This window comes from Sphingomonas telluris (assembly GCF_022568775.1).
GTDB classification, from domain to species: domain Bacteria; phylum Pseudomonadota; class Alphaproteobacteria; order Sphingomonadales; family Sphingomonadaceae; genus Sphingomicrobium; species Sphingomicrobium telluris.
The window spans coordinates 1,850,345-1,906,811 of record NZ_JAKZHW010000001.1 but is presented as its reverse complement, the minus strand read 5'-3'; the positions used below and the strand labels follow the sequence as shown (position 1 = coordinate 1,906,811).

General features: G+C 62.3%; 53 protein-coding genes and 3 tRNA genes (2 of these 56 cut by a window edge). 20 read left to right on the top strand and 36 right to left on the bottom strand.

Annotation, left to right across the window (positions count from 1 at the left end):
- Both LZ016_RS09625 and LZ016_RS09620 read left to right on the top strand, forming a co-directional pair.
- Positions 1 to 149 carry the 3' portion of a helix-turn-helix domain-containing protein gene (locus LZ016_RS09625; RefSeq protein ID WP_241447158.1) on the top strand. The gene continues 64 nt to the left of window position 1, outside the view, so 149 of the gene's 213 nt are visible here — the last part of the coding sequence; its start codon lies beyond the left edge, outside the window; the stop codon is at positions 147 to 149.
- A 58-nt stretch (positions 150 to 207) separates the two neighbouring features.
- Positions 208 to 294, top strand: a tRNA-Leu gene (locus tag LZ016_RS09620).
- 119 nt (positions 295 to 413) lie between these two features.
- Here LZ016_RS09620 and LZ016_RS09615 read toward each other — a convergent pair.
- Together LZ016_RS09615 and LZ016_RS09610 are read right to left on the bottom strand one after the other, a co-directional pair.
- Positions 414 to 1,253: a HEPN domain-containing protein gene (locus tag LZ016_RS09615; RefSeq protein WP_241447157.1), complete on the bottom strand. Its 840-nt coding sequence runs from the start codon at positions 1,251 to 1,253 to the stop codon at positions 414 to 416.
- A gap of 2 nt (positions 1,254 to 1,255) precedes the next feature.
- Positions 1,256 to 2,452, bottom strand: a complete 1,197-nt coding sequence (locus LZ016_RS09610) for a DUF262 domain-containing protein (RefSeq protein WP_241447156.1) — start codon at positions 2,450 to 2,452, stop codon at positions 1,256 to 1,258.
- Between the two features lie 779 nt (positions 2,453 to 3,231).
- Between LZ016_RS09610 and LZ016_RS09605 the strand changes: the two genes are divergently transcribed.
- Positions 3,232 to 3,405 (top strand): helix-turn-helix domain-containing protein, encoded by a 174-nt coding sequence (locus tag LZ016_RS09605; protein ID WP_241447155.1) that lies wholly within the window; start codon positions 3,232 to 3,234, stop codon positions 3,403 to 3,405.
- An 894-nt stretch (positions 3,406 to 4,299) separates the two neighbouring features.
- Here LZ016_RS09605 and LZ016_RS09600 read toward each other — a convergent pair.
- The 4 genes from LZ016_RS09600 to LZ016_RS15705 all read right to left on the bottom strand — a co-directional run bounded on the left by LZ016_RS09600 (position 4,300) and on the right by LZ016_RS15705 (position 11,886).
- A complete protein-coding gene (locus LZ016_RS09600; protein ID WP_241447154.1) occupies positions 4,300 to 4,890 on the bottom strand; it encodes a thermonuclease family protein in 591 nt (196 codons plus the stop codon).
- A gap of 371 nt (positions 4,891 to 5,261) precedes the next feature.
- A complete protein-coding gene (locus LZ016_RS09595; RefSeq protein ID WP_241447153.1) occupies positions 5,262 to 6,359 on the bottom strand; it encodes a phospholipase D family protein in 1,098 nt (365 codons plus the stop codon).
- A 1-nt stretch (position 6,360) separates the two neighbouring features.
- A complete protein-coding gene (locus tag LZ016_RS09590; protein ID WP_241447152.1) occupies positions 6,361 to 10,545 on the bottom strand; it encodes an Eco57I restriction-modification methylase domain-containing protein in 4,185 nt (1,394 codons plus the stop codon).
- Between the two features lie 129 nt (positions 10,546 to 10,674).
- Positions 10,675 to 11,886, bottom strand: coding sequence for a tyrosine-type recombinase/integrase (locus tag LZ016_RS15705; RefSeq protein WP_366512899.1), 1,212 nt, complete (start codon positions 11,884 to 11,886; stop codon positions 10,675 to 10,677).
- Between the two features lie 286 nt (positions 11,887 to 12,172).
- On the opposite strand from LZ016_RS15705, the gene LZ016_RS09585 reads away from it, so the two are divergent.
- Positions 12,173 to 13,276: a 6-phosphofructokinase gene (locus LZ016_RS09585; RefSeq protein ID WP_241447151.1), complete on the top strand. Its 1,104-nt coding sequence runs from the start codon at positions 12,173 to 12,175 to the stop codon at positions 13,274 to 13,276.
- Here LZ016_RS09585 and LZ016_RS09580 read toward each other — a convergent pair.
- Complete coding sequence (locus tag LZ016_RS09580) at positions 13,273 to 13,809, bottom strand: CAP domain-containing protein (protein ID WP_241447150.1); 537 nt, start codon at positions 13,807 to 13,809, stop codon at positions 13,273 to 13,275. The genes LZ016_RS09585 and LZ016_RS09580 overlap by 4 nt on opposite strands.
- An 86-nt stretch (positions 13,810 to 13,895) precedes the next feature.
- On the opposite strand from LZ016_RS09580, the gene LZ016_RS09575 reads away from it, so the two are divergent.
- The 5 genes from LZ016_RS09575 (at position 13,896) to LZ016_RS09555 (ending at position 17,851) form a co-directional block, all read left to right on the top strand.
- A complete protein-coding gene (locus LZ016_RS09575; RefSeq protein ID WP_241447149.1) occupies positions 13,896 to 14,807 on the top strand; it encodes a cation diffusion facilitator family transporter in 912 nt (303 codons plus the stop codon).
- A 32-nt stretch (positions 14,808 to 14,839) separates the two neighbouring features.
- On the top strand, positions 14,840 to 15,139 hold the full coding sequence (locus LZ016_RS09570; protein ID WP_241447148.1) for an antibiotic biosynthesis monooxygenase family protein: 300 nt from the start codon (positions 14,840 to 14,842) through the stop codon (positions 15,137 to 15,139).
- Positions 15,136 to 15,660 (top strand): gamma carbonic anhydrase family protein, encoded by a 525-nt coding sequence (locus LZ016_RS09565; protein ID WP_241447147.1) that lies wholly within the window; start codon positions 15,136 to 15,138, stop codon positions 15,658 to 15,660. The genes LZ016_RS09570 and LZ016_RS09565 overlap by 4 nt, the downstream gene beginning before the upstream one ends.
- A gap of 37 nt (positions 15,661 to 15,697) precedes the next feature.
- Positions 15,698 to 16,390 (top strand): pirin family protein, encoded by a 693-nt coding sequence (locus LZ016_RS09560; RefSeq protein ID WP_241447146.1) that lies wholly within the window; start codon positions 15,698 to 15,700, stop codon positions 16,388 to 16,390.
- A gap of 144 nt (positions 16,391 to 16,534) precedes the next feature.
- Positions 16,535 to 17,851: a hypothetical protein gene (locus LZ016_RS09555; protein ID WP_241447145.1), complete on the top strand. Its 1,317-nt coding sequence runs from the start codon at positions 16,535 to 16,537 to the stop codon at positions 17,849 to 17,851.
- Here the strand turns inward: LZ016_RS09555 and LZ016_RS09550 are convergent, their stop codons facing one another.
- The 9 genes from LZ016_RS09550 to LZ016_RS09510 form a co-directional block, all read right to left on the bottom strand.
- Complete coding sequence (locus LZ016_RS09550; RefSeq protein WP_241447144.1) at positions 17,852 to 18,475, bottom strand: DNA-3-methyladenine glycosylase family protein; 624 nt, start codon at positions 18,473 to 18,475, stop codon at positions 17,852 to 17,854. It abuts the gene before it with no gap.
- Positions 18,475 to 19,218 (bottom strand): 23S rRNA (guanosine(2251)-2'-O)-methyltransferase RlmB, encoded by a 744-nt coding sequence (gene rlmB, locus LZ016_RS09545; RefSeq protein ID WP_241447143.1) that lies wholly within the window; start codon positions 19,216 to 19,218, stop codon positions 18,475 to 18,477. Before rlmB ends, LZ016_RS09550 begins: the two co-directional genes overlap by 1 nt.
- Before the next feature lie 43 nt (positions 19,219 to 19,261).
- Positions 19,262 to 19,699, bottom strand: coding sequence for a hypothetical protein (locus LZ016_RS09540; protein ID WP_241447142.1), 438 nt, complete (start codon positions 19,697 to 19,699; stop codon positions 19,262 to 19,264).
- Between the two features lie 43 nt (positions 19,700 to 19,742).
- Complete coding sequence (locus LZ016_RS09535) at positions 19,743 to 20,084, bottom strand: hypothetical protein (RefSeq protein WP_241447141.1); 342 nt, start codon at positions 20,082 to 20,084, stop codon at positions 19,743 to 19,745.
- Positions 20,085 to 20,155: 71 nt separating this feature from the next.
- Positions 20,156 to 20,725 carry a response regulator transcription factor gene (locus tag LZ016_RS09530; protein WP_241447140.1) on the bottom strand — a complete coding sequence of 190 codons (570 nt, stop codon included), beginning with the start codon at positions 20,723 to 20,725 and terminating at the stop codon, positions 20,156 to 20,158.
- A 223-nt stretch (positions 20,726 to 20,948) separates the two neighbouring features.
- Positions 20,949 to 21,034, bottom strand: a tRNA-Tyr gene (locus tag LZ016_RS09525).
- 188 nt (positions 21,035 to 21,222) lie between these two features.
- Positions 21,223 to 21,296: transfer RNA gene (locus LZ016_RS09520), tRNA-Gly, on the bottom strand.
- 54 nt (positions 21,297 to 21,350) lie between these two features.
- On the bottom strand, positions 21,351 to 22,679 hold the full coding sequence (locus tag LZ016_RS09515; RefSeq protein WP_241447139.1) for an outer membrane protein assembly factor BamB family protein: 1,329 nt from the start codon (positions 22,677 to 22,679) through the stop codon (positions 21,351 to 21,353).
- 4 nt (positions 22,680 to 22,683) lie between these two features.
- On the bottom strand, positions 22,684 to 23,388 hold the full coding sequence (locus tag LZ016_RS09510) for a tetratricopeptide repeat protein (RefSeq protein WP_241447138.1): 705 nt from the start codon (positions 23,386 to 23,388) through the stop codon (positions 22,684 to 22,686).
- Positions 23,389 to 23,555: 167 nt separating this feature from the next.
- On the opposite strand from LZ016_RS09510, the gene LZ016_RS09505 reads away from it, so the two are divergent.
- The gene (locus LZ016_RS09505) at positions 23,556 to 24,659 is read left to right on the top strand and encodes an SGNH/GDSL hydrolase family protein (RefSeq protein ID WP_436286353.1); all 1,104 of its coding nucleotides are present in this window, start codon (positions 23,556 to 23,558) and stop codon (positions 24,657 to 24,659) included.
- 4 nt (positions 24,660 to 24,663) lie between these two features.
- Here the strand turns inward: LZ016_RS09505 and panB are convergent, their stop codons facing one another.
- Positions 24,664 to 25,536, bottom strand: coding sequence for a 3-methyl-2-oxobutanoate hydroxymethyltransferase (gene panB, locus LZ016_RS09500; RefSeq protein WP_241447136.1), 873 nt, complete (start codon positions 25,534 to 25,536; stop codon positions 24,664 to 24,666).
- Between the two features lie 23 nt (positions 25,537 to 25,559).
- On the bottom strand, positions 25,560 to 25,991 hold the full coding sequence (locus LZ016_RS09495) for a hypothetical protein (RefSeq protein WP_241447135.1): 432 nt from the start codon (positions 25,989 to 25,991) through the stop codon (positions 25,560 to 25,562).
- Between the two features lie 94 nt (positions 25,992 to 26,085).
- On the opposite strand from LZ016_RS09495, the gene LZ016_RS09490 reads away from it, so the two are divergent.
- Together LZ016_RS09490 and LZ016_RS09485 are read left to right on the top strand one after the other, a co-directional pair.
- Positions 26,086 to 26,499 (top strand): low affinity iron permease family protein, encoded by a 414-nt coding sequence (locus LZ016_RS09490; RefSeq protein WP_241447134.1) that lies wholly within the window; start codon positions 26,086 to 26,088, stop codon positions 26,497 to 26,499.
- A gap of 111 nt (positions 26,500 to 26,610) precedes the next feature.
- A complete protein-coding gene (locus tag LZ016_RS09485) occupies positions 26,611 to 28,515 on the top strand; it encodes a hybrid sensor histidine kinase/response regulator (protein ID WP_241447133.1) in 1,905 nt (634 codons plus the stop codon).
- Here LZ016_RS09485 and ppa read toward each other — a convergent pair.
- Genes ppa through LZ016_RS09460 form a run of 5 tightly spaced genes read right to left on the bottom strand, consistent with a single transcriptional unit; the run spans position 28,512 to position 32,010 of the window.
- Complete coding sequence (gene ppa, locus LZ016_RS09480) at positions 28,512 to 29,051, bottom strand: inorganic diphosphatase (protein WP_241447132.1); 540 nt, start codon at positions 29,049 to 29,051, stop codon at positions 28,512 to 28,514. The genes LZ016_RS09485 and ppa overlap by 4 nt on opposite strands.
- On the bottom strand, positions 29,048 to 29,431 hold the full coding sequence (gene crcB / locus LZ016_RS09475) for a fluoride efflux transporter CrcB (protein ID WP_241447131.1): 384 nt from the start codon (positions 29,429 to 29,431) through the stop codon (positions 29,048 to 29,050). The genes ppa and crcB overlap by 4 nt, the downstream gene beginning before the upstream one ends.
- A complete protein-coding gene (locus LZ016_RS09470; protein ID WP_241447130.1) occupies positions 29,431 to 29,877 on the bottom strand; it encodes a DMT family transporter in 447 nt (148 codons plus the stop codon). The genes crcB and LZ016_RS09470 overlap by 1 nt, the downstream gene beginning before the upstream one ends.
- A gap of 18 nt (positions 29,878 to 29,895) precedes the next feature.
- Complete coding sequence (locus tag LZ016_RS09465; protein WP_241447129.1) at positions 29,896 to 30,999, bottom strand: NADH:flavin oxidoreductase/NADH oxidase; 1,104 nt, start codon at positions 30,997 to 30,999, stop codon at positions 29,896 to 29,898.
- A 9-nt stretch (positions 31,000 to 31,008) separates the two neighbouring features.
- On the bottom strand, positions 31,009 to 32,010 hold the full coding sequence (locus LZ016_RS09460; RefSeq protein WP_241447128.1) for an LLM class flavin-dependent oxidoreductase: 1,002 nt from the start codon (positions 32,008 to 32,010) through the stop codon (positions 31,009 to 31,011).
- A 202-nt stretch (positions 32,011 to 32,212) separates the two neighbouring features.
- On the opposite strand from LZ016_RS09460, the gene rplQ reads away from it, so the two are divergent.
- The gene (rplQ, locus tag LZ016_RS09455; protein WP_241447127.1) at positions 32,213 to 32,632 is read left to right on the top strand and encodes a 50S ribosomal protein L17; all 420 of its coding nucleotides are present in this window, start codon (positions 32,213 to 32,215) and stop codon (positions 32,630 to 32,632) included.
- A 308-nt stretch (positions 32,633 to 32,940) separates the two neighbouring features.
- Here the strand turns inward: rplQ and LZ016_RS09450 are convergent, their stop codons facing one another.
- Both LZ016_RS09450 and LZ016_RS09445 read right to left on the bottom strand, forming a co-directional pair.
- Positions 32,941 to 35,724, bottom strand: coding sequence for a DUF5801 repeats-in-toxin domain-containing protein (locus LZ016_RS09450; RefSeq protein ID WP_241447126.1), 2,784 nt, complete (start codon positions 35,722 to 35,724; stop codon positions 32,941 to 32,943).
- 457 nt (positions 35,725 to 36,181) lie between these two features.
- On the bottom strand, positions 36,182 to 40,699 hold the full coding sequence (locus tag LZ016_RS09445; protein WP_241447125.1) for a DUF5801 repeats-in-toxin domain-containing protein: 4,518 nt from the start codon (positions 40,697 to 40,699) through the stop codon (positions 36,182 to 36,184).
- Between the two features lie 600 nt (positions 40,700 to 41,299).
- Between LZ016_RS09445 and LZ016_RS09440 the strand changes: the two genes are divergently transcribed.
- A complete protein-coding gene (locus LZ016_RS09440; protein WP_241447505.1) occupies positions 41,300 to 43,408 on the top strand; it encodes a prolyl oligopeptidase family serine peptidase in 2,109 nt (702 codons plus the stop codon).
- 22 nt (positions 43,409 to 43,430) lie between these two features.
- On the opposite strand, the gene LZ016_RS09435 is transcribed toward LZ016_RS09440, so the two are convergent.
- From LZ016_RS09435 to LZ016_RS09425, 3 genes are all read right to left on the bottom strand, one after another.
- Positions 43,431 to 43,619, bottom strand: coding sequence for a hypothetical protein (locus LZ016_RS09435; RefSeq protein ID WP_241447124.1), 189 nt, complete (start codon positions 43,617 to 43,619; stop codon positions 43,431 to 43,433).
- 91 nt (positions 43,620 to 43,710) lie between these two features.
- Positions 43,711 to 44,430, bottom strand: coding sequence for a Crp/Fnr family transcriptional regulator (locus LZ016_RS09430; RefSeq protein WP_241447123.1), 720 nt, complete (start codon positions 44,428 to 44,430; stop codon positions 43,711 to 43,713).
- A 95-nt stretch (positions 44,431 to 44,525) separates the two neighbouring features.
- Complete coding sequence (locus LZ016_RS09425) at positions 44,526 to 45,263, bottom strand: Crp/Fnr family transcriptional regulator (RefSeq protein ID WP_241447122.1); 738 nt, start codon at positions 45,261 to 45,263, stop codon at positions 44,526 to 44,528.
- 279 nt (positions 45,264 to 45,542) lie between these two features.
- Here LZ016_RS09425 and LZ016_RS09420 point away from each other — a divergent pair, with 279 nt between their 5' ends.
- Positions 45,543 to 46,268, top strand: a complete 726-nt coding sequence (locus LZ016_RS09420) for a Crp/Fnr family transcriptional regulator (protein ID WP_241447121.1) — start codon at positions 45,543 to 45,545, stop codon at positions 46,266 to 46,268.
- Positions 46,269 to 46,386: 118 nt separating this feature from the next.
- Positions 46,387 to 46,944, top strand: coding sequence for a hypothetical protein (locus LZ016_RS09415; RefSeq protein WP_241447120.1), 558 nt, complete (start codon positions 46,387 to 46,389; stop codon positions 46,942 to 46,944).
- A 60-nt stretch (positions 46,945 to 47,004) separates the two neighbouring features.
- On the opposite strand, the gene LZ016_RS09410 is transcribed toward LZ016_RS09415, so the two are convergent.
- Both LZ016_RS09410 and LZ016_RS09405 read right to left on the bottom strand, forming a co-directional pair.
- A complete protein-coding gene (locus LZ016_RS09410; protein WP_241447119.1) occupies positions 47,005 to 47,502 on the bottom strand; it encodes an SRPBCC family protein in 498 nt (165 codons plus the stop codon).
- Positions 47,499 to 47,843: an ArsR/SmtB family transcription factor gene (locus tag LZ016_RS09405; RefSeq protein WP_241447118.1), complete on the bottom strand. Its 345-nt coding sequence runs from the start codon at positions 47,841 to 47,843 to the stop codon at positions 47,499 to 47,501. Before LZ016_RS09405 ends, LZ016_RS09410 begins: the two co-directional genes overlap by 4 nt.
- 91 nt (positions 47,844 to 47,934) lie before the next feature.
- Here LZ016_RS09405 and guaA point away from each other — a divergent pair, with 91 nt between their 5' ends.
- The 3 genes from guaA to LZ016_RS09390 all read left to right on the top strand — a co-directional run bounded on the left by guaA (position 47,935) and on the right by LZ016_RS09390 (position 50,570).
- The gene (gene guaA / locus LZ016_RS09400) at positions 47,935 to 49,494 is read left to right on the top strand and encodes a glutamine-hydrolyzing GMP synthase (protein WP_241447117.1); all 1,560 of its coding nucleotides are present in this window, start codon (positions 47,935 to 47,937) and stop codon (positions 49,492 to 49,494) included.
- A gap of 58 nt (positions 49,495 to 49,552) precedes the next feature.
- Complete coding sequence (locus LZ016_RS09395; protein WP_241447116.1) at positions 49,553 to 49,933, top strand: VOC family protein; 381 nt, start codon at positions 49,553 to 49,555, stop codon at positions 49,931 to 49,933.
- Between the two features lie 70 nt (positions 49,934 to 50,003).
- Positions 50,004 to 50,570: a hypothetical protein gene (locus LZ016_RS09390; protein WP_241447115.1), complete on the top strand. Its 567-nt coding sequence runs from the start codon at positions 50,004 to 50,006 to the stop codon at positions 50,568 to 50,570.
- A gap of 3 nt (positions 50,571 to 50,573) precedes the next feature.
- On the opposite strand, the gene LZ016_RS09385 is transcribed toward LZ016_RS09390, so the two are convergent.
- Together LZ016_RS09385 and LZ016_RS09380 are read right to left on the bottom strand one after the other, a co-directional pair.
- Positions 50,574 to 52,262: an FAD-dependent oxidoreductase gene (locus LZ016_RS09385; protein ID WP_241447114.1), complete on the bottom strand. Its 1,689-nt coding sequence runs from the start codon at positions 52,260 to 52,262 to the stop codon at positions 50,574 to 50,576.
- A complete protein-coding gene (locus tag LZ016_RS09380; protein ID WP_241447113.1) occupies positions 52,262 to 53,152 on the bottom strand; it encodes an alpha/beta fold hydrolase in 891 nt (296 codons plus the stop codon). The genes LZ016_RS09385 and LZ016_RS09380 overlap by 1 nt, the downstream gene beginning before the upstream one ends.
- A 230-nt stretch (positions 53,153 to 53,382) precedes the next feature.
- Here LZ016_RS09380 and speB point away from each other — a divergent pair, with 230 nt between their 5' ends.
- Positions 53,383 to 54,195 carry an agmatinase gene (speB, locus tag LZ016_RS09375; RefSeq protein ID WP_366512898.1) on the top strand — a complete coding sequence of 271 codons (813 nt, stop codon included), beginning with the start codon at positions 53,383 to 53,385 and terminating at the stop codon, positions 54,193 to 54,195.
- On the opposite strand, the gene LZ016_RS09370 is transcribed toward speB, so the two are convergent.
- The 4 genes from LZ016_RS09370 to rpsK form a co-directional block, all read right to left on the bottom strand.
- Positions 54,192 to 54,371, bottom strand: coding sequence for a hypothetical protein (locus LZ016_RS09370; RefSeq protein ID WP_241447111.1), 180 nt, complete (start codon positions 54,369 to 54,371; stop codon positions 54,192 to 54,194). The genes speB and LZ016_RS09370 overlap by 4 nt on opposite strands.
- Before the next feature lie 89 nt (positions 54,372 to 54,460).
- Entirely contained in the window at positions 54,461 to 54,991 is a 531-nt protein-coding gene (locus LZ016_RS09365) for a PRC-barrel domain-containing protein (protein WP_241447110.1), read from the bottom strand.
- Between the two features lie 178 nt (positions 54,992 to 55,169).
- Positions 55,170 to 56,240: a DNA-directed RNA polymerase subunit alpha gene (locus LZ016_RS09360; protein ID WP_241447109.1), complete on the bottom strand. Its 1,071-nt coding sequence runs from the start codon at positions 56,238 to 56,240 to the stop codon at positions 55,170 to 55,172.
- Positions 56,241 to 56,335: 95 nt separating this feature from the next.
- Positions 56,336 to 56,467 carry the end of a 30S ribosomal protein S11 gene (rpsK, locus tag LZ016_RS09355; protein WP_241447108.1) on the bottom strand. It continues 258 nt past the right edge of the window, so only the last 132 of its 390 coding nucleotides appear in the window; its start codon lies off the right edge, out of view; it ends in the stop codon at positions 56,336 to 56,338.

The window sequence follows — 56,467 nt, the reverse complement described above, 5'->3', positions numbered from 1 at the left end:
CCGCGAAGATCGACATCACCGAGGCGAACCTGTCGCTGCTGAAATCCGGCAAGGTGAAGGGTATCCGCTTTTCGACTCTCGAGGCGATCTGCGAGGAGCTGGATTGCAAGCCGGGCGACATTCTCGACTATGAGCCGAACGGGAATTGACAAGGCACCGGCCCGTCTCCAAATGGCGCCGCCTACCAGCTGAAATCATAGCTCCTGTGCCCAGGTGGCGGAATTGGTAGACGCACCAGCTTCAGGTGCTGGCGCTCGCAAGGGCGTGGAGGTTCGAGTCCTCTCCTGGGCACCACTGTCGAGCCTGAAAATGGCTGTTGTGAGCCATTTTTTGAACCGGCCTCGGCTCGCAGCCTAGCCGCAAGCCTTACCCCAGAGCTGGAAATATTGGGAATGCGTGATGATTCGTCCAAGTCAGGCGGGGTCTGCCGAGGGTTTGAAAAATCCTCTTAGAAAATTGGCAATCCCTCTGACCGCCGCATCGACCGCTCGGCCGGGCAACGTCGCGGCTGGTGTCGAGGCGTCTCTGGCGGGGCGTGGAGCCTCTCTCTCCAACACCTTTTGAACGCTACGCCCGAAAGCGCTCAACAGGGCGATGTCTGCGGTTATCTGCTCGGGCCCACTGGACCGCATAGAATTGAGCGAGTGAGCGACTTGGTTACGCCGTTCAAAGAAGTCCTCTAGCCGTTCAACAAGCCGGGGAGCGGCCTGTCCGGGTTCCGTCTCTCCCAACTCGGTCAAAAGTTCGGCTTCCGCGCTTGCGAGACCGCAAACGTTACCCAGTCCGCTCAGATTGAACAGAGAATTCAGTTCCTGTGGCCGCATGTTGCTCTCGTTGTGGATCAGCTCCTGATAAATGTCTTGGGTCAGATCTCCGCGGCAGAACTCATAGGCGATGGTGAACCTCGTCTGGGCGTCCGCGAATATGCTCTCCCGGGAGAAAACTTCTGTTCTGTCATTCAACCGTAGCCTGGCCAACGACTCCATCGTCCTGCGCCAAGCGACCGTCGCCAGCCGTGGAGGCAGCTTGTCGTAAGAGTCGCACCCCTCAACAACGGCGCGTGCAAAAGACCGGGCGAGTTCCCTCACGAATTCCTCGAAAGTCGCGGCAAGCAGAAGGATCGCCGCGTTCGCGCCCGCGACACGAGCTCGAGGTCCGCCTAAGCTAGGGTCTGCGGCCGCGTTGACTAACGCGGAGATAGCTGCGAGCTCTTCTTCGAACTCTTCAACGACCAAGGCAAAGACCGAAGGCACAGCTAACCCGTCGGGAGCAGTATCTTCATCATAAGGCCGATCCGGGCGCGCACGGCGTTCGCCGTATTTCCCTGCCCGGTCAGCACATGCAGTTGCTCCGGATCATCTAGAGCGGTCTCCATCCGCTGCCGAACTCCCAGCGCGTCCGCGGCAATGTCTGCTCGCTGCGCCCAGAGCATGCGTATCGCTACCATCGAGGCGTCGTACAGGGCTGCTGACACACGTGTCCGTCCCCTCTCATCTGGCAGCAATCGGAAGGGTTCACCTTCGAAAAGCTCGTAAAGGAACCTAAAGCGCTCTCGAAATTCATCCTCCAACGCCATCGCTTGCTCGTGCGTGATGCCCATGCGTGTGCTCATCGCTCTGTCGAGCATCGTCTTCATGGAACCACGGATATTATCGTCGTCGATGAGCGCGAAGTATCGGAGCACGAGCTGGCAATCGCCCATGGTCGAATAGAGGTTGTTCTTCTGCCGTCTTGGGTTCTCGTAATAATCGTTGGGATCAGCCTCGACGTATTCGGGTATGTCAAAGGCGTGTGTGAATAGCGGGTATCGGCTTAGCCGGATTAAGGCCTGATTGAAGTTGCCAGGGTAGATGGCGTTTCGAATCTCCTGCGGGTTTAATTTGGTCCCGCCCGTGTTGAGCCGGTCGAAGATGAAGCGGCGAACGTCTGTGAGGGAAAGGCGTCCGGCCGGTTCGCTTTCGAGCAAAAGGACCACGGCGGATAATGTTGCCCGATCTAAGGCCCTTTTTATTCTAGGAGGGCATGCCGTGTACCGCAGACCATTCAGTGGCTGGAGAACCTCGAGGCCACTCAACGAGAATGCCCCAGAGAGATATTCCCGGACAGTGTTAAGCCGCTGTTGTCCGTCCATTACTTCGTAGCGTGCTGCGTCACTTTCAAAGAGGAAGATTGGAGGGATTGGGATGTTCAGCAGCAAAGACTCGATTAGTCGAGATTTCTGCGGCGTCGTCCAACGCAATCTTCGTTGATATTCCGGCCGAAGGTTCAGAACCTCGCCCTTGTCTATCAGGTCGCGAATTTGAGGTAAGAAGAAGTTGTTGGTCTGATAAACAATTCTGAATGCACTTTTAGCGAAGAACTCGTCCGGATCGCGAGACCGCTCGCGGTCATCGGCTGGAGCTTCGTCGTCCAACTCCTCCAAATTTTCGACAATCAGGTCTTCGTCTTCCATGCGGCGGTCCCCCGATTAGGTCTGGTCCGTATCCGCCGGGAAACTCGAGGGCAAGTTGGCCTTGCTACTACGTTGAGTGTGTTGCCTTGGACCGAGTTATCAATGAAGATCGGAAGCGGGGATAGGACGGCCATCCGACAAACGCGCTTACTCCACGCGCTTCCCCATTTTCTGTGGAGTCCCGACGGAGACGGGATTTGGCAAAACATCGTGGTCTCCTCGACGCTATTGAGCGGGGAAAGGAGCTTACAAAGAATTTTCCAGATGTCCGCACGTTACTGGAGAAGGGCGGCGTTGGAACTGAAATTGCCAGGTACGTCAAAGGGGATCGCCGTGGGCTGTTAAGTGAGGCGGACCAAAAGCTACTGCAGGACAGGCACACCTTCGTGCCGCCGGAGCACGCCCGGCGGCTAATTACCGGATCTCTTGAGGCTTCCCGCGGGGCTCGCGGTCGGCCGCGCAACAGCGGCGGCTATTCGGACAGCGATGCTAGTTTGATCGTCGAAATGCAGGGGCTCCTGAGCTCCGGAGAGGTTAGCTCTCTAAACGCTGCCGCGGTCCGCCTGGCCGGACGAGCGAGCGGCCCAGCCACTTTCGAGAGTAAGGTGAAACGGCTAACGCGCGGCTATAGAACATACCGGGATAGTTTGGACAAAAATTCGGAATAAATGTCCAAGCCCCTCGCGAACGGTTGCTGTCCATTTATCTGGAAAAAAGTCCAGTGATCTCGCCTTCGTCTGAGCTGACAATGCCCCGAGCATCCTGAGCGGAGACAAACGATGGACGTTATCGCAACTTCAGTACACGAGGCCGCCCATGCTCTGGGGGTCGGACGTACGACGATTTACGCGTTGATACAGAATGGCCGCCTCGCGACTTTCAAAATCGGACGGCGAACGTTGATACCCGTCGAAAGTCTCAAAGCATTCGTCGGCCGTCAGACGCCGACCTGAGGATACTTAGGCTACTGGGCCATTGTCGGATAACGGCGGGGTGGCTCAGCTATGGGGTTACCGTGGGACGCGACCAGAGCCCCAACCGCAGTCCGAACGGCAGAAGCGGGGTCGCCGGGAGCCGCCAATCCCGCAAGTAGCTGCTGAGTCATCGCCTGGCGGCCAGGCGGGACCCCTTGAACGGCTGCTGGCTCCGAAGAGCAGTTGACCGCGGCAAGGGCGGACCAGCCCCATCGCTGATGGGGACTGGTCGTCCTTGCCCATCCCAGCGCTTCACCAAAAAACAGGGGTTTTTGATGGCTTGGGCCAGCAACTTTCGGACATACGACCAATTCGCCGCGACGGCCAAAAGCGGACCGGATGTGGTCTTCCTTCGCGGGTATCTTGGAGGCCGCGATACGACCTTGTCACTTTCAACGCTTCTGGAGGAGCAAGAAACGATAGTCGTCGTCGGCAACAAGTGGGCAGCTTACGTATTCAGCGCTACCGCCAAGCGCATCAGTATCTACAGGTTGCGAGTTCGACCTCAGATAAATCCACAACATCGACGAACCTCGTTTTCGCGCTAGATTGCAAATCCATTCCCACAACAACAACATTGCCTGAACTGGTGCCGTGTTCGGGACCGCGGGCAACTCTCTGCCCCAAAAAGCGACGAGAGAGTGCGAGCGAGGCAGTTGACGCTGCGGTGGCGGGCCGGGCTTGTCGACGACCATCGCCCTTACCGTCATTCCTAATCGCCGGGGCTGGGTAGCGCCTCGGAGTCAAAGGTGGTGGGGCGGTGCCAGGGTATCGGGCTTTGATGAGACCGCGTTCCCCGCTTCAATGCGCTGCATCTGCATCTTCTAGAGCGGCCAAAAGGATATGGCAGCTTTCGACCCAAACTCCACGCCCTCATCTTACGATTGCTCGACGATACCCTGCAGCTTGGGCATCGGCCTCAGTACAGAAAATCTCTTCTGCCCGTGTCTGATCGTAATACGGCATGCCCGGAAGGTGGTAGATCCACTGACCCTTCCGGTTGCGATTGCCCTTGATGTTGCAATTGCCGTTGGCGCGTCCCTGCCAGTCGCTGGATGCGGCGCGCTTGGCCCTCATCGGCCTTCCCGGCTCGACCTGCGGCTCGCCGCTGTGCCGGTAATCGCTAGGCATCTGGAACGTCCCGGCCCAAAGCCCACGCTTGTAAGCCTTCGCCATCTCCTCGGCGGAGACGTAATCGGATGAGTAGTGGCGATAGGCGACGGCATAGCCCGTCGCGACCATCGTCCGATTGATGTCGGTTGTTCCGACCGTGCACCGCCCAAGGATGCGCTGGTGCTGATCGACGCCCATGGAATCGCATCGGACCTGCTTGCCAGTCACCAGCTTCATCAGCTCGTCAGCAGCGGCGGAGCCGCAGCCCCAGTTCTGGCCGCCGCGCTTGCAGGTCTGGTCGAACTCCGGAGCGTCGATGCCGAACAGGCGGACTTCCTTTTCGCCAACCATCAGGCTGTCGCCGTCCTTAGCTTGGCCTAACCCATAAATCGGTGTTTCCGCGGCCCCAGCTGCAGCAAAGGGGAGCAGTACGAGGAATGAAAACACCTTCATATCCGCACCGTATCGCGACAATGTTCAATGGTCTCCTAATGGCGGCTTTCGACCCATTCCTGCCGCTAGAAGGCCCCACCGGGGCAAACGGGGTATACCCAAAAACAGCCCTAAAAAAACGCGCGCGCGCGCGAGGGGGGGTTATTTGCTCCGGCGCTAAAGGTGTAGGAGCAGCGCCGTGACAAGCGGTGTTGAGATTGGAAGAGAACTCGCTATCGCGATCCTTCAAGTGCCGAGACGCTAAGAGGAAACTGGGCGAGTTGTGGCTTCTAAAAAACGCCCCATCTGCGCGCGCCCTTTCGCGTCTGGTTCGGGCATTTGGATTCCAAAGTCCCATTGTATGCGGACGCTGGAACGAACCTAGCGGAGTACAAATCCTCACCAGCTCGCTCGAGATGAAGGATCGCGGGGCGGTTGACGGTCATAATAGGGCTCAACCGCACTTGGTGAGTGCTGTTGGAAAAGTGAGTAATCCGAGAGGCGATTTCCTCGCTCGGAAACCGAAAGGTCACCATTCTCTCTTCGTCGTCGCGTAATCCGAAATATGCTCCTAAAGTACCCACCGGGAGTTGCACCGCGGTTCCCGACTTTCCCTTCGAGCCACCGGTCTCGCGCGCAAAGATCTGCAGATACAGATGCGTTGGCTTGTCAGACAGCGCATCCATTTCCGCTAATAACTTCAGTTTTTTGTCGTTCGAGAAGTTTGGTAGGTTGAGGATCTGAGCGAATAGGGGCTTGGGGGCAGTTCTCACTCCAGTCGTGAGATAGGGCTTCCCTTTCTTCGCGCCTCCAACCTCATCCCGACGTTCGGAGCCCGCACCAGCTGAGGACGCCAGTCTACGGATTTCTGCAAGCGACACCGCTTTCGCGGTCTTCTTTGCTTCGATCCAATAGTCAGCAAGTTGCTTTTCAAACGGCTGACCCATGGGGCAGCGAAGCTCGGCCCCGAGTTCGGAATTACGAGAGAGTCCACCGCCGGTTAGATTTGCAGATCCCAGGAGGGCTACGACTTCGTTTTCGAATCTGAATTCGTAGATCTTCGGATGGAATATGGCATTTTGATAAGTGTCTTCGACGAACCCGGCGTAGGTGCGACCGGGAAAACGGGCCCCGAGGGCAAGGCCGTAATACAAAGCGTCAGGGGTCGTTACGCCGTTTCCAGCACCGAAAATGCTGTCGAATGATCCACCGTTGCTAAGAAAAGATTCAAGGGACTCACTAATAAGTCCAATTCCATCCCATCGTGCATATGCCACGCAAAATCTAACCGATTTCAAGCCTGGCGTACGAAGCAGTCTGTTTAGATCTTGGTAAAGGCCCTTCGAGTTGCCGGTCTTCTGCTCCCGAAGGCAAACTGTAATGGCCATGTTAGGCGGCATCATTCATTTTCGGACCTCTTGAACGGCTTGCTTGGGAGGAGATAATCGCACGGGAATCTCCGGCCTGAAGCGCTCTCATGTGCCCGATGATTAGATCACGAGTGACGAAATGCCCATGTTCCAGCTCGTCTTTGCGGCGCACGATGGGGAAAGTGGATAGTACGTAATGGGCGTCGTCTGGAGACAGCCCGTACAGATGAAAATAGAGCGCATCTAGACGAGCGCGACGTTGCCGCCGGTCTTCGTCGTTCCACAAGATTGGCGTACGCACGTCGCCAGTCTCATCAAGGTAATCCATGTCCCGCGCAAATTCCGCAAGATCGTGCGCAGTATAAGTTAATGCAAGAACTTCCTCAGTTACAATTTCCGATGCGGATCTGTGACCGAAACTCCGGTCGTACGCATTGGGAGTGAGGATGGGCAATTGCTCCATTATATACCAGTTTGCATTCGCAGATTGAATCTTCGAACGCGCAACGAAGTCCAACGCAAACGAATTGAGATTGGCCAAGAGCAACGCGGCACTTTGAGCATCTGCGGTCAAAAGCAGTGGAGCTTTGTTGCCATACGCTGCCTTCGGAAGCACGGCCGCAATTATAGTACGCACATCTGTAGGTCGCGCGATGTCCCGAAATGCCAAGCACCAATCTCTCTTCGGCTCAACCTCAGACCATTTGACCCAAAATTGCGGGCTCGGCTTAAATGAAGGATCTGCCTTTTGCTCAGTAGACGCTCGATCGCTCAAAGCGGGATTGTGGAGATTCTCTTCGTTGACTTCTACTCCAGCCGCGCGATGGTCGAATTGGTTGAACATCCGGCCCGTGTAGAGAGGTACGGCTTCCTCGATGCCCTTGCGCCAGTATCCGCCTTCAACTTGATACCAGCCACTATTGGCTAATTCCTCGGCAGTTCGAAATTTGTCGCTATCGTTCGTCATATGGAACATCGTGCGATAACGAACCTTCCAAGGCCGTTCCGGCTCGGGTGTGTTGTGGTCAACGAGAATTGGAATCCTTTTATAAATTCCGGTAATCAGGGCGGCGTCGCGGCGATTTCTGAAGACAGGCGCGGTACCACTATTTGGGTTCACCGCTGCGAAATCGGCGGGGCTCAATCGGAACGTTTCTGAAGCCAGATCCTGATCTGATGTCCCGACTAGGAAGAACCCGCATTCAGCCTGTTCGGAAGTCCGCGAGGTTCCACCAAAAATCAGCGCTGAGAACTTGAAGCGGCTATCAACCCCTTCGAAAAAAGCGTTGTCTCTGGACGTCGGTTTGTTGGCGAAATCAAGCAGGGAACTGAGACGTCCCGTTGTACTGATGCTTCGAAAGAACGTGCTGGCTCCTAGGTCTCCAGCGATCCCACTTGGGACGAGCAGACCAACCAATCCATCCTTTGCTACAAGTCGCTCTGCTCGCTCTACAAAGAGTGAATATAGATTTACATCTCCGCCGCCGAGCAGAGGGTATTGCCCTCCCTTCTCAGGTGGTAACGCTGCCATGCGGGCGGCCATGCTGGCGTGGCGGGAAGCGCGCTCGTAATCCAGAGCCACGGGGTGCCGCGTCTTGCGAAGCGCCTCAACCATTCGTTTCCGATCAGACGCTCTTGTCGCGTAGGCAACTTCTGGCTCGCGTGCCGCGAACCACTCAACATCCTGCATTTTCAGGCGGTCCCAAGGCGGATTGCCAATTACCGCGTCGAAGCCTCCTTCGGGTGAATCGCTGGTCCAGTCGCTCCACACGCCAGGAAAGTCGATCTCCCAGTGAAGGAAGTTGGTAGTCTCCGCAACAGACCGTGCTTCTGCTAGCTGCGCTACGGCCGGATCTGGATCTGTCACTCGACCATAGAAATTATCGATTGCGACGTTGATGTCACCGAATTCACCTTCGAGGAGACGATCAAGGGCGACGACTCGTCTCGCTAAAAAGGAGCTCGCCTCGCCCAACCGTAGGGCACCTTTCGGGTCCCGTAATGCTATGGCATCTGCCTCACGCCGCAGCTTGCGCGCCTCCTTCCGAGCGCTTTCAGTTGACGCGCCGATCCATCGCCAGCCTTGCAACAAGCTCAGTAATTTGTGCGCATCTGCGGTCTCGCGGCTGACTTCAGCGAAGTTGCTGCGCGAAGCTCTGACCTCAGTGATATCGGCGTCACTGAGCTCTTCTACGCGCTGCATCGATTGCGTAGCCTTTGCGGCGCGCAAGACTGCATCTCGCCCAAAAAGTCCGCGCCCTGCTAACGTGTCTAGGGCAGGTCGTACCCACTCTCCGAAAAGGCTATCCCCACAGCGCAAATGATGGTCGAGAAAGGAGAGGGGTGCGCCGACGGTAAACGTGTGGAGCCAGAGTGAGAGTTTGGCTAGTTCCACTGCCATCGGATTCTTGTCGACGCCATGGATCACTCGTTTGAGGATAATCCGCCTCACCAGCTGCCGATCAATCAGCTGCTCATCGTGCACCGCCCAGCCATGCAGCCGGGCCTCCGACATTATGTGACTACGAATGCTGATCAAGCGTGTGAGCAAGGGCGAGCTATAATCCGCCCAAGACGCGAGCTCGGCCGCCTCGTCTGTCGCTTTCAGAACTTCGTCAGCAAGAAAATCTACCAAACTAACGAGGAAGTGACCCGACCCCATTGCCGGATCGCAGATGCGCAGTTGTAAGATTCTCGCCGCGGGATCGAGCTCAGAGAGCTGCTCTCTTGCTTGTTCTGGCGATCCGCTACCACGCTGCAGTTCGTGAGCTCGCGTTTCGAAAGAAGCCTTGCGCTCCGCAACAAGCGGACCGACGGTCCGCCTGATAACCAGCATTACCAGGTCCTCGGGGGTATAGTAGCTGCCGCTTGTCTTGCGGGCGAAGGCCTGAGGCCGGGTAACAATCAATCCATCTGCAGCGGCTAAATCGAATTCCAAAAGGCGCTCGTAGACAGACCCGAGGTGCTGGACCGACAGATCTCGGTAATTGATGAATTTGGCTCGTCCCTCAATGCGCTCTCTAGACAGAGCGTCGAGGAGGGGGGCGAAGTCGGCGTCAGAGATCAATGAACGATCGAGGAGCTCGGAACGGCCCTGTCGGAAGAGCCCGCCGTTGTATGGCGGCAAGCCAATATCCTCGTCGCCCAGATCGATTTGTGTCCAAAGGTCCCTTAGGTCGCCGTCGTAGTTTCGACGGCTACTGCTGAGCAGCTCGCTGTTATCAATAGCACGAGCCACCTCATTTCGGAGAGCCCAGAGGCCATCCCGGCGCGCCCTGGTGGGCAACAGGCTGCGGTCCTCAGCATAAAGGACAAAGAGAAGTCTGTAGAGCCAAGTCAGGGCAGCGTCGCGGACCTCGTTGAGATAGGAAATGCTTGGCGTTTTCGGCCGGTCGGGATCGGCGCTTGAAATTGCATTTGCCAGGGACGGGAAGACGTTCTCAAAAACTGTGGCGGCGAGGGCCTCGGTAACGCGCCCTTCGAAACCCTTGCTGTCACGCAAGGCTTGCACAAGACGCGTTTGTTGTCCTGCGTCTTTGCGAAACCCGTCTTTTCCGAAGAGGAACATGAAAAGGCGCAGTAAATGATCGGCATCCCGACGGCTGTCGGGGCTAACCACAACTCTCTCGACCGCCTCGTACAAATCGATTTCGACAAATCCTTCGAGGCGGGACGACGCCTTCACGTCGTAGAGTCGCCAAACCCGGCCATTCGTCAGCATCCCAAATCGGATCGAACCCGAGGAATGAGCTTCTACGGCGCTAAGGTATCGCAGAATTTGTGTGGACGGCGCGCCCGCACTGATCTCTTTGGATGCCTTGTCGAGCTGGATCTCCCAAGCCTTGACCTCAACAATGGCCGCGCCCTGTCGATAACGCTCTGCTGGGGACAGGATCGTCGCAGCGGCCTTGGCCGATTCCGACGTAAACAACAGATAATCCGGAACATCCGTCCTGCCTCTTGCAGATGTACGAATCTGCGGAAGGAAGTCGGTCCACCCTAAAATGTGTAGTAATGGCTCTACTAGATCGCTTTCGGTTTCCGCTTCCCCGGGCGCATTCCGCCCGGCGAAATCGTCGAGGAGCGCGGTGACTTGCGCGCGGACGCTGTCGAGCTGCGAGAATGTGCTTTCCCAGTCCGACGCGGTAGCAACGCCTTCAGACAGGTAATACTCACTGAACAGCGTGCCGCGGCTACTTGCCATGAATACTCCCCGTTTCGGCACCTTCCGCCAATCCAGACCTGTGAACAAGCGCTCGCCAGCCTCGTAAGCCCGTCTCGCCTGGTAGAAACGGGAAAATAGTATTCGGACAGCCGCGTCCCGGCGCTGGCCTCACGAGGGAAAGGAACCTGCAGGGCTAAGGTAAGCGCACCACTCATGTGCGAGCTTTCTACGCTCTTCAAGGAGGTCGCTTCTCTGATAAGCGGCACGAACTTTGTTGGCATCCACGTGTCCAAGTGCTCTTTCCAGCACTTCATTCGCAAACTGCCCTTGCTCTGCACCCCACGTTCGGAACGACGCTCGAAAACCATGGACCGTCACATGAGGTTCGAATGCATGAAGCGCCTTGCTCACTGCGACGTCCGATAACGGTTTTTTGGTCGGACCTGCAAAGACGTAATCGTGAGCCTCATCGACCGAGGAGCGGAGTTCAGTCAGGATGGATAACGCTTCCTCGCTGAGAGGAACTCTCCAAAGCACGCCCATCTTCGTTCGATTAGCTTGGACGGTCCAAAGCGCATTCTCTAAGTCGACTTCCGACCAAGTGGCGGCCCTCGCTTCACCAGACCTAGCGCCCGTTAAGATAATGAACCTCAAGCAAAGGGAGCTTTGGCTCTTCGCTGCTCGGAGCCTTGACATCAAATTTGGTACCGCCGCGTGTGGCAGTGACGCACGATGGACAACCCTCGGGCGGCGTCCCAATTGACTGTGTTCCAATCCACCCTTCCACGCAGCCGGATTCCGTCGGTCGTTGCCCTCGACACGATCTGCGTAATCCAGAACAGCTTCTATCCGTCGCCGCACGCGGCTCGCGGTTTCGTATTTGCAATTCCAAAATGGGCGGAGGCGGCCTTGGCGAGAATCCCAGACGGCTTGCTTCAAAATGTTTTCAACGTCAGCAAACCCGATCTCCAAAGGCCGCGACCGACCAATGAAGGGGTACACATAGTCACGAAGAGAATTGCCGAACTTGTCCTGGTGACGGCCGGGCTTCAATGATGGCAAACGATGCGCAATTAATCGCTCGGCATAGTCGCGGAAGGTCAAACCTTGGGAATTGCTCCTTTTCAAGACGCTCCTAGGATCAACGCCCTGCCTTGCGGCGCGTCGCATAGCCTCTGCTGTATCGCGGGCTTCGCGCAAACTTACTACGCGCGTCGGACCGATGCTTATCTCGGTGACGCGGCCTCCCAGCTTGTATCGGAAGATCCACTGTCGTGATGCCGAACTTCGAACCCTCAGGAAGAGGTTTCCGCCATCGGCGTATGTGCCTACACCCAGCTTCTCAACTTGCAGCGCCCTCAGTGATCGGAAAGTTGCCACAGGTTCCTCGACGCTTAAGCCTTGCCCAGAGCCTTACCCACGAGAGTGAATTGCAGCAACCGTCCATGAACGTCCCTGAACGAAATCCCAGTAAAACAGAGCTTTTTCGAAAGGAAGTTGTACCATGGCGAACATGGGTGAATGGATGTTTGGGTCCTCTCCTGGGCACCATCGTCACGCGCAGTCATGCCCGGGGGTATGACGAGCATGACGATCCGCCGGATGGCGAGTTGACACACCCGCTCCCTAAATGCTGTGCCGCGCGGATGGTGAAAGCGGGGGCGCAGTGAAGATCGGAATCCTGACCGGCGGCGGCGATGTGCCTGGGCTCAACCCCTGCATTCGCTCGATCACGCTTTCCGCCGACGACCTCGGCTGGGAAGTCATCGGCTTCAAACGCGGCTGGCAGGGCGTTCTCGAGATCGATCCCGACGATCCCGCATCGATCGCGGCGAACAGCCGGCCGCTGACCCGCGACAACGTCCGCGGCATCGACCGCATGGGCGGTACCATCCTCCACACCTCGCGCCTCGACCCGCGCACGATCGCCGATGGCGACAAGACCACGCAGGTCATGCACACGCTCGAACGGCTGGGCGTTGACGCAATGGTCACGCTGGGCGGTGACGGCACCTTGCGCTTTTCGGCGCACCTTTCGCGGCAGGGTTTCCCCGTCGTCTCCGTTCCGAAGACGATGGATAACGACGTCTTCGGCACCGACTATTGCATCGGCTTCTCAACGGCGGTCAGCCGCTCGGTTGAAGCCATCAACGCCCTGCGGACCACGGTCGGCAGCCACGAGCGCATCGGCATCGTCGAGCTGTTCGGGCGGCGCAGCGGCGAGACGGCCCTACTTGCCGGCTTCCTCGCGCAGGTTGACCGCACCGTCATTGCCGAAGTGCCCGCGGATCTCGACGTGCTCCTGCCTCTTCTGGAGCGCGACAAGGAAGAGAGCGGCTCCGGTTACGCCATGTGCGTCATCTCCGAGGGGGCGCGCATCGCGGGCGAGGGCAATGGCGACGATACGATGCGCTCACTCCCCGGGAGCGAGCGGGAGGAGATCAGCGTCAGCCGCCGCCTCGGCCGTGCGATCAAGCAGCGCCTCGGCCAGGGCACCGTCATTCAGGAGCTTGCCTACCTGATGCGGGCAGGGGAGCCGGACGCCATGGACCGCATGGTCGGCCTCGCCTTCGGAGCGCTGGCGATCCAGCTGCTCGCCCGCAAAGAGTATGCCCGGATGGTCGCGCTCAAGGACGGCAATTACTGCCACGTGCCGATCGGAACGCTGGAAGAGGGCCAGAAGGTCGTCGACGTGTCGGGCCTTTATGACCCCGCCATCTACCGCGCGAAGCTCATGCGCGTAGAGGGTATGCCAATGTTCCTTTACTAAGGAACGACATTACCGTCTCGATTGCCCGGCGGCGAATAGCGGCAAATCAGATAGTCCCAGGTGCCGTCGCGATAGATGGCGCAGCCGACGTGCGTCGTCGTCTTCCAGATCATCTGCGTATAGTGGGCCACGTCTGCCCAGTTCCCTGAGCGGCTGACGTTGGGAAACGCGCCGGGGTAGAAGAGCCGCTTCTCGTCAGTCCACGCGCCGACCATCTGCTCCGGCTGGAAACGGCCGTCCTGGCCCATCCACAAATTCTCGCGCTGGTTTTCGCGGCCGGTGCGCGGCGAATGGACAAGGTGGCCAATGCGCGAGAGCGCTGGACCGTAGGATGCCGCCGCGATCGCCAGGTTCGGATCCCACTGCAGCGGCAGAGCGCCGACTTCAGCTCGTGCCGTATTGTGGAGCATCAGGATCCGCGCATTGACGTTATCGAGACCTGCCGAGGTCGCGACAAAGGCGGCCGCGTTCGCCTCGTCCGGGACGAGGGCGAGAGCCGCTACGATAAGCGCAATGACCGGACTGACCTTCATTGCGGCCAACCCTGCGCCGCAAATCCTAATGGTTTCTAAATCGCTACGGACGCGGAAACTTCCTCGGATGGGGTGGTTCTCCGCTGGTGGCCAAGAGCGAATCCCGTCCGGCGATCATCGCCGCCCTGATCGGCAACCTGCTGATTGCCGTCACCAAGGGGATCGCCGCCGCCATCACGGGAAGCTCCGCCATGCTCAGCGAGGCCGTCCACTCGCTGGTGGATACCGGAAATGAGGTGCTGCTGCTCTACGGCCAGCATCGTTCGACGCAGCCTCCCGACGACGTGCATCCGTTCGGCTACGGGCGCGAGCTCTACTTCTGGTGCTTCGTCGTCGCTTTGCTGATCTTCGCACTCGGAGCGGGCATCTCGATCTACGAGGGGATCGTTCACATCCGGCATCCCGAGGCGATCACCAAGCCCTTCATCAACTTCATCGTGCTCGGCCTCGCCTTCATCTTTGAGGGAGCGTCATGGTTCGTCGCCTGGCGTGGGTTCCAGCGGGCGAGGGGCGACGGGTCGTTCTGGCATGTCATTCGCGTCAGCAAGGACCCGACGTCTTTCATGGTCCTGTTCGAGGATTCCGCGGCGCTCATCGGTATCGTTATCGCCGCGGTCGGCACTGCTCTGGCAGTTGAGCTCGACGCGCCGTGGATCGACGGCGCAGCATCGATCCTGATCGGGCTCGTCTTGGGAGGAGTCGCGATCGTGCTCGCCCGCGAGAGCAAGAACCTGCTGATCGGCGAGCGCGCGGACCCGGAACTTCAGAAAGCTATCCGCGACGCCGCCAACCGCGAGAGCTGCGTCCGTAGCGTCAGCCGGGTGCTGACCACGCACATGGCGCCGGACCAGGTGATCGCGACGATGGACGTGGAGTTCGACGACAGCCTCAAGATCCCGGACGTCGAGAAGCTTATCGGGCGGATCGAAGGCGGGTTGCGCGATCGTCATCCCGAGCTTGCGCGAGTGTTCATCAGGCCGGAGCCGCAGCGCGGATGACTTGAACCCGCTCGCGAGTGTAATGCGTCGGCATGACCCACGTGCGCGTCTGGAAGTTCCGTCCTGCCGAGGGGCGTGAACGGGAGTTCGAGCAGGCCTATTCCGGCAACGGGGTCTGGTCGCGCCTGTTCGAGCAGGCACTTGGCTACCAGGGAACTGTGCTGCTCCGTCCCTGTGAACGCGGCGGCTGGTGGCTGACCCTCGACCGCTGGGACGGCCTGGCCAACTTCGAAGCCTTCGAGGACCAGTTCGGCGTCGAATATCGCGGCCTCGACGCGGAACTGGAGGGCGTCGCGGGGGAGGAAGTCTTCCTGGGCGCGTTCGAGGAATGAGCCTTTACGCGATCGACGGCCTTTCACCCCAGCTCGCTGAGGGGGCTTGGGCGGCGCCGTCGGCCGAACTCATTGGAGACGTCCGTCTGGCGGCGAGGGCAAGCGTTTGGTTCGGCGCCGTCATCCGCGCTGATAACACGCCGATCATCCTTGGCGAGGAGACGAACTTCCAGGATGGTGCCGTTGGTCATTCGGATCCGGGCGCCCCACTGACGATCGGCGCGCGGGTGACGGTGGGCCATCAGGCGATCCTCCACGGCTGCACCGTGTCCGACGATTGCCTGATCGGCATGGGCGCACGCGTCCTCAACGGCGCCTTCCTCGGCCCGGAGTGCCTGGTCGGAGCCAATGCCCTGATCACCGAGGGCAAGAGATTCGAGGAAGGCGGGCTCATTGTCGGCGCGCCCGCGCGGCTGATCCGTCCGCTGACGGATGCGGAGAAAGCCGGCCTGCGCCTGTCGGCTGCGCACTATGCCGAAAAGGCGGCCCGCTACGCCTCCGGACTGCAGTTACTTCCGTGACACTTGAAGCCCTCAGCGGGTTCGCCACCTTCATCGCATGATCGACATCCGCAAATTTGACTCGCTGGGCCACGCCGACCACGGCTGGCTCGATGCCCGCCATCATTTTTCCTTCGCGAACTACTACGATCCCAACCGCATGGGCTGGGGCCGCATTCGCGTCTGGAACGACGACAAGATCGCCGCGAAGTCCGGCTTCCCGCCGCACCCGCACCGGGACATGGAGATCATTACCTATGTCCGCACCGGCGCGATCACGCACCAGGACTCGATGGGTAACAAAGGCCGCACCGGCGCGGGTGACGTGCAGGTGATGAGCGCCGGCACGGGCGTGACCCACGCCGAATATAATCTCGAGGACGAGGACACGACTCTCTTCCAAATCTGGATCGAGACCGACAAGCCGAACGCCCAGCCGAGCTGGGGCGCCAAGCCCTTCCCGAAGGAAACCCGCGAGGGTCAGTTCCAGCTGCTCGCCAGCTGCAACGGCGACCACGACGTCCTGCACATCAATTCCGATGCGCGGATTCTCGGAGCCACGCTGAAGGCCGGCGAGACGCTGGAATATTCGGTCGACCCGTCGCGGCACCTCTACCTCGTGCCCAGTGCCAAGGTCGAAGTGAACGGCACAACGGCCGAGAAGCGCGACGGCGTGGCGATCACCGGGGAGGACAAGGTCACCGTCACGGCGACCGAAGATGCCGAGCTCGTTCTGGTCGACGCGCGCTAGAACACTCGATTCAGCGATTTTCGTCGCTGGATGGCTGCGGTTCATCCACCCTGTGCTTGAAGTACGGCGAATTGGACGTCAAAGCGACGGAGTCGCTGCCGCGGACAAGGCGGCGGCGCACTTCAGGCAGTTAAGCGGGTGAGGATGAAGTCTAGATTGCGCGTGATTCCGGCGGCCGTGGCGCTTGCGACGGTCTTTGCTGCGCCCGCGCACGCCCAGGATGCGGCTTCCGACGACGCCGTTCCGCGCCCCAACGTTCCGCCACCCACGACGTCCGAGACTCCGGACGCCGTGGGTCCGGCACAGCTGCGCAATTTCTCGCTGTCCGGGACGGTCACGCGCCGCGCCGAGACTCCGGCACAGCCGCAGTCCGCGCCGAGCCAGTCTGTCGCTGCCGCCGGGCCTTCCGAGCCCAGAGCCAATCCGGCTGCGCAGCCTTCGCGTGCCGTCGCATCGAACGCCGTGGAGCGGAACACCGCGCAGGCGCGGACCGCCCAAGGCTCCACGGGTGGGCTGAACTTCGGCTCGCTGAGCGGCAATTCGGGACCGTCGACTTTCACTCCGGCCCCGGTCACGACACAGCCCGTGGCAACGCCGGAGGCCGAGCCGTTCGTGCCGACCTCGACGGAGGTTCAGGGCGGCGCGCTTGCCCTTTGGCCGTGGCTCCTGGCGCTGCTGTCTGCAGCCGGTGCGGCCGTTTGGTACTTCCGTCGGCCTCGCGAGCGCTACGCTTTCGCCGGCGCTGGCGCGGATGGGTCGGCCTTCGAACTCGCCCCGCCTCCCTCTCCGCCGGCTCGCCCTGCACCTCGCCCGGCGCCAACTCCGCCTCAAGCGCGGCGTTCGCCTATTCCGGAGGCTCCGGTCATGGGCGGTATCGTGTCGACGCGGCTCAGGGCCATGCCCGACGTGGACGTCCGGCCCGAGCCGGCGCCTCCGCCGCCCTCCGTTGGGCTCGTGTCTTCGCGCCTGCGTCCGTGGCTGGATATCGAGTTCACGCCGACGAGCGCGGTGATCGACGGCGACAAGGCGACCGTCCACTTCGACGTGACCGTATTCAATTCGGGAAGCGCACCGGCGCGCGAGGTTCTGATCGAAGCCTCGCTGTTCAACGCAGGCGCGGACCAGGACGAGGCGATGGCGGCCTTTTTCGCCAATCCGGTCGCACAGGGCGAGCGGGTTCCGCTGATCCCGCCGCTGCAGCGCATGTCCTTCCGCAGCTCGACGACGGTCGCGCGTGACCAGATGAGGATTTTCGAGGCGGGCGGCAGGAACCTGTTCGTGCCGCTCATCGGCTTCAACGCCCTTTATCGCTGGAGCGGCGGTGAGGGGCAGACATCCGCCAGCTACATCGTCGGTCGCAATTCGTCGGGCGAAAAGATGGCCCCGCTGGTCGTCGCCGAGGGTGCGCGCAACTACAACGGCCTCGGCGCGCACGAACACACGGTTCGCGTCCGCAAGTAGCTAAAGCGCCGTTCCTACCGAATTGTAGCTGTGCCAGGCGAGCACCGCGGCGGCTCCGCGGTGAGGACGCCAGCGCTCGGCGATTTCGCGCAGCTGCTTCTCCGAAGGCTTGTCATCCAGGCCCAGCAGGCGACCGATCGAGACTTGCACGGCGAGATCGCCCGCAGGCCAGACGTCGCGCCTTCCCTCCGCGAACAGCAGATAGATTTCCGCGGACCAGCGGCCGATGCCCTTGATCCGCGTCAGCAGCTCGATCGCCTCCTCGTCGTCAGCAGGCAGGGCGTCGAGGTTCAGTTCTCCGGACAGCACAAGGTCGGCAAGGCTGCGCGCATAGCCCGCCTTCTGGCGTGAGATGCCCGCCTCACGCAGTTCCTCGTCCGTCGCGTTCAGGATGCGTTTGAGGTCGGGAGGCGAGCCGTAGGCGGCCTCGAGCTTGTTCCACATCGACCGGGCGGCAGCGACGCTGACCTGCTGGCCAACGATAGTCCGCAACAAGGTCGTCGCACCCGGAGGACTGTTGCGTGGCTCTGGCCGTCCGTGTTGCTCGAGAACCGCTGCAAAGGCGGGCTCAAGCCGGGCGAGTTCATCGAGGCTTTCGTGAAGCGCGTGGGTCGTGCGCACCATCAGGCTACGCTCGCCGCATAGAGGGCGACGGCAGCCGCGTTGGACACGTTCAGGCTCTCGATGGCATTGCTGATGGGTAGCTTGGCGAGCGCATCGCAATGCTCGCGCGTGTTGAGCCGCATGCCGGGTCCCTCCGCTCCGAGCACCAGGGCCACGCGTGGCGGCCCGAGCGCGTCCTTCAAGTCCGTGTCCGCTTCTCCGGCAAGGCCGATGCGCCAGAAGCCGGCCTCTCCGATCTGCTCCAGCGCGCGGGCGAGGTTGACGACGCGTGCCCAGGGAACGCGCTCCAGCGCGCCTGAAGCCGCCTTTGCCAATGCGCCGCTTTCCGGGGGAGAATGCCTGTCCTGCGTCACGATGCCGATCGCTCCGAAGGCTGCCGCCGAACGCAGGATCGCGCCGACGTTGTGCGGGTCGGTGACCTGGTCGAGAACCAGGAGCACCGCGCGCTCGGGCGCCTCGGCCAAAACATCGTCGAGCCAGACGTCCTCGAGCGGTTCGAGTTCAACGACCACGCCCTGATGCGGCGCGTCGTGCGGCACAAGCCTGCCGAGGTCCGCGACGTCGGCCAGGGTGACCTGAACCTCCTTCGGGAACTGCATGAATTCCGCGGCCTCGCGGGTCGCCCAAGCGCGGAGGATCTTGCGCCGCGGATTGTCGAGCGCAGCCGCGACGGCGTGCTTGCCCCAGAACCGGGGGCGGTTGGGGGTGCCGTGGCTCTGATGCGACTTCTTGCGTCGGGACATTGCGTCCCCATGCGATTGGAGCGCGCCTAGCGCAACCCGCAGGCTAGGCGAGAGCGGCCTGCCGCCGTTCGCTCAGCCGCCTGCGACCAGCACGCCAGGTGCCGACCACGATGATCAGGAAGATGGGATAGGCCCAGAACCGGGCCGCCGCCGCATAGGCCTGCGGCATGAGGTCGAGCTGGATGGCCTTCAGCAAGTGAGAGAAGACCGTCGTGAGTTGAAGCCCCGCCAACCAGAGCGGCCAGAACCGCTCGGATCGAAGGGCGATCAAGGTGAAGCCTACCAACGTCAGCGTGTCGACCACGAACACGCCGACTTCGACCCCCGCGTAAGAGCTCTTCGTCGGTTGATACACGAGGTTGCTCGCGACGGTTGCGAGGACGCAAATCGCCGCTGCCGCACGCTCGTCGGCTCTCCCCTGCCAGAAGGCGAAGAGGCAAACGATCGTGAGGATCGTATAGTAGATGGGCGGGCTCAGCATGGGTGAATAGCCGGCTCAACCTGCGGCCGAGCCGGCGATCCTATCAAGCTACAATACGCAGATCGGCGACTGCGGTCTTTGGGCATTCTTCGCCATCGCCGAAGCCGACTGTACGAAGACCCGGTACCTTGCCCTTGGCATCGGCCAGCGCGGCGTGGCAGCCGACGACTGAGCCTCTGGCATCGACGAGGCCCGACACGGCAGCAGCAAGCTGCTGGAGCACGGGGTGGACGGTGCCGAACCCCGTGCGAGCGACGCTGTTTGCACGCATGATGCGCGCCTGCAGCTCAGCCATTTCGGCTAGCGCAGAGTCGATGCTGTCTTCGACTGCACGGACCTGGGTGGCGACTTCGAATGCGGCGTTTTCAATCTGATGCTTGCGCATGACTGGCTCCTTTCCGCGCGGATACACTGGCGCGGAGATGGTTGCCGAAATGAGAAGGAACGTGGTTTCGACTAGCTCTTCAGAAGCCTGGCGAGACTTTCGAGCCCTGCGAGATACATGCCCGCTGAAAAGGCTGCGCCCGTCGCGATCAGGAATATCCAGAGCAGCCGGAGGCCGACGCTCATCTCGTTCCGGGGATGACTCCTCGTTGCGAACGGCAAAGACAGGGAAGACCAGGAAGCTGCGGGCCTCTGCTCGGTTTTGAAGTCCGGGCCCCCGGCCTCCCCTGTGCGATCAGCGTGCCGAATCTGATGACTGACCGCCCCGGCTGAATGCTCGGGGGAGTGGGAGCCCTCAATGTACGGCGATTGATGTATCAATCGCTGATATGGTCCGTGATACTGTGAGACGATCCGCGCAGCATGCGTGCGGCGCTCCACACCGAGCGCCTGGAGGGCGATTCGGATGCGCTGATCGACCGTGTGCGGAGAGATGTTGAGCTCGGCCGCAATTTCCTTGGATGAGAGATGCTGGTCGACCAGCAACAGGCAGTCGAGCTGGCCAGCGCTCAGCTTCGCAACGCGTTCGGCTATGCCCCCATCGATGTCGCCAGGGTCGCGCGACCCCGCCGCGGTATTCACCGGCAATTCTCCGAGCAAACTGATCCCAATAACGCCGGGATTTCCGAGTCAGAGTCAACTTAGGTCGATTCGGGCCATTTGGAAATTCCGTCAGGGAAACCCTACGCCCCATTCGGTTGCTTTCCGCAACTACTTTTGTGCCAGGCCTCTGATACTAAACAACTTATGTTAGTTCGAGGCGGCAACGCTGATTTCGTCAGGCTTGTGGAAAATCGGCGTGCACTGGTGGAGAGGGCTGGATTCGAACCAGCGTACGCTTGCGCGGGCAGATTTACAGTCTGCTGCCTTTAACCACTCGGCCACCTCTCCAAGGTGCAGGCAGGCGCGCCATGTGGCCGTCGGCACGAGATGTGTCAACGCCATCGGTGCGCAATCACGGGAGTTCGATTCCGTGACCCTCGGAACGGACATTTCGAGCCATTGCCGGCCCGGCTCGTCGCCCCTTCGCTGCGCTACGGGCACTCCAAAACGCCAACATGCCCGCGGCATGTCGATTTTGGAGCGGGTGAAGGGAATCGAACCCTCGTCGTAAGCTTGGAAGGCTTCTGCTCTACCATTGAGCTACACCCGCGCCCTGAGCGGACGCGCCCCATGCCACTGCCGCGTCCTGCGCGTCAACTGCGGCTTAGCGCCAGGCGTGGAGGCGTCCGTCGTCGTCGAGGATGTACAGCGTCTTGTTCGCGACGACCGGCGACAGGCTGATCGACGACTTGATGGCCGTTTGGCTCTGGAACGACCCGTTGGTGGGATCGACATTGATCAGCGTGCCCTCTGTGCTGACGACGATGAGGCGCCCGCCGGCGAGGACCGGACCGGAATAGCTGATCGGGCCGGCCTTCTTCTTGGGATGGCGGAAGGCCGGGAGCTGCGCGATCCAGCGGACCTTGCCGCTGCCGCGCGCAACCGCGATCAACCGTGCATCGTCCGTGACCACGAACGCCCAGTCGCTGACGACCCAGGGCGTCGAAATTCCGGCGATGTTTAGCTCCCACTGGCGCTGACCGCTGATGAGTTCGAGCGAGACCATGCGGCCGCCTTGGCCGAGCGCGATCACCTGGCCATTGTCGATGACCGGATCCGCGTCGACATCGGAGATGGAGGCGACGCTGGTGCGGATCGTCGTGCGCGACAGCTGGTCCTGCCAGACGTTGCGGCCGTTCTCGTAGCGGTAGGCGTTCAGCTCGCCCGACGAGAAGCCGGCGACGACCGTTCCCTGCCCGACGGCCGGGGAGGCGGAGCCGAACACGCCTGCAATTTCGAGCGCTGCAGCGCTCGACCAGTTCTGCGTCCCGTCGCTCGTCTTCAGCGAATAAATCTGGTTGTCCTGGCTAATTACATAAACGGCGTCGCCGCTCACGGTCGGGGAGCCGCGCAGCGGACCGCCCGGATGAACCTGCCAGACGATGCCGCCGTTGCGGGCGTCGATCGCCGCGACATAGCCGAGGCCGTTCGTCGCGTAGATGCGGCCGTTGTCGTAGGAGACGCCGCCGCCGAACAGCGAGGGGTTGTTACCCTTCTCGGTACCGAATTGTGTCGCCCAAACGCTGGCGCCGGTCTGCGCGTCGAACGCTCGAACAGTGGCCTGCGTATCGATCGTGTAGATGCGGCCATCGGCCACAACCGGGGCCGCCGCGAGACGTCCACGGACGCTGCCTCCCTGGCCGATCGAGACGACCCAGGCCTCGCCGAGCGACTGGCCGAGAGCCAGATGGCCCATGGACTTGGATGCGTTGCCACCCGACTGCGCCCACTCGGTGTTAGCGACCGGCTCCGGCAGCGACATCGGTAGATCGGCGGTCGCCGGATCGACGACGACATCCTGCTCCGTCGTCAGGACCGAGACGCGCTCTCCGAGAACGGGCGTCTTTGGTGCGCCCTTCTTGAAGACACCGCACCCACTCACCGCAAGAGCGGCAAGCGCGATCACTGCAACTCTCGAACGAGCCAACTTCATCAGTTTATTCCTGTGCTTGAAGCGCCGGCAGCGACGCGGTGGCATCGACGCCGAGTGTGCCCGCGATCTGTACCGCGCGGCTGCGAATGGGGTCGGGAACCTTCTTGTCGGCGGCGACCGCGGCGAACATCCGGCCCGCCTCGGCCTTCTTGCCCTGCTTGAGAAGCGCGAGAGCCGTCATTTCCCCGGCGCTTCCGAACCAAGGATTGCCCGCCTTCGCCAGCGGCTCCATTCGGGAGATGACTTCTTCCGGTTTGAGGCTGTCGAACTCGAGCGCCGTCACGCGAATGTTTGCGAGATCCCGGTAAGCGTCGGGAAGTCCCTTGTCGTTCGAGACTTCGCGATACTTGGCGATCGCGGCCGCACGATCGTTCTTGTCGAGCGCGATCGCGGCTTCGGCGAGGACCGCCGACGCACGAATCGCATCGCCGCGCGAGTTCGTCAGATCCTTCAGCGATTTCTCGGCAGCGTTCGTCTTGCCTGCGGCAATGTCGGAGAAGGTCTGGTGAAGCTTTTCGGAATCGACCGCGGCCTGCTCCCGCTGCCGATTGTCCCAGTAGATCCAGCCGCCGACCGCCGCCAGGAACAGGACGAGCGCGGCGATCAGCCACTTGCCGTAGTCCTTGAAGAAGTCCTGAACGCGATCGCGACGAAGATTCTCGTCGACCTCTCTAAGAAACGTTTCGCTGCTGTCCGTAGGAAGCGCCAAGACCTGCCTCAAACCGAATGTCGGGGGATCAAAATACCGAGCGCTTCCTTCCCCACCAAAGCTGAACGGAAGCTGGCGGTGCACCGTCTAGCGGCTGAAATGCCAAAGGCAAAGGGGTGGTCTTCCGTAGCCGTAGGGGACATGCTCCCGGCACGAGAAGGGAGTGGATGGTGAAGCATCTTGCCGCGACCGCGTTGATCATTGCGGCGGCCTCCTGTTCGGCAGAATCCGGGCCGCGCGTCGTTCCATCGCCGGAGGAGAAGCTCGAGGATTTGCGGGTCCTGCCGATGCACGTCGGGGGACGCGCGATCGAGCGTGGGGACGAAACCGTCCGTCAGTGGCCCGGCACCTACTTCGAGACGGCGTTCCAGGGACCGGCGGCTTACTTCCGCGTCGGCGAGGGTGATCAGATCCTGCATATCCGCGCCGACGGGCACATCGTTCGGACCATGATCAAGCCGCAGGCGGGTTTGTACCGGGTCGACGGCCTCGGCAATGGCGCACATCGCCTGACTATCGAGGTGGCAAGCGAAAGCCAGCTAGGACCGACCGGCTTCGGCGGATTCTATGGCGCTGCAGCGACCAAGGCGGTCGCGGTCGCTCCTCGTAGACGGCAGATCGAATTCGTCGGCGATTCCCACACCGTCGGCTACGGCAACACGTCGGCTACCCGAGACTGCACGGAGGAAAAGGTTTGGGAGACAACCGATACCTCGCAGGCGTTCGGTCCGATCCTCGCCCGCCGGTACAAGGCTGATTACCAGGTCAACGCTATCTCAGGGCGCGGTGTGGTCCGCAGCTACGATGGGGCGAAGGTCGACAGTTTGCCCGTCGCCTATCCATTCGTCCTCTTCGATCACGCCACGCCGGTGCGGGACCCGACGTGGCAACCGCAGCTGATCGTCATCTCGCTCGGAACCAACGATTTCTCCACCCAGCTCCACGCCGGCGAGAGGTGGCGCTCGCGACCCGAACTGAGCAGCGATTTCCGGAAGACATACGTCGAGTTCGTCCGGGGCTTGCGTGCGGTGCACCCGCGCGCGTTCTTCCTGATCTGGACGACGGACACTGCGAATGGCGAAGTCGCGAGCGAGGTTCGCGCGGCGGTCGAGAAGATGAAGTCCGCCGGCGAAAAGCGGGCGGATTTCATTCAGATCTCGGGTCTCGCGTTCTCAGGCTGCAACTATCATCCTTCGCTCGCAGACGACCGAACGATCGCGGATCGCTTGGCGGGTGTGATCGATGCCCGAAAGGACATCTGGTCGAAGTGAGGGATCAGGCGCCCTTCGGCCGATACGTCTCGTCCGCGGACGGGAAGGTGCGGCTCCGAACCTCGTCCGCGTAAGTCTTCGCGGCGTTCGAGATCTGCTCGGCAAGGTTGTCGTAGCGCTTCACGAAACGAGGGGTGCGTTCGAACACGCCAAGCATGTCGTCGGTGACCAGGATCTGGCCGTCGCATTGCGCCGAGGCGCCGATCCCGATGATCGGCGCAGCCACTTCACGCGCAACCTTGGTTGCCAGCTCCTCCATCACACCCTCGACCACGATGCAAAAAGCGCCGGCTTCGGCAATCGCAGATGCGTCATTGAGGATCTTCCGAGCCTCGGCGTCGCCACGTCCACGCGCGCCATAGCCGCCGAGCGTGTTCACTGCCTGAGGGGTCAGACCGACGTGCCCGATCACGGGTATGCCGCGCTCGGTGAGGAAGCGGACGGTCGGCGCCATGGCTTCTCCGCCTTCGAGCTTCACGGCCGCGCAGCCCGTCTCCTTCATCACGCGTGAACAGCTCGCGAAGGCCTGCTCCGAAGATCCTTCATAGGACCCGAACGGCATGTCGACCGCGACCAGCGCGTGCCAGCTTCCGCGCACGACCGCCGCGCCATGATTGATCATCATGTCGAGCGTTACGGGGATCGTCGACGGCAGGCCGTAGATCACCTGACCAAGGCTGTCGCCCACGAGGAGCAGGTCGCAATGCTCGTCGAGCAGCTGCGCCATGCGCATCGTGTAGGCAGTCAGGGCGACGATCGGCTGCTGGGTCTTCCCATCAACCTTGCGCGCCCGAAGCGAAGGCGCGGTCATGCGCTTGCCCGGAACGGGAGACGGCGTCGCTCGGCTGGTCGCCGTGTCGATAGTGAAGGTCGACATGGCCGCCCTTTAGCGGGGCACCGCTAGCGCAGCCAACCCCTCATCCGGGAATGCCGCGCGAACGAGTAGATCGTGGCGGTGATCAGAACGACGACGACGGCCACCGCAATGTCGTTGGTGGTCACGAGATCGCTGACGGCGGGGACGACCGCATAAGGAAGAAAGGTCAGGACGGCGCAGATCAGCGAGACCAGCAGTAGCGGCTCGGCGAGCTTGCGCCGCATCAGCAGCAGGATTGCCCCGGCCAGACCCACCCAAACTGCGAGAGCGTAGGCGGCTATCATCCAGATCGGCCGGGCGAGCATCAGGTTGCGCTGGTCGAGCGGCAGGGCGCTGGGGTCCGTTATCACCGACATGAGATAGCCCCAGCATCCCAGGGCCATGAACAGGATTGCGGCAATCGCGGCGAACTTGAACCAGCCGGCGACGGGCTGCGGTGCGTAGCGTTCGTCCATGCTCCCCTCCAAAGCGTGCTGCGCGAGACTGCGCCGCTGCTGTTTCGTTGGCAAGCAACCGGCACCATTTCGTTGCGTGCGCGTTACGGCGGCCATGGATCGGTTCTTTACGCGTTTGGCATCGGCTCTTTCGAGCGGCGCCGGGCAACCGCAGACATTTTTCCTCGCCATCGGGGTCATCGTCGTCTGGGCGGTGACTGGCCCGATCTTCGGCTATTCCGACACCTGGCAGTTGATCATCAACACGGGCACGACGATCATCACCTTCATCATGGTGTTCCTCATTCAGAACACGCAGAACCGCGATTCCGCAGCCATGCAGGCGAAGCTGGACGAGCTGTTGCGAGCGGTGGGCAAGGCCCGCGAGCAGTTCATCGGAGTGGAGCATCTCACCGAGCGTGAGATCGAGATGATCCGCGCCGCGCTCGAGCGCGAAGTTGGCCGGGATCGCAACAATAAGACGAGTGCCGTCGAGGGAACAGTAGATCGGCTCCTCAACCGCTTTTGAGATTTCCTAGGGGGGAGAAAGACTTGAACCGGTACGCGAGAGCCTTATTCAGTTGCACGGGGGCGGGCGAGTCCGGGCGCACCGCGCCTTTGTATTGGGAACGATCGCGACTTGGCTGAACTCGAGGGCCTAACGGAGCAGCAGCGACTTCAGCTGCTCATCAACTCCATCACCGACTACGCCATCTACATGCTCGATAGCGAAGGCCGGGTTGCGACCTGGAATCCCGGCGCTGAGCGGTTCAAGGGCTACACCGCCGATGAGATCATCGGCCAGAATTTCTCCGTCTTCTTCACGCCCGAGGATCGGGCGGCCGGCCTTCCCCAGCGCGCGCTCCGGACTGCCGTGGCCGAGGGCCGCTTCGAAGCGGAGGGGTGGCGGCTGCGCAAGGACGGCAGCCGCTTCTGGGTCAACGCAGTGCTCGACCCGATCTTCGATCCGTCGGGGGAGCACGTCGGCTTTGCCAAGATCACTCGCGACATCACCGCCAAGCGCGAAAACGACCGCGCGCTCTACGAAAGCGAGCAGCGCTTCCGCATGCTCGTTCAGGGCGTCCGCGATTACGCGATCTACATGCTGGATACCGATGGGCGGGTGACCAACTGGAACGCCGGCGCCGAAGCCATCAAGGGCTACTCTGCGGACGAGATCGTCGGTGAGCATTTCTCCCGCTTCTACACACCCGAAGACCGCGAGCGCGGTGAGCCTGCGAATGCGTTGGCGACCGCCCTTCGCGAGGGCAAGTACGAGCGAGAGGCTTGGCGCATGCGCAAGGACGGCACCCTGTTCTGGGCCAGCGTCGTGCTGGACCCGATCTTCGACGAGAGCGGCCGGCACATCGGCTTTGCCAAGGTCACTCGCGACGTCACCGACCGCAAGAGGGCGCAGGAAGAGCTCGAGGAAACGCGTACCGCTCTGGTCCAGTCCCAGAAACTGCAGGCGCTCGGGGAGCTTACTGGCGGTATCGCGCACGACTTCAACAATCTGATGACGGTGGTCGCCGGGTCAGCCGACTTCCTGCTGCGCAAGCCCGACCTGCCCGACGAGAAGCGCAAGCAGTATCTCAAGGCGATCACCGACACGGCTGAGCGTGCGACGACGCTCACGAACCACCTGCTGGCTTTTGGCCGGCGTCAGGCGATCAAGCCGCAGGTCCTCGATCTCAATGTCCGGCTGGATGCGCTCGCGGAGGTCCTCTCGCGGACTTTGGGAAGCACGATTCACATTGAGCTCGATCTTGCGCCGGGCCTCCCCAGCATCGAGGTGGATGCCGCACAGCTCGAGACCGCGATCCTCAACGCAGCGGTCAATGCGAGGGACGCGATGCCGGACGGCGGCCGACTGATCCTCGCAACGTTACGACGTCAGGAAAAGGGTGCGGACCTCGTCGAATTGTCGATCCGCGATACCGGCAGCGGCATGCCCAAAGATGTCGCGGAGCGCGCGTTCGAGCCGTTCTTCACGACCAAGGAAGTAGGCAAGGGCACGGGCCTGGGCCTGTCGCAAATTCACGGCTTCGCGGCGCAGGCCGGCGGGCGCGCGGAAATCCGCTCGGAAGGGAAGGGCACCACCATCGCGATATTGCTACCCGCTTCCCGCAAGACTCCCGCCGCTGCGGAGGAGGCGATTGCCATGTCGCAGCTTCCCGAAGGGCTGTGCGTCCTGCTGGTCGAGGACAATCCGCGCGTGCGTGAATTCGCCCAGGGACTTCTCATCGATCTCGGCTGCAAGGTCATTGCGCTGGATAGCGCCGAAGAAGCGCTCGACCGGCTCGCCTCCAACAGCATCGACCTCGTGCTTTCGGACGTCGTGATGCCGGGCATGAGCGGGGTCGAGCTCGCCCACAAGATCCAGGACGCGTACCCGAAGGTGCCGGTGCTGCTGGCGACCGGCTACAGCGACGAGATCGTCAAGCGCGGTTCCGAATTCGCGGTTCTGGCGAAGCCGTTTGGCGCAGCCGACCTTAGCAAGGCGATGGCGGCTGTCCTGACCGGCAAGCGCGAGCGGGCCGCCTAGGCGACCTTCGCTTCCTTCGCCCGCTCGATCGATTCCAGCACGATCCTTCGCGCGTCGTCGGCATCGCCCCAATTCCCGATGCGCACCCACTTCTCGGATTCCAGATCCTTGTAGTGCGTGAAGAAGTGCTCGATTTGTTGGAGGATGATCGACGGCAGGTCCTGCCGCTCGCCGACGTCCGAATAGTATGGGAATGTGGTGTCGACGGGCACGCAGATCAGCTTCTCGTCGCCGCCATGCTCGTCCTCCAGGTTGAGGACGCCGATCGGCCGGGCGCGCACCACGCAGCCGGGAACGAAGGGCGAGCGCGCAATGACCAGTGCGTCGAGTGGGTCGCCGTCGGGCGACAGGGTGTGCGGAACGAAGCCGTAGTTGGCCGGATAGCGCATCGGCGTGTGCAGGATGCGGTCGACGAACAGGGCGCCCGATTTCTTGTCGAACTCATACTTCACCGGCTCTCCGCCGACTGGGACTTCGATGATGACGTTCAGGCTCTCCGGCGGGTTATCGCCGACGGGGATAAGATCGATATTCAAGGCAGGGCCGCTCCAAATCGGAAAATGCTGAGGCCGGCAAACAGTGCGAGGAGGCTCGCGACCACGGAGCCGGCGACATAAGCTGCGGCGAGCCAATAAGCATGCCGCTCGACGAGTAAAGCCGCATCGAGGCTAAATGCCGAAAATGTCGTGAAACCTCCGAGGACTCCTGTCGTCAGGAACAGCCGCATATGTTGCGGAATGCCGGTGCGGAAAGCGAAATACCCCGCGAACAGTCCCATTACGAACGATCCGGCGATGTTGACGATCATGGTGCCGAACGGAAATCCAAAACCGAACAGGCGGGCAGAGCCGAGATTGACGCCGTGACGCAGCGCTCCGCCGATACCCGCGCCGAGGAATACGACGAAATAGCCCATCAGCCCCTCCGAACGATGAATGCGCCGATCAGGACGAGGGCTGCGCCCGCCAGCTTCTCGGGGCTGACCGGCTGCCGGGCGAGGCCGATCATGCCGTAGTGGTCGAGTACGATGGCGCCGATCAGCTGTCCGGCGATGGCTGCAGTCAGCAGCGGTCCGATGCCGATCCGCGGTGCTCCGAATGCCGCCATCGCCACGAAGAAGGCGCCGTAGAGTCCGCCCAGCCAAGCGTACCATGGCACTGCGCGAAGCTCTGGCGCGAGCAGCCGGCCGGAGCCCGCGGCAACCGCCACTCCAAGCGCCAGCGTGCCGATCAGGAACGAAATGAATGCCGCAACCACGGCGGAGCCGCTGGCCTTCCCAAGGATCGCGTTCGTGGGGGCCTGAACGGACATGAAAAAGCCCGCGACCACGGCCAGCGCGAGCGGAAGGGATGCGGCGTTCATCCGCTCGCCATGGCCGACTTATTGTCCGAAGTCGAACAGCTCGCGGAACTGGCGCGGCTGGGAGCGGAGGTACTGCGCCGGAGCCTTCACCCGGGCACCCAGGTGCGCGGCGGCGTGCCATGGCCAGCGCGGGTCGAACAGGATGCCGCGCGCAAGCGCGACCATGTCCGCGTCGCCCGTGCCGACGATCGCTTCGGCCTGCTCGAAATCGGTGATCATTCCGACTGCCACGACCGGCATGCTCACCGCCTGCTTCACGGCGCGGGCAAGCGGCACCTGGTAACTGGGTCCCACGGGGATTTGCTGCGCCGGATGAAGGCCGCCGCTCGACACGTGAATGGCCGCGCATCCGCGCGCATCGAGCTCCTTCGCGAACGCAATCGTCTGCTCGATGTCCCAGCCGCCTTCGACCCAATCCGTGGCCGACAACCGCATCGTCACCGGCTTGTCGGCAGGGAAAGCCGCGCGGACCGCATCGAACACTTCCAGCGGGAAGCGCATGCGGTTCTCCAGGCTTCCGCCATAATCGTCCGTGCGCTGGTTCGACAAAGGCGAGAGGAACTGGTGCAGAAGATAGCCGTGCGCACCGTGCAGTTGAACCGCGGCCAGACCCAAGCGCTCGGCGCGCAGCGAAGCGTCGGCAAAGGCATCGCGGATGGCATCCATCTGCGCGCGGCTCAGCTCAACCGGTGGGTTCTCGCCGTCGAGAAAGGGAATGGGCGAGGGCGCGACGGTCTGCCAGCCATTCTCGGCTCCCGGCGCGATCTGTGCTCCGCCGAACCAGGGCTTGTCCGTCGAGGCCTTCCGCCCCGCGTGGCCGAGCTGAATTGCGATCGGCATGTCGGACCAGCGCCGGACGCTCTCCAGCACCCGGGCCATCGCCTCCTCGGTCTCGTCCGACCACAGGCCGACGTCCCCGTAGCTGATGCGGCCTTCGGGCAGGACTGCCGTCGCCTCGATCGTCAGGAGCGCGGCTCCGGACAGCGCGAGATTGCCCAGATGAATCGTGTGCCAGTCCGTCATGCGGCCGTCCTCGGCCGAATATTGGCACATCGGGGCGATCACGATGCGGTTCTCGAGCGGGAGGTTGCCGACCTCCAGAGGGCTGAACAGTGCGGACACGAAGCTTCCTTATTCGACGGGTGAGAGCGCGGGCTGGCTGACGGCTTCCATCAGTAGTTCGTAGGAACGGACACGTGCGCGATGGTCGTAAATCTGAGCAGTGACCATCAGCTCGTCCGGTTTGGTCCGCGCGATGAAATCCTCGACCTGCTTGCGGGCTGTCTCGGGGCTTCCGATGGCCGAGCAGGACAGGACGCTGTCCAGGATGGCGCGCGACTGGAGCGGCAGCGTCTCGGCATAGCCCGCGCGCGGTGGCGGGAGCTGCGTCGGCTGCCCCGTCCGCAACGCGACGAACGCTTGCTGGATCGATGTGGAGAGCAGTTGGGCCTCCTCATCCGTGTCGGCAACGAACGCATTGAATCCGAGCATGACGTAGGGCTTGTCGAGCTGCTCGGACGGCTGGAACCGCTCGCGATAGTAGGCGATCGCCTCCATCATCATCTGCGGCGCGAAGTGAGACGCGAAGGCGTAGGGAAGGCCGAGCATGGCCGCTAGCTGCGCGCCGTAAAGGCTCGACCCGAGGATCCACAGCGGAATGTTGTGGCCTTCACCTGGAATGGCGCGGACGCGGCTGTTCTCGCCTTTGAAATAGCCCATGAGCTCGACGACGTCGTTCGGGAACTGGTTCTCCCCGGCAGAGAGGTTCCGCCGAAGCGCATAAGCCGCGGCCTGGTCCGTCCCCGGCGCTCGTCCGAGGCCGAGATCGACGCGACCGGGGAACAGGCTGTCGAGCGTGCCGAACTGCTCGGCGATGGTCAGGGGCGCGTGGTTGGGAAGCATGATCCCGCCGGCGCCGATCCTTATCGTCGAGGTCTGCGTCCCCACAAACGCAAGCCCGACCGCGGTGGCCGCGCTGGCGATGCCCGGCATGGAGTGATGCTCGGCCATCCAGAACCTCTTGTAGCCAAGCCGCTCGGCGTTTTGCGCAAGGTCGGCGGAGTTTCGGAGGGACTGACCGGCGTCGCTCCCTTCGGCGATTGGGGCGAGGTCGAGAACAGACAAGGGGATCATGGACGCGAGATGGGCGGGCCTAGGGACAATTCAACCCGCGCCCGGGATCGGGGGAGGAATAGGCCAAAGCCTTGACTCTGAGCCGCGTTTCCTGTTGAGGGCGCGGCTCACCCAACAGTGACGGGAATAGGGGCGGCTCCCGCGAATAAGTCCGCCTGGCCGGGGATACCTTGCACGGTCCCCGAACGAACGGAGAAAGACCATGCGTCACCGCGTAGGCGGACGTAAGCTTCAGCGCACTTCCAGCCACCGTGCGGCATTGTTCCGCAACATGGCTGCAGCGCTGATCAAGCACGAGCAGATCACCACCACGACCGCCAAGGCGAAGGAGCTTCGGCCCTATGTCGAGAAGCTGGTCACGCTCGCCAAGCATGGCGGTCTCAGCAACCGCCGTCTCGCGCATGCGCGCCTTCTGGACGATGCACAGCTCGTGAAGCTGTTCGATGTCCTCGCGCCGCGTTACGCGGACCGCAACGGCGGCTATACCCGCATCATCAAGGCCGGCATCCGCGCCAGCGACGCAGCGCCGATCTCGATCATCGAGTTCGTCGATCGCGACGTCAGCGCCAAGGGCCAGGACAGCGGTCCGGTCGTGACCGAGGAAGAGTTCGAGGCCGCCTAAGCCTTCGGCCTTCAGACAGGATCAAGGGCCGTGGGAGCGATCTCGCGGCCCTATTTTTTCAGCGATTTCGCCGCGAGCGCGACAACAGGAAGGCGACGAAGAACAGCACGGACGCCATCACGACGAACGACAGGAGTTGGTTGCGATCCATCTCGCGGAACCTATCTGCGAAGCTTCCTCCGGCTATCGGCAAAGTCCCTTAGGCCAGCCTCACGAAGGAAGGACCGCGGGGTTGGGTGCCACGGTCCTCCCTTGCCCCATACAAGGCGGCCTCACCTGAGGGGCGCGAGGCCGTCATGCATGACCGCTCACATCAGCAGATGGTCCTGATGAAGGGCGGTTAGCGGATTGATCGCGCTCAAGGCGTTCACGGTCGCGCTGTAGGTCCCGTCATTGTTGCCATCGATGTCCACGGTGAAATTGGCGGTGACAGGATCATTGTCACCGTCCTTCTCCTCCACCGTGAAGCCAAGCTGCACGTCGTTCGGCGGCAACAGGAACTGGATGTCCCCGAGACCGATCTTCACGGCATTCCCGTCGACTTTGACGATGCTGACAGACTGGATCAGGAAATTGTCGTTCGGATTGGGGTCATCCACGTGAATGACGCCGTTCTTGCCGACCGCGACATCGTTCAAGACCTGGGTCTCGACGCCATTGATGGTGACAAACACATCGTAGTGACAAGTCCCCGCGCTCTTCGTCCCGACATTGATCCCGGTAACCGAGATGAGGTCGCCATTCGCCTTGTGCAGGCTAAGGTTCAGCTCTTCCCCATTGTCGAGATTGCCGTTGTCGACGCCGACGAAGCCATGGCTGGCGTTCACGAGCCCGGCTCCGACCGCGCTGTCGGCAATGATCCTTCCGAAGTCCGTGGAAGGAGCAGCCGCCTGTACGTCGACAGTATCGGTCGGACCTCCGGCGTGGATGATGGTCGTCCCGAGGTTCTCCGTTGAACTCGGGAGCGTCCCGATCATCTTGAACGTGTAGGTGCCATCGTTGTTGAGCTCCAACGTGTACAGGGGGCTTCCCTTGTAGAAGCCCTTGATCTCATTGTTCTCGGCACCATTCACGCCGTCGACGTCGAAATATTGCCAGGTGAAGTCGCCTGACGAGTCCGCCGGCCCCTTGATGATGAAGCTCTTCAAGCCGTCATTCCCGGGGGTCAGGACGTAATTACTCGTATCCTGCCCGGTTGAGTCGGTCTTGTTGGCGACCTGCAGGTCGTTCGGCGTGTTGACGTTCGCCGACGGGTCGATTTTTGGCCCGTCGTCCTTGAACTTGAACAGGTCGCCGATGTCGACGTTTGCCGAGGCACTATCGTTCGCCGACGCAGCCTCGGAATCGGTTACGCTCGCCGTCAAGGTGATCAGGCTTGCTGTCATCGCGCTCGTCGATTCATCCTGATCGGGGTTCGTCGGATGCACCACTGCGCTCTTCTCATCCAGCTTTACGACGCCGTTGGCATCGACGCTCATTTCGAACACGACAGGCCCGCCCGCCGCGAGCAACGCCGTGTCGCCGGAGCGCCCAACGACTTTCCCGCTCTCCAGGAACAGGAAAATGGCATCGCCGCTCGATGTTTCCGTCAGGCCCGTCGCGGCGCCGGTGCCGCTGATGCCCAGCGTATAGGCCAGCGTCGAGGACGCCGGCACATCTGCACCGTAATCGGGGGCATTGAACAAGCTCGCGAAGCTGCCCGTCGGATCTGTGCCAAGCGTTGAGTCATCCGCGACGAGGGCAGATATCGTTGCCCCGCTGGCGGTGATTTTGGGACCGTCGTCTTCGTAGATGATGTGCGATCCCAGTTCGCCATATTCGGTGGCGCTTCCGCCGACGAGCGTGGTCACCTTGATCTTCCCGACGTCGAACGCATCGGGCCCGCTTGTCGCGTCGCTATTGGTGACGACGAAGCGGTTGAACAGCTGACCGTCGGGCGTGAACTTCACCTGCTCGTTCACAAGTAGTCCGGAGATCTTCACGCCGTTCGCATTGTTCGGATCGAGCGCGATCGTGCCGCCGCGCGAGAGGAACGTTGCCGTGATATCCCCGCCGGCCGCGTTCAGAATCTTGACGTCGTCGACATCGATCTGCACGACGGAGCCCGGGGCGTTGATGGCGTTCTGGTTGAAGCCGGTCCCCTGATCATTCGTGGTCGTCCGGTATGCAAAGACGCTGACGGTTGCGACCACGTTGGTCGGGTTGATCTGGGAGATCGCAAACGTCGCGTTGACGACGTCCTTGTGGCCTCCGGCGTATCCCAGGTAGGACTCGTCGTGGACCTCGTTCGGATCATCGGCATTCGAGAAATTGGTGGCGTTCGCATCGACCACGTCGACCCGCAGGGATTCTCCTTCATCGACATGCTGCGCGCCGGAACCGAGGCCGGTCGTGCTGACGTTTACGGTCGACACTGCCGACCCGTTAAAGCCCGTCAGTAAGAGGTCGACGGTGCTGTTGCCGCTGGTCGGGGCAACGAGAGCGAATGCATCCTGGCCGGACGGTACCTTCCCATAATTGTCGAACGGAACTTCGGTGGAAGTGGCATAATCCGAACCCAGATAGACCAAATTCGTGAGATCGAGCGTGTCCGCTGAGTCGACCTGATTCAGTCCGTCCTCGATGAGCGGCGCGCGCTGGATCAGCCACAAGTCTGCGGATGTGACCACGCCCGCGGTTACATGCTCGTCGATGCCTATTACGATTGCGACAGAGCCGCTTGGATTGGCCGTGGTGCCGTTACCGACCCGGCCCACAACGATGTCCGGATTGCTTGTCGCAAACAGGTAGACCTGGTTGCTTCCGACATAGAGGCTGGTGGCAGTACCACCGGCGGGGAATGGCGTGCCCGTGGCCGAGCTGGTCAGGAAGTAATTGGTCACCTGGTTGGTGCTGCTGACGAAGTTCGTCTTCTCCGCAAATTGCGGGAAGCCGGTCGGGCTCGACAGAAGATTCAACGACAGCGCATTGACGGCGGTCTTGAAAGAGCTCGCATCGAACGTGGCTACCGCGACGTCATTGTCGTCGGCGGTGCCGAGCTGTGTAGCGCGAAATTCTTCGTCGAGAATTGCGTTGGAGATCGTAAGAGACATGTCGTCCTCCTCACGTTGGCGCACGGCATCCGTGCGCCGGAGTGAAGGCGCCGGCGCAGCTCGGTGCGCGATGAACTTGCCCAGGGATCACTGGTGACCGGCGCGACAGACCGGATCTCTCAGCGGTCTCGATCAGTTACGGACTATGGGTCATGTGCGCAGTCCTCTGCCCCAGAGTACTGGCAGGTCGGTCGCTTAAAGATCGGCCTGTCACTTCGACGTGAACGTCATCGAGCGACAATTGCGGCGGACCCCAGTCCCACGCCGCCAAACAAGCTTTACGCGCAATTCTCTAAATAAAACAACGAACTGCGGAAGTATAGATAACTTTGGATAACTGCTGTTCGCCGTTCGGAGGCACACAGGAGCAGGGCCGCGGGGGTTGCTGCCCGCGGCCCTGTCCTTGCCCCCGTGCCGACGGCTCGCCGAGGTTCGCGAGCGCGTCATGCCCGCAGCGTCACATCAGCAATAGGTCCTGATGCTGATGAGCGAACGGATCGTAGAGCGTGCTGCTGCTCAGCGGATTCACGACACTCAGCGCATTCACGTTTGAATCGTAGTTCCCATCGAGGTTGCCATCGATGTCCACGACGAAGCTCGCAGTCGTCGTGTCATTGTCTCCGTCCTTCAGTTCGACTGTGAAGCCGAGCTGCACGTCGGCCGGCAGCGTGAAGATGTCGATGTCGCCAATGCCGATCTTGGTGGAGGAACCGGCAGTCTTGGTGATCTCGATAGAACTGACCAGCACGTTGCCCGGTGGGTCGACTAGAATCGCCGCATTCTTGGCGAGCGCGAGGTCCTGCACGTAGGTGCCGCCGCCGACCAAGTGAGCAACAACGTGGTAACTGGACGCCGGCGCCTTCGTACCGATGCTGATGCCGGTGAAATTCACCTGCGATCCGTTGGCGTTGTGCAGGGTGAAGATCAGCGTCTCTCCGGTATCCAGATTGCCGTTGTCCACGCCCACAAAGGCATTGCTCTCGTTGATGTTGCCGGCGCCGACACTGCTATCGCCGGAGATACGAACGAATTGATCGTTCTCTTGCGCGCCGACTTCGATGCTGTTCGTGTCCGGTGCTCCTGCCTTGATCTCGGCAGTACTCAGATTCAGCGTTGAACCCGGCAACGTACCGATCATCTTGAAGCTGTACGTGCCGTCGTTGTTGAGCTCCAACGTGTACAGGGCATTCCCCTTGTAGAAGCCCTTGATCTCGTTGTTCTCGACGCCGTTGACGCCATCCACGTCAAAGTACTGCCAGGTGAAATCACCGCTCGAGTCAGCCGGTCCGACGATGTTGAAACTCTTCAACCCGTCCGCTCCAGATCCCAGCGTGTAGGAGCTGGAGTCCGTCGCGTTCAGAGTGTTCGCGACCTGCAGGTCGTTCGGCGTCAAACTGCCCGCCGCCTGGCCTGTGATGGTTGGGCCATCATCATCGAACTTCACTTCGAGCCCGATGTTGTTGTTCGAGTCCGTGGCGACATCGCCGTCCTTGTCTGTCCTCGACACGCTCGCCTGCACGGCTCCATCCGCAAGGGCGATTGTCTCGTCGGGTGACGATGCACCGCCGGTTGGATGCAGTAGTGACAGATACTGCGCCTGGAAGACTTCGCCCGTCAGCGAATTCACCGAAAGCGCGAAGGCGATCGCTCCGCTGCCATTGGGGGTGTCGGCGCTTGCGCCGTTCTCGTTGCCCACCCGGCCGAGGATCAGTCCCGCAGTCGCGCCGGTGCCGTTGTACATGAAGATCGCGGTGCCGCCGGTCGTCGAAACGCCGGAGGGCGTGCCGTTGACCACGCTCAGCGCATAGCTCAGCTCCTGCGTCGCAGGACCATCGGCGCCAGCACTTCCGCCCGTCACCGTCACCAAGGAGTTGGTGCTTCGAGCGAAGCCAATCTCCGTCGCGCCGACGCCCGTGAAAAGGCTCGCGACCGTGGGTCCACTATTGCCGGTGATGAATGCCGATCCGGCGACGTCGGTGTCGGCCTGGACTCCAGCCGTCTCGTCATGCCGCACGGATGCGCCTGTGTTCGTCACTGCCGTGATCGACGGTCCGTCATCCTTGAAGACGAGGAGCTGTCCGATGTTCAGCGGCGTGGACGCGCTGTCGCCATCCTTGTCGTTCGCCGTTGCCGTGAGAACGACGAGGTTCGAGGCCGATAGGGTTTTGGACTCGTCGGGATCGCTCGTGGGATGAACCACGGCTCGCTTCTGATCGAGCGACACATTGCCGCTACCATCCACGCTTACGACGAAGACGAGCACGTTACCGCTCGCGGTTCGTCCTTCGACCTGCCCGCTGGCGTTCAGGCTGAGCACGACGCTTTCGCCGCTCGCCGTGTCGACAAGTCCCGAAGCGCCGCCCGGCGTCGACAACGCATAGCCTACCGGCGTCGCGCCCTGGCCGTCCGCGCCATAGGTTGGCGTGAATTGGCCGGCGAACGAGGCGCTGGCGTCAGTGGCGAGAGTCGTCTCGTCCACAGTGAGCGTCGGCGCATTGTTCAGCGTGCCGCTGATGCCGGGACCGTCATCCTTGAAGACGAGCAGCTGCCCGATGTTCAGCGGCGTCGATGCGCTGTCGCCATCCTTGTCGTTCGCGGTCGCCGTAAGCACGACGAGGTTGGCCGCCTGGAGCGACTTGGACTCGTCCGGATCGTTCGTTGGGTGAACGACGGCGCGCTGCTGATCGAGCGTGACCGTGCCATTCGAACTCACGCTGACGACAAAGACGAGCGCGCCGCTGCCTGAAGTCCTTCCTTCGACCTGGCCGCTGGCGTTGACGCTGAGGACCACGCTCTGGCCGGTCGCCGTATCGAGGAGTCCGGAGGCTCCGCCCGGCGTGGACAGGGCGTAGGCCACCGGCGTCGCCCCCTGGCCGTCGGCTCCGAACGACGGGGTGAACTGGGCCGCGAATGACGCGCTCGCATTGGTCGCGAGGACGGTCTCGTCGACGGTCAGCGTGGGCGCATTGGTCAACGTCCCGCTAATGCCCGGACCATCGTCCTTGAAGTTGAGCAACTGGCCGATGTTCAGCGGCGACGACGCGATGTCGCCGTCACCGTCATGCGCAGTCGCCGTAAGCACGACGAGGTTGGCCGCCGACAGCGATTTGGATTCATCCGGATCGTTGGTCGGGTGAACCACGGCACGCTGCTGGTCGAGTGAGACGGTGCCGCTCGCGTTCACGCTGACGACAAAGACGAGCGCGTTGCTTGTCGCCGTCCGTCCCTCGATCTGGCCGCTGGCGTTCAGGCTCAGAACGACGTTCTGTCCGCTCGCCGTATCGACGAGTCCGGAAGCTCCGCCCGGTGTCGACAGTGCGTAAGTGACCGGTGTCGCGGCCTGGCCGTCCGTTCCGTAGCTCGGCGTGAACTGTCCGGCAAACGATGCGCTTGCGTCCGTTGCGAGCGTGGTCTCATCGACGGTTAGCGCGGTTGCGCCCGTCAGCGTCCCTGTGATTCCCGGACCGTCGTCGTCCGCGAACAGATGGCTGCCGAGACCTGCGCCAGATGACGTGGCCTGCGTCAGGTCGATATGACCGATGTCGAAGGACGCGCTGTGCGCCAGCGCCTGGATGGTGATGCGGTTGAACGTTCCGTCGAGCGCGCTGGCAGGATCGTCGCGCGCGGTGAAGTTGATCGTGTCGCCAGCCTGCGCGCCGTGAATCGTGATCAAGTTGCCGCTGATAGCGACGGTGACGGTGCCTTTTGTCACGCCCGTTGTGATGTTCGCGTCGTTCCAGTTCCAGGTGTTCGCGCCGATCGTGACGGTGCCGACATTGACGATCGTGTCATCCGTCAAATGCCTGTCGGTGTCCTGATCGCCGATGTAGCTGTACGACTGGCCGGCAACGTCGGCGTATCCCTCTTCAGGTAGGAGTGACCCCGCCGCCTGGTCCGGATCCTGGCCGCTGGCCGGCGTGCCGCCGCCCGCTTCCCACAGAGCGATCTTCATGTCGCCGGTGCCCGATCCCGTCAGTTGCGAGATGTTCACGGCCGAAGCGCTCGTGTTGATGTAATTGTTGTAGTCGATCTGCTTGACGTTCTGCCCCGTGTACGTCGGATTCTGCCCCGAAAGCGGCTGAAGTCCCGTGACGAAGGTGAATACGCCGACGGATCCGTCAGTCGGGTTTCCGCCCCCGCTGTCGGCGAAATGCTGTGCGTTGATTCCGATCGTCGTGTCCGACGCCTTGCTTGTGTTGACTGCATCGCTCGGGTCGGTTCCGCCCTTGTCGATGTCGCCCTGCTTGCCGCCGGCCGTGTCCGTGACGTTCAGATCCTGTCCCGTGATCAGCATCGCGGAGGTCGAGCTGCCGACCGCTGCCCACAGGAAGTTGCCCGCGTCGAGCTGCGCGAAGTTGAAGGACAGCGTCGCCGACGCGCCGACCGACAGGACGTCCGTGAACGAGAGTGTCTCGTCGTTGCTGTTGGTGTCCGTGTGCTTGATGGCCTGGAACGTGACCATCTGGACACCGGCGGTCGCGACATGAGTCACATTGTTGATGGACTCATTGATCAGCGCGAAGCCGGCGACGACCGTTCCGCCGGCGCCCTGCGCCGTCGTGACGGTTGCGAAGTTCCCGCTGGCGTCGACATGCAGGTACAGCGGATCGCCCGCGAGCGTCTGCATGCCGGTGATCAGGTTGGTTGCGCCGGGATCGATGAAGCGGAGATCGGTGAACGTCTCGCCGCCATTGGCCGTCGCCTGGATGAACGTGTTGCTGCTCTGCGCGCCGTCTACGTTGACGGCGAATGCCTTCTGGGTGGGACTTAGGCCTAGCCCGGCGAGATAGGTTTCAAAGCCAGCATCGACCGAATTCGCAGTGGCACCAAAGCCGTCGATGTTCGAGGCCGCCGACAGCGTGATGTTGACGTCGTTGCCGTCGGGAGGCGTCTGGGTGCCGGCGGTCTGATCCGTGGTCAGGTTCTGCGTACCAGCCGCGACGCGGTCGTTGTCGATCGAGAAGACGATAGCCATGATTAATCCCCCAGGATGCGCGCGAATGGACGGCTTCGCGCGGGTCCGGTTCGTGCATTGGTTGTTGGGTGGGAAATCGCCGGCGATCCGCGCGACAGATCGGACCTCTCAGCGGTCTCGCCTAGCTAAGGACCATGAACCATATGCTCAGTCCTCTTCCCCAGAGTACTGGCAGGTCGGTAGGTTTCGGGGCCTGACGGTCGGGCGGTTGCCTCTTACCGTAATCGGGCCCGGGAACGGTCGGCCTGTCACTTCGACACCGAGTTATCGAGCGACAAGGCAGCGAACCCCCAAGTCCCGCGCCGCCAAATTACGCTTTACGCGCAGCACCCTAGTAAAGAAAAAGTAAATACAGCACTAGATAACTTTAGATAAGGCACGCAAATTGCGGGATATTCCTGAGTAAAGCGTCCCTCACAATTGGCGTTGTGACGCCCCTTGGAATCGGTGGCGCATTACTGCTAGCGACGCGCGACCTGAGTTCCGGGGAGGGTGTTCCCAATGCGTCGGAGTGTGTTTGTTGCTGCCTTGCTTGCCGGCGCCTGCGCCATGAGCCCCAATCCCGAAGTCGAAGCCGCGGCGGCTGCTGACGCAGCCGCGATGGCTACGCAAGCCGCGGACGCTGCGCAGGCAGCTCAGCCGGTTCAACCGGCATTGACCTACCCGCAAACCCGCAAGACGGATTTCATTGAAACCCAGTTCGGAGTGCAGGTCGCCGACCCCTATCGCTGGCTTGAGAACGACGTCCGCACCGACGCGGAAGTGAAGTCCTGGGTCGATGCGCAGAACACGGTCACCAACCAGTTCCTCAGCACGCTTCCGGGCCGCCAGGGGCTAGAGAAGCGCATTACCGAGCTCTACGATTACGAGCGCTTCGCGGTGCCGGAGAAGAAGGGCGGCCGCTACTTCTACACGCACAACACGGGCCTTCAGAACCAGTCGGTCCTGTTCGTCCGCGACAGCGTAAGCGGCGAGGGCCGGGTGCTCATCGATCCCAATCCCTGGTCGGAGGACGGCGCCACCGCGCTCGCCGAATGGCAGCCGAACGAGCAGGGTACGAAGCTGCTCTACGCGGTTCAGGATGGCGGCACCGACTGGCGCACGCTCCACGTGCTCGACGTCGCCACCGGACAGCAGCTTCCCGACGAAGTGAAGTGGGTGAAGTTCTCGGATCTCTCGTGGGCGAAGGACGGCAGCGGCTTCTATTATTCGCGCTTCCCGGCGCCCAAGACCGGCGGCACCTACCAGTCGCTCAACGAGAACCATCAGATCTACTTCCACAAGCTTGGCACGGCGCAGTCGGTCGACAAGCTGGTGTTCGAGACGCCAAAGCGGCTCGATCTCAACAACACCGGATCGGTCAGCGACGACGGCCGCTGGCTGGTCGTTAGCTCTTCAAGCGGAACCGACTCCCGCTTCGAGGTGAGCCTGGTCGATTTGAAGCGTTCGGGCGCAAAGCCGCGTGTGCTGATTCCCGGGTTCGACAACAATTGGAGCTTCGTCGGCAACCGCGGATCGACCTTCTACTTCGTCACCGACAAGGGCGCTCCGCGGCAGAAGATCGTGACGATCGATGTCGCCAAGGCGAAAGCGGCACCGCAGGAAATCGTCCCGCAGGATGCTGCTAAGCTCGAGGGCGCAAACCTCGTCGGCGGAAAGCTGATCGCGTCCTACCTGAAGGACGCGAAGACCGAGGTGCGCATCTACGGACCGAACGGCGGCGCGGCGGAGAGCGTGGTCAAGCTTCCCGGCATCGGCACGGCCGCGGGCTTCGATGGCGACGACGACGATCCCGAAACCTTCTTCGCCTTCACCAGCTTCAACCAGCCGACGACGATCTACCGCTTCGACGTGAGGAGCGGCGAGGAGACGACGTGGGCTGCGCCAAAGGTCGCGTTCAACCCGGACGATTATTCGGTCGAGCAGCGCTTCTATGCGTCCAAGGACGGCACGCGCGTTCCAATGTTCATCGTTCGCCGCAAGGATGTGACGGGACCGGCGCCGACGTTGCTGTACGGCTACGGCGGGTTCGACGTCTCGCTGACCCCGAGCTTCTCGGCGACGCGACTGGCGTGGCTCGAGAAGGGTGGCGTCTACGTCTTGGCGAACATTCGCGGCGGCGGCGAGTATGGCAAGGAATGGCACGATGCCGGCCGCCTCACGCACAAGCAGAATGTGTTCGACGACTTCATCGCCGCCGGCGAATATCTGAAGACGCAGGGGATCACGTCGCCACACGGTCTCGCCATCCAGGGCGGATCCAACGGCGGCTTGCTGATCGGCGCGGTGGTCAATCAGCGGCCGGACCTGTTCGACGCTGCGAACGCGGCCGTGGGCGTGATGGACATGCTGCGCTTCGACCGCTTCACGGCGGGTCGATACTGGGTCGACGACTATGGCTATCCGAACAAGGAAGCCGACTTCAAAACGCTATTGGCCTATTCGCCCTATCACAACATCAAGGCCGGCGTTCATTACCCGCCGGTGCTGGTGACGACGGCGGACACGGACGATCGCGTCGTTCCGGGTCACAGCTTCAAGTATATCTCCGCGTTGCAGGCGGCTGACCCGAGCGGCGAGCCGCATCTCATCCGCATCGAAACGCGGGCAGGCCACGGTTCCGGCAAGCCGACGACGAAGATCATCGAGGAAGCGTCGGACGTGCTCGCTTTCCTCGCGCGGTATACGGGGCTGGAGCTCGGAAATTAGGGACGCCGAGGCGGCGAGGGCGTCAGAAGCTGGACGCGCTACCCGCCAAACTCGGCTGCGGGTTGACGTTCGCTTCGATCATCAACGCGTACGCGTTCGCCATTTCCTCGTGGGCACGCCTGGCCTGAGGGCATTGCGCCGTCTCGGCGGCCTTACGCTCGGCCCGTTCACGCGCCCGGTAGTAATCGGCTTGTCCCGTTTGCATCTGCATTCCCCGCCCCGCAGGCACACTGATTACAGTAGCCTTTTGAACGACTTACGGGCGGCATGGAATCACATAGGATAAAAGTTCGCGATTTTATTCAGCGGTCACGGTGCTCGAGATAAAGGTAGAAAGGATCAAACTCCGCGACGTCGTGCAGTCCTTCCAGGTCGAGGATCGTCGCCCGGCGGTTTTCGAGTTCTATCAGGTTGCGGCGGCGAAGCTCCTGGAGCGTTCGGTTCACGTGAACGGACGTGAGGCCGAGGCACTCCCCTAATTCCTGCTGGGTCAGTGGGAATTCGAAGCTGTTGCCGTCGGTCTCACCGACGATTTCCAGTCGCACGAGCAGTTCCGCAAAGAGATGCGCCATCCGGCTGAGCGCCGACCTGCGGCCCAAGGATACGGTCCACTCCCGGTGAATGGCGGCGTCGACGTTAGTTATGAACCAGTAGATCCGCGCCAGATGCGGGAAGCGCTCGAACAGATGGACGAGCCTCTCGTGCGGAAAAACCGCAATTGTGCAGGGGCTCATGGTGATGACGTTGTGATCGAGCCGCTTGAGCGTAAAGGCGTGGAGATCGGCAAAGTCGCCGGTGACGTGAAGCTCGCTGACCTGCCGCTGACCCGTTGCTAGATCGCGGGTCCGCGCGAGCCAGCCGCTCAGCAGCATGAGGCTGGTGTTCAGTTCCTCCCCGCGCCGGATAATGGTTCGGTCGGCGCGTACCTCGCGCACTTCCGACATCGCGCCGCGGATGGCTTCTTCTTCCTCGCGACTGATGTTCACGCGCTTGCGAAGTTTCTTGAGGTGCGCCTCGATCATCCTATTCCCACTCGGCTTGGGCGTTCCGCGAGCGCCGGAAGATATTCCAGCGACGAAACCATTCCCTGCGCGCCCCAGTTCCGAGGCCCGCACCTTCACTGATTTGAATCGAGGTAACGGCCTTCGTGGTCGAGGTGCAGGTAGTTCGGATTGAACATCGCGGCCGTCATAAGCGCTTCGATGTCGGGGAGCGTCAGGCGGCGCTTTTCGAGCACGATCAGCCCGTCGCGCCGTAGTTCCTGAAGCGTCCGGTTGACGTGCACTGCGGTGAGGCCCGTCGCGTCGGCCAGGTCGGTCTGGGTCAACGGAAGGTCGCAGCTGATCCCATTCGTCAGGCCGACGGTGCGCAGGCGGAGGAATAGCTCCAGCAGCAGATGGGCGATGCGCTCGTAGGCTGTGCGTTGACCGATATTCAGAGTCCATTCGCGCTGAATCGCGGCGTTCACCAGCGCTTCCCACCACAGTCCCTGCGTGATGCGCGGATAGTTCGTGGTCAGCGCGTCCATGTCGTCCCGGCTTATATCGGCGACCGACAGGCGCGTGATCGCGCCGATGCTGTGATCCATCTCCTTTAGGACGTAGACGTTGAGGTCGCAAAAATCGCCGGGGACGAAGAACGCGACGACCTGCCGCCGGCCGTCGGGCAGCGTCTTGTACCGGCAGGCCCAGCCATCGACCATCAGGTGGACGAACTTCGGCTTTTCGCCCTCGCGGATGAGATCGCGTCTTGGAGGGACGACGCGCGCAACCTTGCTGAGCTTCGCCAGCGCTTCCTTGTCGTCTGGCGACAGGCGCGTGAATGCTTCGAGCCGGTGGGTCAGCGCTTGTGCCACATCAACGATATCCCGCGTGTGCCGCTACGCTAGACTGCTGCTGGGACCACAGCCCTAATCCACGTTAGGGTCCCCATTGTACATTGTTACACAGGGCGGCGCACCATCCGACATGACCTGCGAGGCACCTCCGCCAAAATTCGGACTCCTAGCCTTTGTTAATGCTCGCGATTCCAGCCGCGTCTAAGTCCCGTATCGGTCGGGGAGGGGCGTCATGCCAAACCAAGTTGCGTGTATCGAGAGTCTGTTGGGTATGCCGGGGCCCGGGGCCAACCGCGGATGAATGACCGAGCAATCGGCGAAGCGCTGCTCAGTCATCTTTCCATCATCGGCCAGGTTTCGAATGAGGACGCGGATGCGATCCTCGGGCTCGGTGGCGAAGTTCGATCGCTGAAGCGCCACGAAGATATATTGAAGCCCGGTGACGCTCCGAAGTGGTCGGTGGTCGTCCTGCGCGGCTTTTTGCAGCGCTACGGCAGCCGCCGTGACGGCCTGCGGCAGATCCAGTCGTTCTATATTCCAACAGATGCGCCGAGCCTCGAGACGCTACACATCGAGAAGGTGCAGAGTACGCTTTGCGCGGTCGTCCCAAGTGACGTCTGCCTTGTTCTCCATACCGACCTGCATGAGCTGATGGAGCGCCGGCCGAACATCCGCTCGCTCATCTGGCGCGAAAGCCTGGTCCAGTCCGCGATCTTCCGCGAATGGCTGACGCGCAACAGCCGGCTGACGGCTGACGCGCGCATGGCGCATCTCTTTTGCGAAATCTTCGTCCGCTCGTGTGCCGTTGGTCTCAACGACGGGGAAAGCTGTGAAATGCCCGTGACGCAGGAAATGCTGGCCGACGCGCTGGGCCTCACTGGGGTCCACGTGAACCGCACGCTCCAGTCGCTGCGGGAAACAAACATGGTCGAGCACAAGAACGGCCGGCTTTTCATCCACGATTTCAAGCGGCTCGCCGCATATGCCGACTTCGACCCCGGCTACCTCCACCTTCGCCGTTAACGTAGCTGAACGCCAGCAAACGGCCCATTCAGCCGCGCGCCATTGCAGAGGGCTTAGGAAGCCTGTGAGCTTGCCATGCGTTTAAGCGGTCAAGCACGAACAGGTAAGGAGCAAGGCCATGAAGGCTGTTACAAAGTTTGTGGCGGGTGGCGTTGGTTTGGCCGCTTTGGCGAGCGCCGCACCGGCAGCTGCACAATATTATCCCGGTTATCCGGGCTACGGTACCGGGGGCATCGGTCAGGTGATCAGCCAGGTGCTCGGTGGCGGTCAGTACGGCGGTTACGGCTACAGCGGCTACAACACCGCCGGCAACGACCGCGTGATGGTCGACCGTTGTGCGGCGGCCGTCCAGCAGCGTATCGATCGCGACTACGGCTATTCCCGCTACGGTTCGCCCTACGGATACGGAGCTTACGGCGCCTCCGGTTACGGACAAGGCCAGGGCCGTGTCCTCGGCGTCACCTCGGTTGAGCGGCGTTCGAGCGGCCTTCGCGTCCGCGGCCTCGCTACGGCGAACGCGTATGGCGCCGGCTACGGCGGCAATCCCTATGGCGGCGGCTACGGCAATTACCAGCCGCAGGGTGAGCTGAGCTTCAAGTGCAATATCGACTATCGCGGTTACATCCGGGACATCGATCTCGACCGTAACAACTACGCGTACGGCTATCGCCGCTAGTTCCGCCTTACGGGTGGAGAAGAGTGCGCCGGGATCGAAAGGTCCCGGCGCATTTCTTTGTCAGGCGTTGACCCGGAGCGTCTTCGCATATTGCTCGAGCTGGCCCGCCACGGTGCCCCAGCCGTCGTGGAAGCCCATTTGCTCGTGCGCTTCCTTGTCCTTTGCGTCCTTGTGCAGGGCGACAGCGCGATAGGCGGTCTTGCCGTTGCCGGCGTCCTCGAAAGTGACGATGGCCGTCATCGGAAAGGATTCGCATCCCTCGCCCATCTCGTTAGGCCGGTATCCGGGCCCCAGCGCGCTGGTCCAGGCCAGCTTCTTGCCATTGTCGACTTCCAGCACGCAGCCGGCCGTGCCGTGGCCGGTATCGAAATTGTCCGGTCCGACCATCCGGATGCGGAAGATGCCGCCCGGACGAAGATCGAGTTCGCATTCCGTGATCTGGTACGGCTTCGGCGCGAACCACTGCTTGAGATGTTCCGGGTCGGTGTAGGCGGCCCAGACCAGGTCGATCGGAGCGTCGAGCGTGCGTTCCAGGACCAGGTCATTCTCATTGGTCACTGCGTTTCTCCATCGTTCTTCAGGGTTGAAAGATAGGTCTCGAACCGGTCGAGCTGCGCTTCCCATTCGCTGCGCCGCTCGGCGATCCAGCTCTCGGCGGCGGACAGAGTGTTCGCCTCGAGCTGCACCGTGCGCACCCGGCCCTTCTTCTCCGAGCGCACGAGGCCGCTCTCTTCGAGCGACTTCAGATGCTGCATGACGGCCGGAAGGCTGATCGGGAGCGGGCGCGCGAGCTCTGACACGGAAGCCGGGCCGCGGCTGAGGCGTGCGAGCATCCCGCGCCGGACCGGATCCGCCAGCGCCTGAAAGGTGCGATCAAGAGTGCTCGAATCGTTAAGCATGCACTTAAGTATCTCCGTGCGACAGGCATTGCAAGACAGTTAAGCAACGGCTTAACTTTACTCGCGCGGCCTTGGTCCCTATCGGCTCGCCATGACGGTCCAGCCCACCGAATCCATCCTCATCGTCGACTTCGGCAGCCAGGTGACGCAGCTCATCGCGCGCCGCATCCGCGAAGCCGGCGTCTATTCCGAAATCGCCCCGTTCAACGCAGCCGAGGAGGCGTTTCACCGCCTGAACCCGAAGGGGATCATCTTCTCCGGCGGCCCAGCCTCGGTGATCGATGCGGAAAGCCCGCGCGCTCCCCAGGTCATGTTCGACAGCGGCCTTCCGCTGCTCGGCATCTGCTACGGCCAGCAGACACTTCACCAGCAGCTCGGGGGCAGGGTCGTCACGTCCGACCAGAAGGAATTCGGACGCGCCTTCATCGAGATCGTCTCGCCGTCCGCATTGTTCGATGGGCTGTGGCACGTCGGAGAGAAGCACCAGGTCTGGATGAGCCACGGCGATCGCGTCGACGAGCTCGCTCCCGGCTTCGAGGTCGTAGCCCGCTCCGAGGGTGCGCCGTTCGCGATCGCCACCAACGAAGAGGCGAAGCGCTATTCGCTGATGTTCCACCCGGAGGTCGTGCATACCCCCGACGGTGGGAAGCTGCTGGCGAACTTCGTGCGGCACGTCTGCGGCTGCTCGGGCGACTGGACGATGGCCAGCTTCCGCGAGGCCAAGATCGCCGACATCCGCGAGCAGGTCGGCAACGGCCGCGTCATTTGCGGCCTGTCCGGCGGCGTCGACAGCGCGGTCGCTGCGGTTCTCATCCATGAGGCGGTGGGCGAGCAGCTGACCTGCGTGTTCGTCGACCACGGCCTGATGCGGGCAGGGGAGGCGGAGCAGGTCGTCTCCCTGTTCCGCAACAGCTACAACATCCCGCTCGTCCACGTGGACGCCAGCCGCGACTTCCTTGGCGGCTTGCACGGCGTCAGCGACCCCGAAAAGAAGCGCAAGTTCATCGGCGCCGAGTTCATCAACGTTTTCGAGGCGGAAGCGAAGAAGATCGGCGGCGCCGACTTCCTTGCTCAAGGCACGCTCTACCCCGACGTCATCGAGAGTGTCAGCTTCACCGGCGGTCCGAGCGTCACGATCAAGAGCCACCACAATGTCGGCGGCCTTCCCGAGCGGATGAACATGAAGCTGGTCGAGCCGCTCCGCGAGTTGTTCAAGGATGAGGTCCGCGAGCTTGGCCGCGAGCTTGGTCTGCCCGAGGCTTTCGTCGGCCGCCACCCGTTCCCCGGCCCGGGTCTTGCCATCCGCATCCCCGGCGAGGTGACGAAGGAGAAGTGCGACATCCTCCGCAAAGCGGACACGATCTACCTCGAGGAGATCCGCAATGCCGGCCTCTACGACGCCATCTGGCAGGCGTTCGCGGTCCTGCTTCCGGTCCGCACCGTCGGCGTGATGGGTGACTTCCGCACTTACGATTACGTCTGCGCGCTCCGGGCGGTCACTTCGGTCGACGGCATGACCGCCGACATCTACCCGTTCGACGCCGCCTTCCTGAGCCGCGTCGCGACCCGCATCGTCAACGAAGTGCAGGGCATCAACCGCGTGGTCTACGACTATACGTCGAAGCCGCCGGGCACGATCGAGTGGGAGTGAAGGCAGCCGCCTGTCCGGGGGACAGGTGGACCCTTCACTCGGGAACGGAGTAGACGAAGTGCACCGGTCGCGCATCAACGGCATTCTGATCGACTGCAACGTCGAGGATATCGACGCCGCAGCGCGCTTCTGGGCCGAAGCGCTAGGACGGCCGATCAATCGCGATCATCCGGGCACGCGCGGCAACTACGTCATGCTGGAGGACCGTCCCGGCGAAATTGCTGTGCAGATCCAGCGCGTCGACCATGAAAGCCGTATCCACGTCGATATCGAGACCGACGACATTCCCGCGGAGATCGCACGGCTGGAAAAGCTCGGCGCCACGGTCGACAAGCGCATGGAGCGCTGGGTCGTGATGCGTGCGCCCTCGGGTCAGCGCTTTTGTGTCGTCCGGGTCCAGCGCGACGGCTTTCCTGACGACGCGGCGACTTGGGGCTGAGCCACCTTTGGCGCTTGTTTGCCCGACACTGTTCATCCAAGGTTCGTGCGTCCAACAGGGGGGAATGCACATGTTGCGGAAGTCGATCGTCGGTGCGGCTGTCTTCGCGGGCCTGCTTGCTTCCACCGCTTCCGCCCAGGACGAGACCAACGAGGCTGTCCTCTACAGCAAGGGCAATTTTCAGGGCTCCAGCCGAACGATCCACGGCCCGACCAAGGACCTAAAGATCCCCTTTGTGGTGAAGAGTGTGAAGCTGCCCGAGGGCAAGGCCTGGGACTTCTGCAACGGCAATACCTTCACTGGCTGCAAGACGCTCAACAAGTCCGAGCCGACGATTGCGCTCAGTGTCCGCTCCGCGCGGCCGGGCGGGATGGCCGTCGCCAAGCGCGGGACGGTGCTACCGCCGGGAACGCTCACCGAGCAGTCACTTCGCGGCGTCGCCAGCGAATATTTCGTCGCTCCCGTCGAGAACGGCAATCGCATCGCTGTGCCGGGCGGCACTCCGGACGCCGGATCGGCGCGGGCCGACGAGTTCTGCCGCTCGCGGGGCTGGCAGGGCTCGGCGCACCAAATGGTCGAGATGGCCAAGGGCCAGCCCGTCCTCGCCGACGTTCTCTGCGTTCAGACGGGGGCCTGACCCCTACTGAGCGGGGATCAGGTTCGGCTGCTGGATGACCGGCTGAGCCGGTTCCCGCGCGAGGTAGCGATGGATCGACGCAACGACGGCCGCGCCGTCCCCGACCGAGGCTGCGACGCGCTTTACTGACCCGGAGCGTACGTCGCCCACGGCGAAGATTCCGCTTCGGCTCGTCTCCAGCGGCAACCTGTCTTCACCCGCGTTTGCATCGGTCAGGACGAAGCCCCGCTCGTCAAGCTTGATACCCGTTCCCGCCAACCAGTCCGTGTTCGGCTCGGCACCAATGAAGGAGAAGAGATAGCGCGCGGGGCGCGCCACCTCTGCGCCTGTCGACCGCTCGCGCCAGCGGATGCTCTCGAGCGCTCCATCCGACCCGGTGAGCTCGCTGATCTCGCAGCCGATCACGACATCGACGTTAGAAAGGCTCTCGATCCGCTCGATCAGATATTGCGACATCGTCTCGCTCAGCGGCCGCCGCGCGAGGACCGTCACGTGCTTTGCTCGACCGGCGAGAAACACGGTGGCCTGGCCCGCGCTATTACCGCCGCCCACCAAAGCGACATCATGTCCCGCGCAAAGGTCGGCTTCAAGCGGCGAGGCCCAGTAATGAACCGACGTTCCCTCGAACTCGTCTAGCCGCTCGACGCCAAGACGCCGGTACCGCGCGCCGGTCGCCAGAACGACGGCGCGGGCTTGGATGCGTTCTCCCGTCCCCAGCTGCAGGTGGCACGGGTCGTTGCCGCATTCGAGCTTCACGGCTTCGTCGGGGATGGCGATTTCGACCCCGAACTTCTGCGACTGGCTGAAGGCGCGGCCCATCAGAGCCATGCCGGAAATGCCGGTCGGGAACCCTAGATAGTTCTCGATCCGCGCCGACGCTCCCGCCTGTCCGCCGAAGGAGCGGCAATCGATGGCGAGAACGGAAAGCCCTTCCGAACCGGCGTAGACGGCGGTCGCCAGCCCCGCGGGGCCTGAGCCCACGACCACGACGTCATAGACCTTGTCCGGATCGATCGGGCCGAGCAGCCCTACGCAACGCGCAAGCTGGTGCTCGCTTGGGTTCCGGATCAGCTTGCCATCCGTGCACAGGACGATGGGCAGTTCGCCGGCCGTCACCTGGAATTTCTCGACCAGGGTGCGCGCGCAATTGTCGTGAACTGGATCGAGGCGCTGATACGGATGGCCGTTGCGGCGCAGGAAATTGACCAGGCGCAGAACGTCCGCATTGCCTTCGTCGCCGATGATGACCGGCCCCGCGCCTGAGGCAATCAGCCCCATCCGGCGCAGGATCAGGGCGCGCATGATCCGCTCGCCCAAATCCGCCTCGGCGATCAGGAGGGCGCGAAGACGGTCGGGCGAAATCGCTACGCCTTCGACGTCGCTCAGCGCCTTGGCGTCCACCAATTGTGGCCGTCCGGACAGCTGAGCCAATTCGCCCATGAAGTTGCCGCGCTCGTGCGTGACGATATGCGAGCCAGCGGCCTTGTGATCGTGCTGGGTGACCTCGACCTCGCCCGACATGATGAGCATCAGGCCGGGCCCGACGGCGCCGACCTGCGCCACCATCTCGCCCGCACGGAAGCTGCGCGGCTCCCCAAATTTGGAGAGCCGCGCAAGCTCTTCGTCCGACAGGCGCGGGAACATCTGCGCCCCGCGCGTGGCGATCAGCTCCTGCTGACTACTGTCGCTCATCAGGCCGGAAGGGGCTCGACGATCAGTGTAGGGGTCTCGTCAACATCCGCGCCGAAATGCTCGTCGCGGATGAAGGCCAGGATGTCCGGATTAAGGATTTCCGGATGTGTTGATGGCAGTCCGTGCGGCAGCCCCTTGTAGGTCTTCAGCGTGCCATTCTTCAGCAGCTTGACCGTGAGCGGCGCAGAATCGGCATAGGGCACGATCTGGTCATCGTCGCCGTGAACCACCAGCACCGGTACGTCGATCTTGGTGAGGTCCTCGGTGAAGTCCGTTTCGGAAAAGGCTTTGATGCATTCGTACCCGGCCTTGGCACTGCCCATCATGCCCTGTCGCCACCAGTTGCGGATCAAGCCTTCAGACACGACCGCGCCCGGGCGGTTGAAGCCGTAAAACGGACCCGTCGGGATATCGAGATAAAGCTGAGCGCGATTGTTTGCCAAGGCCGCCCGGAAGCCGTCGAACACTTCGATGGGCGTGCCACCAGGATTCGACTCCTTCTTGATCATTACCGGGGGTACGGCATCGACCAGCACGGCTTTGGCGACGCGGCCGGGCTCAGCCCTAGCGACGTAGCGTGCGACTTCTCCTCCTCCGGTAGAATGACCCACGTGGATCGCATTCTTGAGATTGAGTGCCGCGACCAGGTCCGTGACATCCGAAGCGTACGTGTCCATCTCATTCCCATGGTCCGTCTGGTCCGAACGGCCATGTCCGCGGCGGTCGTGCGCGATGACGCGAAAACCCTTGTCGTGGAAGTAGAGCAGCTGGGCATCCCAGTCGTCGGCGCTTAGCGGCCAGCCATGATGGAAGACGATCGGCTGGGCGTCCTTGGGGCCCCAGTCCTTGTAGAAAATATTGGTGCCGTCTTTGGTCGTGATGAATGGCATTGCGTGCCTCCCGCGACAGGCCGGGGGGTGAGTCGGCCTCGTGCGATGCCGGCCGACGGGGCCGGCGCCGTCGTCTTGATTGGAACCGACAGTCGGGCAGGTAACAGGGCCGTGTAGACGCTTCGGAATCGTATCTCGACGTTGAGGGCCCGTAACAGGATTTATGCGGCGGGGCGATTACACGAATCAGTTGAATCGTCGCGGGCCCGCAACGGCCTGACGCTTGCAAGGTGGAGGAGGCAGAGTTGAAGAAGGTTCGCCTGTTGGGACTGCCAACGGACTCCCACTCCTCATTCCTGAGAGGGCCGGCGCTGGCGCCTGAAGCCATTCGCGCCGCGCTCGCGTCGGAACACAGCAATCTTGCGACTGAGTCGGGCATCGAGATCGGGGTCGACTTGGCGTTGAAGGATCTGGGCAATCTGCCGCTCGACGAAACTGGCGGCGACTTCGACCGCATCCGCGAAGGAGCCGAGGAAGCCTCAAAGGGCGGAGCGGGGACTATCTTCCTGGGTGGCGATCATATGGTCACCTACCCGATCGTGGCCGGCGTCGCCGAAGTGCACGGCCCCGTGAACATCCTGCACTTCGATGCCCATCCCGATCTCTACGACGATTTCGAAGGCGATCCGCTCAGTCACGCTTCGCCATTCGCACGGATCATGGAACGCGCCCTAGCTACCCGTCTCGTGCAGGTGGGCATCCGGACCCTGAACGGCCATTGCCGTGAGCAGGCGGCGCGCTTTGGCGTTGAAGTGGTCGAGATGCGGGACTTTGCACCCGCGGCGGTGCCGATTCCGGAAGGCCCGCTCTACGTCAGCATCGATATGGACGCGCTCGATCCCGCATTCGCTCCCGGCGTGTCACACCATGAACCGGGCGGGCTGTCGGTTCGCGACATCCTCTCGGTCCTCCATCGGCTCCAGGGGTCGATCGTCGGCGCGGACGTTGTCGAATATAATCCGACGCGCGACATCAACGGCATGACGGCAGTGGTCGCGGCCAAGTTCGTGAAGGAGCTCGCCGCGCTGGCCGCGCGTGACTAGCGCAGCCTCGCGATCTTCAGGCCGTCTTCCTTGGCCCGCTGCTTCACCGATTCCTCGCTACGAGTGAGCGCCTTAGCGATCGCCTTCAGCGCCATGCCCTTGGCGGCCAGCGTCCGCAGCTTCGCCAACTCCTCAGGCTTCCACGGCTGCTTATGCCGTTCGAAACGTTCTGCCATGTCCAATTCCCCTCCGTCCGGTGCCGCATAGCATAAATGGAAAGGGCCGCCCCAGTGGGACGGCCCTCCTTTGTCTGCCGTGGGAAAGCTTACGGCGTGGTCGTGCTCGTGGTCACGACGTCTCCCGAAATGCTCAGCGAATTGGCCGGAAGCCGAACCGTCTGGCCGGTGGGGGTCGTCACGACGACCATGCGGATGGACCCATTGGAGCCGGTGATCACTTGGCTCACCGTGCCGAGGGTCGTGCCGCTGCTCGACTGAACGTTCAGTCCCGTCGTTAGGCCCGGCAGCGTGTCAGCGGCCACGGAGCCGCCTGCAAGCACACTATTCTCGTTCGCGTGGGAGACGCCGGTCGGCGACGCATTGTTTGGGCCCCGGCTCTCCGAACGCGCCTGGTCGCGGGTGGTCGTGCCCATGGTCGTCGTGTCCGTGGGCTGCGTAGTACTCGGCTGCATGGTCGTCGTGCTGCTGTGGCCTTGCCCCATGCTCGTCGAGCTATGGCCCTGTCCGGACGATGCCGTCGGCGGCCCCGAAGCGGATCCGTGGCCGGCATGCTGTGCGATCGCCGGGACGGCAATGAGCGCCGTTCCGGCCAGCGTTGCCGTAATGAACTTGTGCATTTGGAAACTCCTAAATCCCTGAAATGGGGGACTTAGTGAACGTCCGGCAGCACCGGGCGCTACCATTCACTCATATGTTAGCGATGACGTGCCATTCGGGCGGGACGGGGCCCGGGCACAAAAGAAAAGGGCCGCCCCAGCGGGACGGCCCTTCCATCTTTCGTGACTTGCCAGAAGCTTAGCCGAGCATTTCCTGCTCGAGCTTCTTCGCCATCTCTTCGATGTTCTCCGGCGGCCAGCCGGGGATGTCCATGCCGAGGCGCAGGCCCATCGAGGCAAGGACTTCCTTGATCTCGTTGAGGCTCTTGCGGCCGAAGTTCGGCGTGCGGAGCATCTCGGCCTCGGTCTTCTGGACCAGGTCGCCGATGTAGATGATGTTGTCGTTCTTCAGGCAGTTCGCGCTGCGGACCGACAGCTCCAGCTCGTCGACCTTCTTGAGAAGGTAACGGTTGAGCTGGTTGGTATCCGTCGGGGTCTCCGTCGCGGACGGGACGGCGATGCCGGCCGTGACCGGCGCGGCGGCGCGGACCTGGCCCTCGTCGAAGTGGACGAACAGCTGCAGCTGGTCCTGGAGGATGCGCGCCGCATAGGCCAGCGCGTCTTCCGGAGCGACCGTGCCGTCGGTTTCGACGGTCAGCGTCAGCTTGTCGTAGTCCAGTTCCTGGCCGACGCGGGTGTTCTCGACCTTGTACGCCACCTGGCGGACCGGCGAGTACAAAGCGTCGACCGGGATGAGGCCGATCGGAGCGTCGGCCGGACGGTTCGCCGCGGCCGGGACGTAGCCCTTACCGATGTCGGCGGTCAGCTCCATGTTGAGCGTCGCGCCATCGTCGAGGTGGCAGATCACGAGGTCGGGGTTGGTGACTTCGATGTCGCCCGACGTCTGGATCATGCCCGCGGTGATTTCCGCCGGACCCGTCGCCGAGAGGCTGAGCCGCTTCGGGCCTTCGCCTTCCATCCGCAGAGCGATTTGCTTCACGTTCAGGACGATGTCGGTCACGTCCTCGCGGACGCCCGCAAGCGAGCTGAACTCGTGCAGCACGCCTTCGATCTTGATCGAGGTGACGGCAGCGCCCTGAAGCGACGACAGAAGCACCCGGCGCAGCGAGTTGCCGAGCGTCATTCCGAAGCCGCGCTCCAGCGGTTCGGCGACGAAAACGGCGCGGCGGCGGGAATCGCCCGCGCCCTGCTTACGCTCGAGAGCGTTCGGCTTCTTCAGTTCCTGCCAATTTTTCGCGTTGACGGCCATGTTTCTTCCCTAGCCCTGGGCGGGGGAGGTGGGGTCCCGCCCGAAAATTTCAAACTGCCGCCGGATGACTTCCCGGCGGCGGCGGCGCCACGTCGTTAGACGCGGCGGCGCTTGCTCGGCCGCACGCCGTTGTGCGGGATCGGCGTCACGTCGCGGATCGAGGTGATGGTGAAGCCCACGGCCTGCAGGGCGCGAAGAGCGCTCTCGCGGCCCGAGCCCGGACCCTT

Bases quoted from the DNA above. Each gene is read 5' to 3' on its own strand.
- LZ016_RS09415 (WP_241447120.1), top strand. From the start codon at position 46,387: ATGAAGGCTGTTACAAAGTTTGTGGCGGGTGGCGTTGGTTTGGCCGCT.
- LZ016_RS09595 (WP_241447153.1), bottom strand. From the start codon at position 6,359: ATGGCCATTACAGTTTGCCTTCGGGAGCAGAAGACCGGCAACTCGAAG.
- LZ016_RS09470 (WP_241447130.1), bottom strand. From the start codon at position 29,877: ATGAACGCCGCATCCCTTCCGCTCGCGCTGGCCGTGGTCGCGGGCTTT.
- rlmB (WP_241447143.1), bottom strand. From the start codon at position 19,218: ATGTCCCGACGCAAGAAGTCGCATCAGAGCCACGGCACCCCCAACCGC.
- LZ016_RS09435 (WP_241447124.1), bottom strand. From the start codon at position 43,619: ATGCAGATGCAAACGGGACAAGCCGATTACTACCGGGCGCGTGAACGG.
- LZ016_RS09445 (WP_241447125.1), bottom strand. From the start codon at position 40,699: ATGGCTATCGTCTTCTCGATCGACAACGACCGCGTCGCGGCTGGTACG.
- rplQ (WP_241447127.1), top strand. From the start codon at position 32,213: ATGCGTCACCGCGTAGGCGGACGTAAGCTTCAGCGCACTTCCAGCCAC.
- LZ016_RS09590 (WP_241447152.1), bottom strand. From the start codon at position 10,545: ATGGCAAGTAGCCGCGGCACGCTGTTCAGTGAGTATTACCTGTCTGAA.
- LZ016_RS09370 (WP_241447111.1), bottom strand. From the start codon at position 54,371: ATGGCAGAACGTTTCGAACGGCATAAGCAGCCGTGGAAGCCTGAGGAG.
- LZ016_RS09570 (WP_241447148.1), top strand. From the start codon at position 14,840: ATGACCCACGTGCGCGTCTGGAAGTTCCGTCCTGCCGAGGGGCGTGAA.
- LZ016_RS09405 (WP_241447118.1), bottom strand. From the start codon at position 47,843: ATGCTTAACGATTCGAGCACTCTTGATCGCACCTTTCAGGCGCTGGCG.
- crcB (WP_241447131.1), bottom strand. From the start codon at position 29,431: ATGGGCTATTTCGTCGTATTCCTCGGCGCGGGTATCGGCGGAGCGCTG.
- LZ016_RS09610 (WP_241447156.1), bottom strand. From the start codon at position 2,452: ATGGAAGACGAAGACCTGATTGTCGAAAATTTGGAGGAGTTGGACGAC.
- LZ016_RS09360 (WP_241447109.1), bottom strand. From the start codon at position 56,240: ATGGCCGTCAACGCGAAAAATTGGCAGGAACTGAAGAAGCCGAACGCT.
- guaA (WP_241447117.1), top strand. From the start codon at position 47,935: ATGACGGTCCAGCCCACCGAATCCATCCTCATCGTCGACTTCGGCAGC.
- panB (WP_241447136.1), bottom strand. From the start codon at position 25,536: ATGTCGACCTTCACTATCGACACGGCGACCAGCCGAGCGACGCCGTCT.
- LZ016_RS09505 (WP_436286353.1), top strand. From the start codon at position 23,556: ATGGTGAAGCATCTTGCCGCGACCGCGTTGATCATTGCGGCGGCCTCC.
- LZ016_RS09380 (WP_241447113.1), bottom strand. From the start codon at position 53,152: ATGCCATTCATCACGACCAAAGACGGCACCAATATTTTCTACAAGGAC.
- LZ016_RS09580 (WP_241447150.1), bottom strand. From the start codon at position 13,809: ATGAAGGTCAGTCCGGTCATTGCGCTTATCGTAGCGGCTCTCGCCCTC.
- LZ016_RS09565 (WP_241447147.1), top strand. From the start codon at position 15,136: ATGAGCCTTTACGCGATCGACGGCCTTTCACCCCAGCTCGCTGAGGGG.
- LZ016_RS09555 (WP_241447145.1), top strand. From the start codon at position 16,535: ATGAAGTCTAGATTGCGCGTGATTCCGGCGGCCGTGGCGCTTGCGACG.
- LZ016_RS09490 (WP_241447134.1), top strand. From the start codon at position 26,086: ATGGATCGGTTCTTTACGCGTTTGGCATCGGCTCTTTCGAGCGGCGCC.
- LZ016_RS09535 (WP_241447141.1), bottom strand. From the start codon at position 20,084: ATGCGCAAGCATCAGATTGAAAACGCCGCATTCGAAGTCGCCACCCAG.
- LZ016_RS09605 (WP_241447155.1), top strand. From the start codon at position 3,232: ATGGACGTTATCGCAACTTCAGTACACGAGGCCGCCCATGCTCTGGGG.
- LZ016_RS09420 (WP_241447121.1), top strand. From the start codon at position 45,543: ATGAATGACCGAGCAATCGGCGAAGCGCTGCTCAGTCATCTTTCCATC.
- LZ016_RS09365 (WP_241447110.1), bottom strand. From the start codon at position 54,991: ATGCACAAGTTCATTACGGCAACGCTGGCCGGAACGGCGCTCATTGCC.
- LZ016_RS09460 (WP_241447128.1), bottom strand. From the start codon at position 32,010: ATGATCCCCTTGTCTGTTCTCGACCTCGCCCCAATCGCCGAAGGGAGC.
- LZ016_RS09600 (WP_241447154.1), bottom strand. From the start codon at position 4,890: ATGGTTGGCGAAAAGGAAGTCCGCCTGTTCGGCATCGACGCTCCGGAG.
- LZ016_RS09550 (WP_241447144.1), bottom strand. From the start codon at position 18,475: ATGGTGCGCACGACCCACGCGCTTCACGAAAGCCTCGATGAACTCGCC.
- LZ016_RS09430 (WP_241447123.1), bottom strand. From the start codon at position 44,430: ATGATCGAGGCGCACCTCAAGAAACTTCGCAAGCGCGTGAACATCAGT.
- LZ016_RS09495 (WP_241447135.1), bottom strand. From the start codon at position 25,991: ATGGACGAACGCTACGCACCGCAGCCCGTCGCCGGCTGGTTCAAGTTC.
- LZ016_RS09390 (WP_241447115.1), top strand. From the start codon at position 50,004: ATGTTGCGGAAGTCGATCGTCGGTGCGGCTGTCTTCGCGGGCCTGCTT.
- LZ016_RS09540 (WP_241447142.1), bottom strand. From the start codon at position 19,699: ATGCTGAGCCCGCCCATCTACTATACGATCCTCACGATCGTTTGCCTC.
- LZ016_RS09515 (WP_241447139.1), bottom strand. From the start codon at position 22,679: ATGAAGTTGGCTCGTTCGAGAGTTGCAGTGATCGCGCTTGCCGCTCTT.
- LZ016_RS09385 (WP_241447114.1), bottom strand. From the start codon at position 52,262: ATGAGCGACAGTAGTCAGCAGGAGCTGATCGCCACGCGCGGGGCGCAG.
- LZ016_RS09450 (WP_241447126.1), bottom strand. From the start codon at position 35,724: ATGTCTCTTACGATCTCCAACGCAATTCTCGACGAAGAATTTCGCGCT.
- LZ016_RS09440 (WP_241447505.1), top strand. From the start codon at position 41,300: ATGGCTACGCAAGCCGCGGACGCTGCGCAGGCAGCTCAGCCGGTTCAA.
- LZ016_RS09560 (WP_241447146.1), top strand. From the start codon at position 15,698: ATGATCGACATCCGCAAATTTGACTCGCTGGGCCACGCCGACCACGGC.